Below are 57,671 nucleotides of genomic sequence, written 5' to 3'. Positions count from 1 at the left end.
GACCCGGCCCTCGCGGTAGAACTCGGAGCGGGACATCTCGGCGCCGCCGAGACGGCCACCGCACTGGATCTTGATGCCCTTGGCGCCGGCCTTCAGCGTGCCCTGCATGCTCTTGCGCATGGCACGGCGGAAGGAGACGCGGGAGGACAGCTGCTCGGCGACAGCCTGGGCCACCAGCTGAGCGTCCATCTCCGGGTTCTTGACCTCAAGGATGTTCAGCTGGACCTGCTTGCCGGTCAGCTTCTCCAGGTCACCGCGGATACGGTCGGCCTCCGCGCCGCGGCGGCCGATGACGATGCCCGGCCGGGCGGTGTGGATGTCGACGCGGACGCGGTCACGGGTGCGCTCGATCTCCACCTTGGAGATGCCGGCCCGCTCCATGCCCTGCGTCATCATCCGGCGGATGGCGACGTCTTCCTTGACGTAGTCCTTGTACAGCTTGTCGGCGTACCACCGGGACTTGAAGTCCGTGGTGATGCCGAGCCGGAACCCGTACGGGTTAACCTTCTGGCCCATTACCGGGTCCCTTCCTTGCTGGCGAGGACCACGGTGATGTGACTGGTCCGCTTGCGGATCCGGTACGCGCGGCCCTGGGCCCGCGGACGGAAACGCTTGAGGGTCGGGCCCTCGTCCACGTACGCCTCGCTGACGAACAGCGTCTCGGGGTCCGTGTGGTCGTAGTTGTGTGCGGCGTTGGCAATGGCGCTGTCGAGCACCTTGCCGACCGGCACGCTCGCGGCCTGCGGGGTGAAACGCAGGACCGCCTGAGCCTCCGTGGCATCCATGCCACGGATGAGGTCCACCACGCGGCGGGCCTTCATGGGCGTGACGCGGATGTACCGCGCCTGGGCCCTGGCTTCCATGGTCGTCCCTTCAGTGTCTGTCATGTCTGTTCGCGTCTGCCCTGTCGCTCAGCCGCTGTCAGCGACGACGCGACTTGCGGTCGTCCTTCTCGTGGCCGCGGAAGGTGCGGGTCGGCGCGAACTCGCCGAGCTTGTGGCCGACCATCGACTCAGTGACAAACACCGGGACGTGCTTACGGCCGTCGTGCACCGCGATCGTGTGGCCGAGCATGGCCGGAGTGATCATCGAGCGGCGGGACCAGGTCTTGATGACGTTCTTGGTGCCGGCTTCGTTCTGTACGTCCACCTTCTTGCTCAGGTGGTCGTCGACGAAGGGCCCCTTCTTGAGACTGCGCGGCATCTACACCCGCTCCTAGCGCTTCTTGTTCGACTTGCGGCGGCGGACGATGTACTTGCTGCTCGCCTTCTTCGGCGAACGAGTACGACCTTCCTTCTGACCCCACGGGGAGACCGGGTGGCGACCACCGGAGGTCTTGCCCTCACCACCACCGTGCGGGTGGTCCACCGGGTTCATGGCCACACCGCGGACGGTCGGGCGTACGCCCTTCCACCGCATCCGGCCGGCCTTGCCCCAGTTGATGTTGGACTGCTCGGCGTTGCCGACCTCGCCGATGGTGGCGCGGCAGCGGACGTCGACCATCCGGACCTCGCCGGACGGCATGCGAAGGGTGGCCATGTTGCCTTCCTTCGCCAGCAGCTGGACCGAAGCACCCGCGGAGCGGGAGATCTTCGCGCCGCCACCGGGCCGCAGCTCGATCGCGTGGATCGTGGTACCCACCGGGATGTTGCGCAGCGGCAGGTTGTTGCCCGGCTTGATGTCGGCGTTGGCGCCGTTCTCGATCCGGTCGCCCTGCTGCAGGCGGGCGGGGGCGAGGATGTAGCGCTTCTCGCCGTCCGCGTAGTGCAGCAGCGCGATGCGCGCGGTGCGGTTGGGGTCGTACTCGATGTGCGCGACCTTGGCGGGCACGCCGTCCTTGTCGTGCCGACGGAAGTCGATGACACGGTAGGCGCGCTTGTGGCCACCACCTTGGTGGCGAACGGTCACACGACCGGCGTTGTTACGGCCGCCCTTGCTGTGCAGCGGGCGGACCAGCGACTTCTCCGGCGTGGACCGCGTGATTTCGACGAAGTCGGCGACACTGGAGCCACGACGGCCCGGGGTCGTCGGCTTGTACTTGCGGATACCCATTTCTCAGTCCTCGGATGAATTCCGGACTTCGATACGATCCGGTCCCTGTTAGGAGACCGGGCCGCCGAAGATGTCGATGCGGTCGCCCTCGGCAAGGGTCACGATGGCGCGCTTGGTGTTGGAGCGCTTGCCGAAACCGGTGCGGGTGCGCTTGCGCTTGCCCTGCCGGTTGATCGTGTTGACCCCGGTGACCTTGACCTGGAAGACCGTCTCGACGGCCTGCTTGATCTGGGTCTTGTTCGCACGCGGGTCGACGACGAACGTGTACTTGTTCTCGTCGAGCAGCGCGTAGCTCTTCTCCGAGACCACCGGCTTGATCAAGAGGTCACGGGGGTCCGTGAACGTCTTGCTGGTGATCGCGGTCTCGACCACGGCGTCGGTCACGGTCTGCGTGTCGGTCTGCGTGTCGGTCTGCTCGGCCATCAGGCGTCGCTCCCTTCGGTCTCGGCGGCGCCGTTACCGGGGACGCCGACAAAACGGTCGAAGGCGGCCTTGGTGAAGACCACGTCGTCGGAGACGAGCACGTCGTACGTGTTCAGCTGGCCGGCGTCCAGGATGTGCACCTGGGGCAGGTTCCGGGCGGACAGCCAGGCGGCCTCGTCGGCACGCTCGATGACCAGCAGCAGGTTCTTGCGCTCGCTGATCTTGCCGAACAGCGTCCTGGCTGCCTTGGTCGACGGGGCCTCGCCCTCGATGACGCCGCTCACCACGTGGATGCGGTCGTGCCGCGCCCGGTCGGTGAGGGCGGCGCGCAGCGCGGCGGCCTTCATCTTCTTGGGGGTCCGCTGCGAGTAGTCGCGCGGTACGGGACCGTGCACGACGCCACCGCCGACGAACTGCGGAGCGCGGGTCGAGCCCTGACGGGCGCGGCCGGTGCCCTTCTGGCGGTACGGCTTCTTGCCACCACCGCGGACCTCGCCACGACGCTTGACCTTGTGCGTGCCCTGACGGGCGGCGGCCAGCTGCGCGACGACGACCTGGTGGATCAGCGGGATGCTGACCTTGGCGTCGAAGATCTCGGCCGGGAGCTCTACGGTCCCGGTGGTGTCGCCCGCGGGCGACAGGATGTCAACTGTGGTCATATCCCTCAGGCCCCCTTGGCCGCGGTGCGGACCAGGACGAGGCCGCCGTTCGGACCAGGAACCGCGCCCTTGATGAGCAGCAGGCCCTTCTCCGCGTCAACGGCGTGGACGGTCAGGTTCTGGGTGGTCACGCGCTCGTTGCCCATGCGACCCGCCATGCGCATGCCCTTGAAGACACGGCCGGGGGTGGCACAGCCGCCGATGGAGCCCGGCGAACGGTGCTTGCGCTGCACGCCGTGTCCGGCGCCCAGGCCCTTGAAGTTGTGACGCTTCATGACACCGGCGAAGCCCTTGCCCTTGCTCTTGCCGGTCACGTCCACCTTGACGCCGGCCTCGAACACCTCAGCGGTGATCTCCTGGCCCAGCGTGTACTCACCGGCGTCTGCGGTACGCAGCTCGACCAGGTGGCGGCGGGGGGTGACATCGGCCTTGGCGAAGTGGCCCTTGAGCGGCTTGTTCACCTTGCGGGGGTCGATCTCGCCGAAGGCGAGCTGGACCGACTCGTAGCCGTCGGTGTCGTTGGTACGCACCTGGGTCACGACGTTCGGGCCGGCCTTGACGACGGTCACCGGGACGACACGGTTGTTCTCGTCCCAGACCTGGGTCATGCCGAGCTTCTCGCCCAGGATGCCCTTGATCTGCTTGGTCATCTTCTCCGCGCCTCTCAGAGCTTGATCTCGATGTCAACGCCGGCCGGCAGGTCCAGGCGCATCAACGAGTCAACGGTCTTGGGCGTCGGGTCGAGGATGTCGATCAGGCGCTTGTGCGTGCGCATCTCGAAGTGCTCGCGCGAGTCCTTGTACTTGTGCGGCGACTTGATGACGCAGTACACGTTCTTCTCAGTGGGCAGCGGCACCGGGCCCGCGACCTGCGCACCAGTACGCGTCACCGTCTCGACGATCTTCTTCGCCGAGGAGTCGATGACCTCGTGGTCGTAGGCCTTGAGCCGGATGCGGATCTTCTGTCCCGCCATGGCTACTCCGTAGTCCTTGTCTCTATTTACGCTCTTGACACCCGCTTGCCCGACCCACGCGGTCGGGCGTGTCGCGCCCCTCGCCATGGTTTTCCGCATGCGGAAATCCGTGCCAACGGGTTTGCGTGGGAGATACCACCCACCGGATGCCTGGCCGGAACCGCACTGACACTTCCCGGAAGATTCCCGTACGTCCGCCCCAGCGCTGCCCCGTGAGGCAGATAAGGCGACGAGTACTGTGGGACTCGCTTCCGGTCCTCCCGACGGGAGGCGCGCAGCATCGGCGCTCGACCGAGCAACTTGAGTAGTCTGCCATAGACGGCATGGCCGTGGCCAATCGGGCCGGGAAGCTTACCCCGGCCCGATCCCGTGCCAAACCCGGTCCGGTCCGAACAGTGTCGGATCCGGGCCGGTCAGGAGTCGGCCGGCACGATCACCAGTGCGTTGACCTGCGGCTGGTTCTCGGCGCCGCGGATGAAGTCGACGGTCACCGTGCCATCGGCCGGCACCGTCACCGGGAAGTCCTCCTCCACACCGAACGACTCCTGGCCGTCGGCCCCGCGGGCCTGGGCGGTGCCGGTGATGTCGAAGTCGGTCAGCACCGTGGCGCCGTCGACCGCCACATCGAAGACCCGCTTGCCGGCCTGCTGGTAGTACCAGTCCAGGAAGTACAGCCGCAGCTGATAGGTCGCGCCCGGCGTGAGACCGGGCACCGAGTAGCTCGACTCGGTGAAGCGTGAGGTGTTCCAGACCGCCGCCGGGATGGGGTGGGCGACGGTCGGTCCCCAGTTGGGCAGGCTGGCGACGCTGTCCGGCTTGGTGTCGGGGATGCCCCCGGTGCCGTAGGTGTCGGCGACGAAGGTGCCGCCGTCCCCGCTGCCGCCGATGTCGACCGACACACCGGGCGCGACCGGGTCGGCCTGCGCCGTGCCGGCTCCGGCCAGCCCGACGGCCGCCAGCGCCGCCGCGACCGTTAACACCGCGACCGGGTTGCGCACCGTGCTCCTTGACTTCCAGGCGTCCTTGTTCCGCATTGCGGTTCCTCCCTCGTCCCTGATGGCCGCGCCCGGTGGGGGGTGAGGACAGTGGGCGCGCCCGGGGAAACGTAACACCGGCCAAGGTCACCCGGTCGTGCCCGAACGAGCGTGCTCTTGGCCGGTGTTGCCCGTTGCCCGGCCGGCGTCAGCCGACCGTCCACTTCTGGTTGGCGCCGCCCGTGCAGGACCAGATCTGCAGCCGGGTGCCGTCCGCGGCGGAGTTGCCGGTGGCGTCCAGGCACTTGTTGGCGCCGGTGTTGGTCAGGTCGTGGGCCGCGGTGTACGTCCACTGCTGCGCCTTGGTGCCGTTGCAGCCGTAGAGCTGGACGGCGGCGCCGTCGGCGGTGGACGCGGCGTTGACGTCCAGGCACTTGCCGAGCGCCCGGACGGTGCCGTCGGAGCCGATGGTCCACTGCTGGGCCGCGTTGCCGGTGCAGTTGTGCAGCTGGATCGGGGTGCGGTCGGCGGACGAACCGCCGGCGACATCGGCGCACATGCCGCCGATGCCCTTGATCGCGCCGCTCTTGGCCGGGGCGGTGGGCGCGCTGGTCCCGGACCCGCCGGTGGCCGAGCCGCCGGTGGTGGTGCTGCTGCCGTTCCAGGCGGTGGCGCGGACGTAGTCGACGGTCATGCTCTGCGGGAACGCGGTGGCACCGTCGGGGGAGCCCGGCCAGTCACCGCCGACCGCCAGGTTCAGGATGATGAAGAACGGGTGGTCGAAGACCCACTTGTTGCCGTGCGCGTCGGCCGGGGTGCGGGTCTCGTACGCCGTCCCGTCCACCGACCAGGTGATCGCGGTGGGGCTCCAGTCGACGGCGAAGGTGTGGAAGTCGTCCGCGAAGGCCGCGCCGCCGGGCAGGGTGTAGCCGGCGCCGATGCCGTTCGCACCGGAGTAGCCGGGGCCGTGGATGGTGCCGTGGACGCTGCCCGGCTCCTTGCCGATGTTCTCCATCACGTCCAGCTCGCCGTTGTTCGGCCAGCCGACGTTGCCGATGTCGTTGCCCATCATCCAGAAGGCCGGCCACATGCCCTGGCCGCGCGGGATCTTGATCCGGGCCTCGAAGTGCCCGTAGGCCTGGGTGAAGGTCGAGGCCGTGTTGAGCCGGGCCGAGGTGTACTGGCAGGGGCCGTTCCAGCAGCTGAGGCCGGCGTCGGTGTTCTTGCGGGCGGTGATCACCAGGTGCCCGGCGCCGTCGAGGGACGCGTTGCTCGTGCTGTTGGTGTAGTACTCCAGCTCGTGGTTGCCGTTCCCGGACCCGCCGGTCTCATGGGTCCACTTCGCGGGGTCGGGGGCGCTTCCCGCGGCCCCGTCGAACTCGTCGGACCAGCTCTGCGCGGCGGCGGCGTCCGCCTTGCGGGCGGCGGGGCCGGTGGTGGACACCAGGACGGCGGTGACGAGGGCGGCGGCGACCAGGAGGACGAGTCCGCCGAGCGAGTAGCGGCGCGCGCGATGTGCAGCCATGGGCGTACGTACCTTGTCTGTGGGGGAGATCAGGTCTTCCGCGCGGCGGCGGCCGGACGCGTGCCCCGAGGACCACCCAGGTGAGCACGCACCACGTCGGAGGCACCCGCCTCCGCCCCGGCCGGCCGCCGCCGACGGGCCCTGATGCTACGCACGCCCCCCGCCCCGGCCAACCCTCCCCCTTCCCCCCACCCCCCTCCTGACCTGCGAAAACCCCCACCCGCCCCCTCCTTAAGCCCCGTTTAACCCCCTCTTAATCCACCGAGGCCCCGAAGGGGCGCGAGGAACCGCGCGAGCAACCCCAACGCACCCGCACCCACCCACCGGACACGGGCCCCAAAGGGGCGCTGGGGGTACCCCCGGACGAAGTCTGGGGGAGGAACTGCGCGAGCAACCCCAGCGCACCCGCACCCACCCACCGGACGCGACCACCCCGTACCCCACACCCCCGCGCGCCCCCCTACCCCGTGAGCTCCCCCCACCCCAGCACCCCCGCCGCCGTCTCGTTCACCCGCGCCAGCAACCCCAGCCGATTCCCCCGCACCCCCGCGTCATCCGCCATCACCAGCACCCCCTCGAAGAACGCGTCAACCGCCGCGGCCAGCGGCGCCGCCTCCGCCGCGAACCGCCGGAGATCCCCCGCACCCGCACCCCCCGCAACCCTCACCTTCTCCACCGCATCCGCCAGCCCCCGCTCCGCCGCTGCGTCGAAAAGCGCCGGGTCGTACCGCGCCTCCGTCCCCGCCGGCACGATCCGCCGCACCCGCTGCAACGCCGCGGCCAGCCGCTGAAAGCCCGGGTCCTTGAGCAGCTCACCGAGCTGCCCCAGGCTCTTCTCCGCCCGCGCCGGACTCGACGCGAGCGGCATCACCGCGCGCACCTCGGCCACCGCGTACCCCCGCTCCAGCATCTGCTGCCCGAACCGCCGCACCGTGAAGTCCAGCGCCTCGGCCAGGACCGCGTCGTCCGGCACCACCGGTTCGTGGCCGGCCGCGACCGCCAGCCCGGCGCTGATCGTCACCGGGGCGAGCCGCTCATGGGCCCGCAGGATGTTGACCACGCCGAGCGCGGCCCGCCGCAGGCCGAACGGGTCCGAACTGCCGGTGGGCGCCGACCCGATGGCGAAGAGCCCGGCCAGCAGGTCGAAGCGGTCGGCCAGCGCCAGCACCGCCCCGGGCAGGGACTCCGGCAGCGCGTCACCGGCCTGGCGCGGCAGCTCCATCTCGTAGAGCGCCTGCGCCACCCCCTCCGGCTCACCGGCCCGCAGCGCGTACTCGCGGGCCATCACCCCCGCCAGGCTCGACAGCTCGATCACCATCGCGGAGCCCAGGTCGAACTTGGCCAGCCGCGCGGCCCTGGCCAGCGTCTCCCGCTCGTCCTCGTCCAGCCCGATCCGGTCGGCCAGCTCGGTTGCGACCGCCGCGATCCGCTCCGCGCGGTCGGCGACCGAGCCGAGCCGCGTCTCGAACGTCAGCCGGGCCAGGCTCTCCCGCATCGTGTCGAGCGGGGTCCCCAGATCCTGCCGCCAGAAGAACCCCGCGTCCTCGTACCGAGCCCGCAGCACCGCCTCGTTGCCGCGCCGGACCGCGTCCTGGTCGCAGTCCCCGTTGGCGACCGTGACGAAGTACGGCAGCAGCCGGCCGTCGCCGTCGCGGACCGGCAGATACCGCTGGTGCTTCTTCATCACCGTGGTGAGGACGCCGGCCGGCAGGTCGAGGTACTTCGGATCGAAGCCGCCGAGGATCGGCGTGGGCTGCTCCACGAGGTTGGTGATCTCGTCGATCAGTGCCCGCTCGTGCTCCGGGTCGATCCGGCCGCCGGCGGACGCGGCGAGTTCCACCGCCGTACCGGTGATGATCTCCCGGCGCCGGTCCGCGTCCGCGATGATCCCGTGGGCGGCCAGCGTGTCCAGGTAGCCGGCCGCGGACGGGATCTCCACGACGGGCTGATCGGCGGTGCGGTGCACCGCGGTGGTGCGGCCGGCGGTCAGGGTGGCGACGGTGAAGGGCACCACCTCCTCGCCGAGCAGCGCCAGCAGCCGGCGGACCGGCCGGGTGAACGTCAGCCCCGCCACGCCCCAGCGCATGTTCTTCTCGGCCCGCAGACCGGTCACGATCCCCGGCAGGATCCCGGCCAGCACCTCGGTGGCCGGGCGCCCCGCGACCTGACGGACCACGCCGACGTACTCGACGCCACCGGCCGTCACCCGCTGGAGGTCCTGGACGTCGATCCCCTTGGACGCGGCGAACCCGAGCGCCGCCCTGGTCGGGGCGCCGTCCGCGTCGAAGGCCCCGGTGACCCGCGGCCCGCGCTCCGTCCGCTCGTAGTCCGGCTCGCGCGGGGCGACGCCGAGCACGGTGGCGACCACCCGCCGGGGCGAGCCCACCACGGTGATCTCCCCGTGCTCCAACCGCGACTCCCCCAGCCGCGCGGTGAGTTGCTCGCGCACCGCGGCCACGGTCCTGGTCACCTCGTGCGGCGGCATCTCCTCGGTGCCGATCTCGAAGGCCAGCGGGGCCGGTGCGCCGGTCTCCGGGTACGTCACCGGCGCCGGCCGCGTTTCCGCCGCGGCGGGCACCTCCGCGGGGAGCAGCGGGTACGCCAGTTCCTCGCGGCGCCGCACCCACAGCTCGGCGATCTGCCGGGTCAGGGTCCGCATCCGGGCGAAGGCCCGGGCCCGCTCGGTGGTGGAGATCGCCCCCCGGGCATCGAGCACGTTGAAGGTGTGCGAGCACTTGAGCACGAAGGTGTGCGCGGGCACCGGCAGTCCTGCGGCGACCAGCCGGTCCGCCTCGGCGGCGTACGCGGTGAACAGCTCGCGGTTGGCCGCGATGTCCGCGTCGTCCAGGTAGTAGCGGCTCATCTCGTACTCGGCCTGGCCGAACGCCTCGCCGTAGGAGATGCCGGGCGCGTACGCGATGTCCTTGAAGTGGGAGACGCCCTGGAGCGCCATGATGATCCGCTCGACGCCGTAGGTGATCTCCACCGAGACCGGGTCCAGCGTCATCCCGCCGGCCTGCTGGAAGTACGTGAACTGGGTGATCTCCAGGCCGTCCAGCCACACTTCCCAGCCGAGGCCCCAGGCACCCAGCGCGGGAGAGGCCCAGTTGTCCTCGACGAACCGCACGTCGTGCGCCCGGATGTCGATGCCGAGCACCCGCAGGCTCCCCAGGTAGAGCTCCTGCGCGTTGCCGGGCTCCGGCTTGAGGACGACCTGGAACTGGGTGTGCGTCTGCAGCCGGTTCGGGTTGTCGCCGTACCGGCTGTCGTCGGGCCGCACGCTGGGCTCGACGTACGCGACCCGCCACGGCTCGGGCCCCAGGACGCGCAGCGCGGTGGCCGGATTGAGGGTGCCCGCCCCCACCTCGGTGTTCATCGGCTGCACCACCATGCAGCCCTGCTCGGTCCAGTACCGGGTCAGTGCCAGCAGGGCTTCCTGCAATGTCAGCATGTGTCGAACCTCGGAAGACGTGGTGGGAGGCGGCGGCGTCCGCGGGGCCCCGCACGGCCGCCCGCCCGTGTGGCCCCGGTCAGTCCCGGAAGTCTAGCCACCGCCCGATCACCCTACGAACCCGCCGAATTACGCTGCGCAACCACGCGTCCGCTGCCCGGGTGGCAGCCGCCCGGCACCGGACGGAGCCCCCTTCGCCGGCCGTACTAGGGTCTGCGCGTACCCCCCGACACCCCGCCCCCTGGTCCCCCGGAGCCCTCCATGGCAGCGAAAGCCCGCGCGGACGCGCTGTTGCGGCTCCGCAAGGTCAGCCGCAGTTACGGCCCGCGCAAAGCCCTCCTCCCGCTCGACCTCGATCTGGGCAAAGGGCGGTGCACCGCGCTCTTCGGTCACAACGGGTCCGGGAAGTCCACGCTGCTGCGGATCGCGAGCGGGCGGGACGTGCCGACGACCGGGGAGGCCCTCTTCGCCGGGCGCCCGATGAGCGAGGACGACCCCGAGGTACGCGCGCGGGTCGCGGTCGTCGGGGACACCGTCGCCTGCTACCCGGACCTGACGGTGCGGGAGCACCTGGAGCTGGTCACCGTCGCCCACGCGGTGGACGACGCCGCCGCGTGGATCGACCAGGTGCTGGCCGACCGCCGCCTCGCCGATCACGCCGGCGCGCTGCCCAGCGCGCTCTCCTCCGGCCAGATGCAGTCCCTGCTGCTCGCCGCCGCGCTCGTCCGCCCCCGGGACCTGATGGTGCTGGACGAGCCGGAGCAGCGGCTCGACCCGGACGCCCGGCAGCGCCTCGCCGAACTGCTGATCACCGAGAAGGAGGACGGCGTCGCGGTCCTGCTCGCCACCCACCAGGCCGAACTCGCCGAAGCCGTGGCCGATCACATGATCGCCCTGGAGGACGGCCGGGTGATCGCCCAGGGCCCGCCCGCGGCCGTACTGCAGCAGCTCGGCGTACGGGCGTGAGCGCCGCGACCGTGGACACGGAGCCGGAACCCACCTGGTCCGAGGAGGACGACGACCGCACCCCCGAGACGCTGGCCTGGCTCAGGGCCAGACGCAAGGCGCACCGGCGGCAGCAGGGCCGGGACATGGCGGTGCTGCTGTACTGCGTCGTGCTCGGCGTCGCCGGCTACGGCAGCGGGCTCGTCGTGCACTTCCTGCGCGGGCTGGACGAGGGCGCGGGCTACGGCCGCTACGGCGACGACCTGCAACGCGGCCTGCCCGCCCTCTTCACCGGCTTCACCGTCGTCCTCGCCCTGCTGGCGGCGCGCGACGCGCTCTGGCGCGGGCCGGTCGTACTGCCCGGGCCGTCCGTGGGGTGGCTGCTCGCGCAGCCGGTGCGGCGGTCCGCGGTGCTGCGGCCGTGGTTCCGGCTGTCGGCGTGGCTGTCGCTCGTACCGGGCCTGCTGGCCGGGGTGGCCGGCGCGGTCGTGCTGCGGATCACCGGGCTCGCCCCGATCGGGTGGGCCCTGCTCGCGGTGCTGCCCGCCGCGGTCTGCCTGCCGCTGCTGGCGACGGCGCTCGGCATGGCGGTGGAGCGCCGCCCGTCCTGGGCCCGCCGCGTACGGCGCTGGACCGCGCCGGCCGTTCTGCTGCTGGGCGCGCTCGGCGCGCAGACCGGGCTCGCGGCGGGCGGGCACCGGCTGCGGGCGCTGGAGTGGGTGGAGCTGTGGTCGGGCCCGTGGGGGTGGGCGGGGCAGCCGGTCGTACGGGCCTGCGGCGGGTCCGTGCCGGGCTGGCCGGCCGCGGCGGCGCTGCTGGTCCTGACCACGGCCGCGGCGGTCCTGCAGGCGCACCGGGACGCGGCGCACGTACCGACCGCCCAGCTGCGTACCCGCGCGGCGACCGCCACCACGGTGGCGTCGGTGGCCTGGTCGATGGAGCTGCGCGCGGCCAAGCTGGCGCTGATGGAGGCGGGCGGGGGTGACGCGACCCGTACGTTCCGGCTGCCGCCGCCGAAGCACCGCCGGCTGGTCGTGGTGTGGCGGGACACGCTGGCGCTGCTGCGGGCTCCGGGGCGGCTCGGGCGGGCGGCGCTCTGGGCGGCGGGCGCGAGCGCGGCGGCGGGCCTCGGGGTGGACCTGGGCGGTGAACGGCGTGTCGTCGGGGTGGTGCTGGGGCTGCTGTGCGGGTACTTCGCGGTCGGCGCGCTGGCCGAGCCGGCCCGGCTCGAAACGGATGACCTGCGGCGCTCGGCGTGGTCTCCGTTCCGCTTCCGCAGCCTGATGCTGCAGCACGCGGTGGTCCCTGCGGGGCTCGGCGTGGTCCTGGGGCTCCTCGCGGCGGTGCCCTTCGCCCTCCACGGCTCCCCGTGGGCCCTGCTCTTCCTGCCGCTGTGCGCGCCGCCCTTCACCGCGGCGGCCCTCTACAGCGCGTGCCGCGGTCCGGCCCGCACCCAGCTGATGTTCCTCGGCGGCGGCTCCCCCATCGGCGGCCCCGGCCCCCTGATCTTCCTCGCCTGGTACGCCGCGGGGCCGCTCATCTCCGTCACGGTCCTCGCCATCACCCTCACGAACGGGGCGACCCCGGCCACCGCGGCCCTCACCTCAGCGGCCCTCACGGCGGCCCTCCTCACCCTCACCACCCGCGCCGCCAACCGCCTCCTCCCCTAGCCCCGAAGGGCGCGAGCCACTCCGCGAGGAGTACCTGTGCCCCGAAGGGGCGCGAGGAACTGCGCGAGCAACCCACCACCCACCGGTGGCCCGGACACGACACCAACAGCCCCTTCGGCCCGGTGACGAAGCGCAGCGCCATCGTGGCCGACCGCGCAGTTCCTCCCCCAGACTTCGTCCGGGGGTACCCCCAGCGCCCCTGATAAGGCACCGCCAGCGCCCCCGGTCAGGCACCCCCGTCCGCAGGACGGAAAGGAAGGCACTCCGGGAGGCGGGGCGGCGGGTCTACCTCCGGGGGAGGAGGGCTTGGAGGTCCGCCGCATTGCCCTGCGTGACCTTCCACAGCTCCTGCTGCCGCCCATGCACGTCCGCCACCGCCGCCCCGTGGTCGTGAAGCACCCCCACCGCCCGCTCCGTCAGCACCGCGCCCAGGTGACGGTCGTGCACGGAGACGCCCCACTCCGGCCGGTCGATGTCCGCGAGGAAGTACGCCATCTTCGGGTGGGAGATCAGGCTGATGATCGGGGTCCCGCACCCGAAGGGAATCATCCCCGCGTGCCCGCGCATGCCGATCACCAGCTTCGTACGGGCGAACACATCCCGGATCTCGTCGTTCTCGAAGCCGTACATCGGAATCACCGGCAACGAGATCCCGTGCTCGCGCCGGAGGTCGAAGGCGATGCGCTCGTCGTCGAGCGAGTGGGCGACCACCTTCACCTCGGCGTGGGCGCCCAGCGCCCGCGCCGCCTTCGCCATCTCCGCCAGGAAGTGCGCGTAGTCATGGCCGAACCGCAGCCCCGCCCGGTCGTACGCCGCGTTGATCAGCACCGTGTCCTCCCGCTCCGCGGGATCCGTCCAGCCCGCGACGAGCTGCCGCGTCACGGTCGTCGGACACGGCTGGAACCGCACCTTGTCCCGCAGCGACGCGGGCAGCAGCGCGCGAACCTTCTCCACCGACCCGTGGTTGCGCAGCCCGAAGAAGGACGCCTTCTCCACCAGCGCCCGCAGCGCCGCCGCGAACCGCTGCTGCCGGTAGGACTGGCCGTCGAAGACGTTGAAACCGACCGCGTAGACGATGACGGGCACGTCGATCCGGTTGAGCCGGTCGTCCGGGACGTTCCACTGCCACGCGCTGTTGCCGTTGGGCGCGGTGTCCGGGAGGAAGAGCCCGCCCCCGCCGATGACCAGCCCGCGCCGCGCGTTGACCCGCTCCAGCGCCGCCTCGTCGAAGAGCCGGTGCGCGTGGATGGAGTGCCAGCGGCGGGGACCGAAGTCCGGGTCGAAGGTGAGCCGTACCGACTCGGGCAGCAGCTTGTCGCCCGCGTTGCCCTTCTGCGGCATGTAGAAGGCGACATGGGCGAGTTGCTGGTCCGCCGGGCCCTCCGGCGGCTCCGGCCGGTCCAGCGTACGGATCTGCATCTCGCGGTTGGTGCGGTGCGTCGGGTCGACGGCCAGACCGTCCAGCGCGTACCGCTGGGCCGCGCGGTCGTCACCGTGCACCCAGGCGATCTGCGCCAGCCGGCCGTACGCGGCGGCCGCCCGGCTGGGGACCGCGGTGGCCAGCAGCAGGTGGGCGCGGGCCTCGTCGTAGCGGGAGACGCTCATCAGGGCGTGCCCGAGCACCTCGTGCGGCCACGCTTCGTCCACCGGGATGTGCACCGACTCCAGGAGATCCACGGCTTCCTGGTACTCGCCCGCCGCGATGTGCGCGGTGGCGATGTTCGCGGCGCTGTAGAGATGACCGGTGCGGGCGACGTACGGGGTGCCGAGGTGCACCTGCAGGTCGTGGTGGCGACCGCCCTTGACGGTCATGTACGCGGCCTGGAAGTCCTCGTCGGACAGGTCGAGTTCACGCCGCCTGGCCTCGGCCTCGCCGGGCCCGGCCACGCCGTCGGCGGCGGCCAGCGGGACGAACTCCCCGGCCAGGGCCGCGTCGAGGACGGCGAGGTGGCTGTCGCCTGCGGCGGCGTCGAGCCGCGCGCAGAAGGCGTCGGTCAGGTACTCGCTCTGGACCACCAGCGGGCCGCCGCCGAGCCGGTCGCGGTCACCGCTCCGCGGTACGGCGGCCAAACCCTCGCGCAGCGCGAGCAGTTCACCGATCCCGCCGACCACCAGCGAACCGGGATCGAGGACGATCACCGTGTCGTAGTCGCGGATGCGGAAGACCTCCAGCGGGAAGTACGCGGAGGGGTCGGACCCATAACCCTCGTAGCGGGCCGCGTCCACGGCGCGGAACCGGACCCGCGGGTGCAGCGCTTTGATCCGGTCCGCGCCGGGCGGGCCGGCCGGCCCGTCGTGCAGGACGACGAAGTCCTCGCAGACGGCGGGATTGGACAGGGCGAGGCTGCGCAGCAGCGTCAGGAAAGCGGGCAGCGCGGCCTCGTCGACGTAGGACGCGAAGGCGATCCGGCGCTTGCCGGTCAGTTCGGCGGCCGAGGCCGTCGCGATGTCCGCGGTGGTGGTCCGGGCGGTGGGGTCCCGGTGGGGGGTGCCGGGCGGGAAGGTGCTGTTCATCGCAGGCTGATCACCATGTCGGTGACGCTCTGGGCGCGTTCCATGACCCATGCTTTCTCGCCGGAGGTCTCGTGCTCGGGGGTGAGGGGGAAGCGCATCGCACGCTGCAGTCGGTACGCACCGCCGCTGTGGAAGTCGAAACCGATCAGGTCGAGACGCGGGCTGACGTCCAGGAAGTCCAGCAGCCACAGCATGTTGAAGCCGCTGGTCGGGTCGGTCGGCCAGGCGTCCTTGCCGATCCGCCCGACATTGCGCAGCGGCCACCGCAGCGACTCGTCTCCTGCGTACCGCTGGGCCCCGGGCACCAGCTTGCTGCGCAGTTCCCGCCGCCAGTACCCGGACGCCCCGCCGAAGATCAGCCGGGTGCCGACGTGCTGGTCCCAGTTGAACGTGTGCCGGTCCGCGCTGACGTGGATGTCGGTCCGCTCACCGGTCGCCGCCGGGTCGATCCGGTAGGAGTTGAAGCGCACCACCAGGTCGTACGCGTCGATCTGCGGCCCGATCGAACTGTCGCCCACGAGCTGCGAGTTGGCGACCAGGCAGATGGACTTGCCGGCTATCTCGTTGCGGAACTCGCCCAGCGAGAGCCAGGTGACGCCGCCGTAGAGCGGGTCCGGGAGCAGCGACTGCACCCGGTGCCTGCGCTGGTCGGCGTAGAGGCCGATCACGGTGGAGAGCGCCTCGGGGTTCTCGTCCGGGGCGGTGATCCGCAGGTCGATGTACTGGTCCAGGGCCTGCTGCATCTCCTGCAGCGGGCCGCCGGCCCGCTCCATGGCGAGCAGCGCGCCGACCAGCCGGGGCTCGGCCATCACCCGGTCCCCGCGCTGGTGCAGCGCGACCCCCTGGGTGAGCAGGTCGGCGGGCGAACCGGTGGAGTGCGCGGCGGCGCCGGGGGTGGTGCGCTCCAGCAGCCGGAGCAGCTGGTGCTGGCGCTCGGCGCCGGCCCGCATCCCGGCGACCTTGGCGGCGACGCCGTGCGAGTCGTTGCCGGTACGGGCCAGGTAGCGCTCGTACGCGTCGATCGCGCCGGCCTCGTCGCCCGCGGCCTCCAGCGTGCGGCCCCGCAGCCGCCAGCCGGCCGGGGACTCGGCGCGGTGGGTGAGCACGGTGTCGCTGATGACGACGGCGAGCGGGACCGCGGCGGGGCCGCACTCCAGTGCCTTGCTGCCTGCGGCGAGCAGGGCGTCGAAGAGCTTGCCGGTCAGTTCACCGGGGCCGGGGTCCTGCGGGGCGTCTTCGGCGGCCGAGGGCGCGGGCTCCACCTCGAAGAGGTCGAGCAGGCGCTGCAGCGCCTCGGCGAGCTGGTCCAGCCGCGCGCCCGAGCCGGCCGCGGCGAGCGCGATGTCCGTGGTGAGGTAATCGGTACACGACCGTACGCAGTCCGCCGCGGTCGTCGGGGTGACCGGGGTGACGGGGGGTGTGCCGGTTTCGGGGCTGCCGGCCTGCTGCGGCACGGAAGCGGGTGCGGGTGCGGGTACCGGGGGCTTTGTGTCGCGGGCTCCGAACCAGCGTCTGCGGGTTATCGCCATGGTGCTCCAAGCGTCATCTGCCCCGCTGCCGCCGAGCGACGAAACGGTACGGAGGGCGTATGGCGATGAGGTTAACCCACCCCGGGGACCAGAAGAACATCCCACCGTAACTTCCCCGCCATCCCCATCCACCGCACCTCACGCACCCCCCGCGGCGCGCCTACGCGGAACGGCACCCACCAGGGGCGCGGGCCCGCACCATGTCTGCGGCTCCCGCCGCGGGGGCCGCGACTGCGGAGAACGGCACCCACCAGGGGCGCGAGGAACTGCGCGAGCAACCAGCCACCGGCCGGTGGTCCGGACACGACAGCGACTGCCCCTTTCGGCCGGTGACGACGCTCAGCCGGTCGACAGCTGGTCGCGCAGTTCCTCCCCCAGACTTCGTCCGGGGGTACCCCCCAGCGCCCCTTCGGGGCACGACCCGAAGGGGCGCCGCTCCGTCGAAGAGAAGCAAAAAGGTGCCCCGCGCCGCCCGTAAGGCGAACGCGGGGCACCCCGCACCGGCTGCGGCGCCGCCGCGATGAGCGGCACCCCAAACCCGGTCAAGCAACCCGCAAGGATTACTTGTTGATCTTCGTGACCTGCCCGGCACCCACGGTCCGACCACCCTCACGGATGGCGAACTTCAGGCCCTCCTCCATGGCGATCGGCTGGATCAGCTGAACGCTCATGGCGGTGTTGTCGCCCGGCATGACCATCTCGGTGCCCTCGGGGAGGGTCACCACGCCGGTCACGTCCGTGGTACGGAAGTAGAACTGCGGACGGTAGTTGTTGAAGAACGGCGTGTGACGGCCGCCCTCGTCCTTGGACAGGATGTACGCCTGCGCCTCGAACTCGGTGTGCGGGGTGACCGTGCCCGGCTTGATGATGACCTGGCCGCGCTCGACATCCTCGCGCTTGATGCCACGAAGCAGCAGACCGACGTTCTCACCGGCCTGGCCCTCGTCGAGCAGCTTGCGGAACATCTCGATACCGGTGACCGTGGTGGTGGTCTTCTCGGTCTTGATGCCGATGATGTCGACGGTCTCGTTGACCTTGAGCACACCGCGCTCGATACGGCCGGTGACGACGGTGCCACGACCGGTGATCGTGAAGACGTCCTCGATCGGCATCAGGAACGGCTTCTCGACGTCACGCGTCGGAGTCGGGATCGACTCGTCCACGGCCGCCATGAGACCGAGGAGCTTCTCGCCCCACTCCTTGTCGCCCTCGAGCGCCTTGAGCGCCGAGACACGCACGACCGGCAGGTCGTCGCCCGGGAACTCGTACTCGGAGAGGAGTTCACGCACCTCGAGCTCGACGAGCTCCAGGATCTCCTCGTCGTCCACCATGTCGGCCTTGTTCAGCGCGACAACGATGTAGGGGACGCCGACCTGGCGGGCCAGGAGCACGTGCTCCTTGGTCTGCGGCATCGGGCCGTCGGTCGCGGCGACCACCAGGATCGCGCCGTCCATCTGGGCGGCACCGGTGATCATGTTCTTGATGTAGTCCGCGTGACCGGGGCAGTCGACGTGGGCGTAGTGACGCGACTCGGTCTGATACTCGACGTGCGCGATGGAGATGGTGATACCGCGCTGGCGCTCCTCAGGAGCCTTGTCGATCTGGTCGAAGGCCGAAGCCTCGTTCAGGTCCGGGTACGCGTCGTGCAGCACCTTGGTGATCGCCGCGGTAAGCGTGGTCTTACCGTGGTCGATGTGACCGATGGTGCCGATGTTGACGTGCGGCTTAGTCCGCTCGAACTTCGCCTTCGCCACTGGGGTCCTCCTGAGAGTGGATCTGTACGCCTTGCTTCATCGGCGCCAGGTGATCTTTGCTGGAATGCCGACCGCCGGGGTGTTTCCGGACCATAGTGCCCGGAAACACCCTGAAAGCCTGCTGTCAAGCCTAAACGAGGTACTACTCGCCCTTGGCCTTCGCGATGATCTCCTCGGCGACGTTCCGCGGAACCTCGGCGTAGGAGTCGAACTGCATGGAATAGCTGGCCCGGCCGGAAGTCTTCGACCTCAGGTCACCGACGTAGCCGAACATCTCCGACAGCGGAACCAGGCCCTTGACGACCCGGGCACCGCTGCGCTCTTCCATGGCCTGGATCTGGCCACGGCGGGAGTTGAGGTCGCCGATGACATCGCCCATGTAGTCCTCGGGCGTGGTGACCTCGACGGCCATCATCGGTTCGAGGAGCACGGGGCTCGCCTTGCGGGCACCCTCCTTGAACGCCTGCGATCCGGCGATCTTGAACGCCAGCTCGGAGGAGTCGACCTCGTGGTAACCGCCGTCGAGAAGGGTGACGCGCACGCCCACCATCTCGTAGCCGGCCAGGATGCCGAACTTCATTGCTTCCTGGGCGCCCGCGTCCACCGACGGGATGTACTCCCGGGGGATACGGCCACCGGTGACCTTGTTGACGAACTCGTAGGTGGCGTCGCCGCCTTCGAGCGGCTCGAGCATGATCTGCACCTTGGCGAACTGACCGGTACCACCGGTCTGCTTCTTGTGGGTGTAGTCAATGCGCTCGACCGTCTTGCGGATGGTCTCGCGGTACGCGACCTGTGGCTTGCCGACGTTGGCCTCGACCTTGAACTCGCGCCGCATCCGGTCGACCAGCACCTCAAGGTGCAGTTCGCCCATGCCGCCGATGATCGTCTGGCCGGTCTCCTCGTCCGAGTGAACCTGGAAGGAGGGGTCCTCCTCCGCGAGACGCTGGATGGCGACACCCAGCTTCTCCTGGTCACCCTTGGACTTGGGCTCGATCGCGACCTGGATGACCGGCGCCGGGAAGTCCATGGACTCCAGGATCACCGGGTTCTTGTCGTCGCTCAGCGTCTCACCGGTGGTGGTCTGCTTCAGGCCCATCACGGCGACGATGTCGCCGGCGCCCACCGACTCGATCTCCTCACGCTTGTTCGCGTGCATCCGGTAGATCTTGCCGATGCGCTCCTTCTTGCCCTTCACCGAGTTCAGCACAGCCGAACCCGCTTCGAGGCGACCGGAGTAGATCCGGACGAAGGTGAGCTTGCCGAGGTGCGGGTCGCTCATGATCTTGAACGCCAGGGCGGAGAGCGGCTCGTCGTCGGACGGACGACGCTTCACGATCTCCTCCGCGTTGCCGACCGCGTGGCCTTCGATGGCCTCGATGTCGACCGGGGAGGGGAGGAAGCGCACGACCGCGTCGAGCAGCGGCTGGACACCCTTGTTCTTGAACGCGCTGCCGCAGAACACCGGGGTGACGGTGGTGCCGCCGCCCTTTCCGGAGTGGATGGTGATCCGGCGGATCGCCTCGTACAGCTGCTCCTCGGTGGGCTCGGTGCCCTCCAGGTACAGCTCCATCATGGCGTCGTCGTTCTCCGCGACGGCTTCCAGCAGCTTGCCGCGCCACTCGTCGGCCGCTTCGGTGTGCGTGGCCGGGATGTCGACGACGTCGTACATCTCGCCCTTGGTCGCTTCCGCGGACCACACCAGGGCCTTCATGGTGACGAGGTCGACAACGCCCTTGAAGTCGGCCTCGGCGCCGATCGGCAGCTGCATGACGATCGGGGTGGCGCCGAGGCGGTCCACGATCATGTCGACACAGCGGTGGAACTCGGCGCCGGTGCGGTCGAGCTTGTTGACGAAGCAAATGCGGGGCACGCCGTAGCGGTCGGCCTGCCGCCAGACCGTCTCCGACTGCGGCTCCACACCGGCGACACCGTCGAACACGGTGACCGCACCGTCGAGGACGCGGAGCGAACGCTCCACCTCCACGGTGAAGTCCACGTGGCCCGGGGTGTCGATGATGTTGATGGTGTGGTCGACGTCGTCGAGCGGCCAGTGACAGGTCGTCGCGGCGGACGTGATCGTGATGCCGCGCTCCTGCTCCTGCTCCATCCAGTCCATGGTGGCTGCGCCGTCGTGGACTTCACCGATCTTGTAGGAGACACCGGTGTAGAACAGGATCCGCTCGGTGGTCGTCGTCTTGCCCGCGTCGATGTGGGCCATGATCCCGATGTTGCGGACCCTGGCCAGGTCAAGCGAAGTGGTGGCCATAGTGGCTCAGTCTTCTCTCGGTCTCGATGTGGGTGGTGACTACCAGCGGTAGTGCGCGAAGGCCTTGTTGGACTCGGCCATCTTGTGCGTGTCCTCGCGGCGCTTCACGGAGGCCCCCAGGCCATTGCTGGCGTCGAGGATCTCGTTCATCAGCCGCTCGGTCATGGTCTTCTCGCGGCGGGCGCGGGAGTAGCCGACCAGCCAGCGCAGGGCCAGCGTGTTCTGCCGGCCCGGGCGGACCTCGACCGGCACCTGGTAGGTCGCACCGCCGACGCGGCGGGACTTGACCTCAAGGGTCGGCTTGATGTTCTCCAGCGCGCGCTTCAGCGTGATCACCGGGTCGGCGCCGGCCTTCTCACGGAGGCCTTCCAGCGCGCCGTAGACGATGCGCTCGGCGGTGGAGCGCTTGCCGTGCAGCAGGATCTTGTTGACCAGCGACGTCACCAGCGGGGAGCCGTAAACCGGGTCGATGATGACCGGGCGCTTCGGGGCGGGGCCCTTACGAGGCATGCTTACTTCTCCTTCTTGGCGCCGTAGCGGCTGCGGGCCTGCTTACGGTTCTTGACGCCCTGCGTGTCGAGAGAACCGCGGATGATCTTGTACCGAACACCCGGCAGGTCCTTCACACGGCCGCCGCGCACGAGCACGATGGAGTGCTCCTGCAGGTTGTGGCCCTCGCCCGGGATGTAGGCGGTGACCTCGATGCCGCTGGTCAGCCGTACACGGGCGACCTTGCGCAGCGCCGAGTTGGGCTTCTTCGGGGTGGTCGTGTACACACGCGTGCAAACGCCACGGCGCTGGGGGGAACCCTTGAGCGCGGGCGTCTTGTTCTTCTCGACCTTGTCCTGCCGGCCCTTCCGGACCAGCTGCTGGATCGTAGGCACCGTTTCTCCGGTTTCTGTGTGCCGATCTCGATAAATCTAACCTGGGGCCCGACCCACGCGGTCGGGTGTGTCGCGGACCCCACACGTATCCGAACAAACGGAGAAGTGCGTATGACGCGGGTGTCGCGGCCTCGGTGCCCTTACGCGGTCGCATGGCACGCGCAAGAACCCGGGCACACCCCAGGCACAAGATGAGAGCGTACCTACCGCATCGACTGCGGTCAAAACAAATGCATCCAGGCACTGGACCGGCCGGAAGAAGTTCGCCCCGGGTGCTACAACGGCGCCGGTGCCCCCGGCATTCCCGGCGCGGCCGCAGCGGGTGCCGGAACGGCCGGGTTCAGCTTCCGGTCACCGCCGCGATGAAGACCAGCACCCACAGGGCGAGGCTGAGGTAGCCGATGACCAGGCCTGCTGTCGCCAGGCCGTCGCCGGTGCCGCCGTTCCGCCGGATCTCCCGCTTGGCGGTGTGGCCCAGGGCGATCGCCACCACCGGTCCGACGCCGAAGCTCCAGCCGGCCACGATGGAGACGGCCAGCGAGGCGACCGCCTTCCCGTTCGTCTGCGGCGGGCCGTAGGGCGGCGCGGGGTAGCGGGGGTACGGGGTCGGGTACGGCCGGAAGGCGGCCGGTACGGGTGGCGGTGGCGGCTTGGGGATGTCCTCGGTGAGGACGTCCAACTCCTCGTACGTACGTGCCTGGAAGGCGCGGCCGATCCGCTCCTCGTACTCGTCCTGGGTCAACCGCCCCTCGGCGAACGCCTCGCGCAGGACGTTCGCCGCCCGATCCCGATCCGCATCCCCGGCCAGCATCTCTCCATCATGCCGCAGTACGGGCGTTCCTGGGCGGAACGCCCGCTCTGTGTGGACAAGTTGTGACGCGACCCGCCGTGCCGGGCAGGCACGGTGCTCACCGGTCCGCCGGATCCTCACCCGTCAGTGCGGTGAGCGCCTCGACGATGAGCGCGACCAGCTCGTCCTTCGGCACGGACTGGATCTCCTCGAACCAGCCGAGCGAACGGCCGAGGCTGATGCCGTAGAGCGCCGAGACGGCGACCTCGGCACGCAGCCGGGGGCGGTCGAGGTTCCGGGCGGTCATCTCGGCGGCGAGCGGGTCGACGACGCGGCGGGCGATCCGGTCCCCCGCGGCCACCCGGATCTCCGGGGAGGTGTCGGCCCGGATGAGCGCCTGCATGATCGGGCCGGGCCCGCGTTCGTCGGACCTGCTGACCAGGGTGTCCGCGATCTGCGGCAGCCCCTCGAAGGCCCCGGGCCCCCGGGCGGCGGTGTCCTCCGCGACCACCGCGGCCACGTAGAGCTCCGCCTTGTTGCCGAAGTAGCGGGCGATCAGTGCGGCGTCGACCCCGGCCCGCTCGCCGATCTCGCGGATCGTGGTGCGCTCGAAGCCCTTCTGGCCGAAGAGCGCCTGCGCCGCGTGCAGCAGCGCCTGCTTGCTGGCGGCGGAGTCCCGGGCCCGGCCGGCCCTGGGCTCGGGCGCCGGCTCCTGGTCCGCACTCGTACCCGCACCCGTATCCGCACCCGTATCCGTGGGCGTCGTCCGGTCCGCGCTCACGCCGGCCCTCCTAGCGCTCGCCGGGTCCCCGGTCGTCCACCGTCATGAAACCGGAGCCGGCGAGTTCGGCTTCCTCCGTCATCATATTGTCGACCGCCCGCTCGGCCCCCGGGCCGGCCGCCTGTCCGACCTCCAGCTCCGCCCGCTGACCGGCCCCCTGACCGGCAAGGGCCCGCTTCCGGACGCCCAGCACCACCCCGCGGCTCGACCCCCGGCCGGGCAGCACGAAGCTGATCACCGCGGTGGCCACGCCCAGCCCGGACGCGATCACCAGCGCCGTCTCGAAGCCCGACACGGCCGGCAGCGCGTCCCCGGCGTGGGTGTGCGCCATCAGTACGGCGGCGGACAGCGCGCTGCCCAGCGTCAGTCCGATGCTCCGGAGCACCTGGTAGAAGCCGGTGGCGCTGCCCGTCTCGCGCTGCGGCACCGCCCGGACGATGAACCCGGGCATGGCCGCGTAGGTGAAGCCCATGCCGAAGCCGGCTATCCCGGACGTCACGAACGCCTCCCACAGCGCCGAGTGCTCCAGCGCGAAGAAGCCGGTCGCCACCGCGAAGACCAGCGAGCCGAGCGGGATCATGCTGCGCGCACCGAACCGCCGTTCGTACACGCCGAGGAAGCGGCTGGCCACGAAGTTCGCCACCGCGTACGGCACGAGCACCAGCCCGGAGACGACCAGCGACGCCCCGAACCCGTAGCCGTTGGCCACCGGGACCTGGACGAACTCCACCACGACCGGCAGCAGCAGGTACATCGCCACGCTGATCAGGAAGCCGCCCACGTCGGCGGTGAGCACCGACCGGTTCCGCACCTGGCGCAGGTCGATCAGCGGATCGGCGACCCGCAGTTCGTACGGTATCCACAGCGCGAGCAGCACCAGGCAGGCGGCGAAGATCCCCAGCGCGCGGGGCGAGGTCCACCCCCAGCCGCCGGCCTCGCTCAGCGCGACCGACAGGCCGATGACGACCAGGCTGATGATGCCGGCCCCGACGGTGTCGAACCGCCGGGCGGCGACCTTCGCCCGGCCGGGCAGTACGAGGGCGGCGAGCACGAACGCGGCTCCGACGGTGATCGCGCCGAACCAGTAGGCGCCGCGGAAGTCGAAGGTCTCGGCGATCAGCGCGGTCAGCGGGTAGCCGAGGCCGGCACCGATGGCGGCCGTCACCGACAGGGTGGCGATGGCCTGCCGGGACTTCTCCGGCGGAAGGTTCCTGCGGGCGATGGCCATCGCCACCGGCAGCAGGCCGAGGCCCACCCCCTGCAGGCCGCGGCCGACGATCAGCATCGCGAAGCCGCTGGAGACCGCGGCCACCACGCAGCCGGCCACCACCGCGCCGAGCGCGGCGAGGATCACGTCCCGCTGCCGTGGGCCGTCGGCGAGCCGGCCCATCACCGGAGTGGCCAGCGCGCCGGTCATCAAGGTGATGGTGAGCACCCACTCCGCGGTGCTCAGCGAAACTCCGTCGGCGCCGGCGATGGTCGGGATGAGAGGGGCGCCCAGGCTGGACACGACGGCCATCAGCGAGCCCACGACGACCAGGGTGGGTCCGAGCAGGCGCAGCCGCAGAGCGCGGCCTCCGGGCCCGGCTGACGCGAGGGCAGGCTGCCCGCTCATATCCGCATGCTCATATCTGCCCGCTCATGTCCGCTCGCCCCTGTCCGTCCGCCCATCGGCACGCCGCCGTCTTCTCAGGTCCACTGGTGTCGTTCACCGGTGTCATTCACCGATGTCATCAGCCGATGACAAGAAATAACGGTAACACACACCTATCCGCCCGGACGGCCCCTCCCCCACGCCCCCGCCTCACACAAAAAGGGCGGCCGCCCCGGAGAATCCGGGGCGGCCGCCCTTCCGATACGGCGACGATCAGCCGTTGTACGGACCGTAGTCGTAGTCCTCCAGCGGGACCGCCTGGCCCGAGCCGGTGCCGAACGGGCTGTAGTCGATGTCGTCGTAGCCGACGGCCGAGTACATCGCGGCCTTGGCCTCCTCGGTCGGCTCCACCCGGATGTTGCGGTAGCGGGACAGACCCGTACCGGCCGGGATGAGCTTGCCGATGATGACGTTCTCCTTCAGGCCCAGCAGCGAGTCGGACTTGGCGTGGATCGCCGCGTCCGTCAGCACCCGGGTGGTCTCCTGGAAGGACGCCGCCGACAGCCACGACTCGGTGGCCAGCGACGCCTTGGTGATACCCATCAGCTGCGGACGGCCGGAGGCGGGGTGACCGCCCTCGGCGACGACCCGGCGGTTCTCCTGCTCGAACCGGCCGCGCTCGACCAGCTCACCGGGCAGCAGCTCCGCGTCACCCGACTCGATGATCGTCACCCGGCGCAGCATCTGCCGGATGATGATCTCGATGTGCTTGTCGTGGATCGACACACCCTGCGAGTTGTAGACCTTCTGCACTTCCTGCACCAGGTGGATCTGCACCTGACGCTGGCCGAGGATCCGCAGCACGTCGTGCGGGTTGGTCGCGCCGTAGGTGAGCTTCTGCCCGACCTCGACGTGATCGCCCTCGCCGACCTGGAGCTTGACGCGCTTGGAGATCGGGTAGGCGATCTCCTCGGCGCCGTCGTCCGGCGTGACCACGATCTTCTTGGTCTTCTCGGTCTCCTCGATCCGCACCCGGCCGGCCGCCTCGGAGATCGGGGCGACACCCTTGGGAACACGGGCCTCGAAGAGCTCGACCACACGCGGCAGACCCTGCGTGATGTCGTCGCCGGCCACACCACCGGTGTGGAAGGTACGCATCGTCAGCTGGGTGCCGGGCTCACCGATCGACTGGGCAGCGATGATGCCGACGGCCTCGCCGATGTCCACCAGCTTGCCGGTGGCCAGCGAGCGGCCGTAGCAGTAGGCGCAGGTGCCGACGGCCGACTCGCAGGTGAGGATCGAGCGGGTCTTGACCTCCTCGACCCCCAGCCGCACGAGCTGGTCGATCAGCACGTCACCGAGGTCGACGTTGGCGGGCGCGACGACCTTGCCGTCCACCACCACGTCCTCGGCGAGCATCCGCGCGTACACGCTGGTCTCGACGTCGTCGGTCTTCCGCAGCGTGCCGTCCTGGCCACGCTCGGCGATCCGCAGCTTCAGACCGCGCTCGGTGCCGCAGTCCTCCTCACGGATGATCACGTCCTGCGAGACGTCCACCAGACGACGGGTCAGGTAACCCGAGTCGGCGGTACGCAGCGCGGTGTCGGCCAGACCCTTACGGGCACCGTGGGTGGAGATGAAGTACTCCAGCACGGACAGGCCCTCACGGAAGGACGCCTTGATCGGACGCGGGATGGTCTCGTTCTTGGCGTTCGAGACCAGACCGCGCATACCGGCGATCTGCCGCATCTGCATCATGTTTCCGCGGGCGCCCGAGTCGACCATCATGAAGATCGGGTTGGTCCGCGGGAAGTTGGCGTTCATCGCGACCGCGACCTCGTTGGTCGCCTTGGTCCAGATCTGGATCAGCTCGTCCGACCGCTCCTGCTTGGTGATCAGGCCGCGCTCGTACTGCTTCTGGACCTTCTCGTCCTGCGCCTCGTAAGAAGCGATGATCGCCTTCTTGGCCTCGGGCACGACGATGTCGGTGACGGCCACCGTGACACCCGAACGGGTGGCCCAGTGGAAGCCGGCCGCCTTCAGGTTGTCGAGCGTCGCCGCCACGATGACCTTCGGGTACCGCTCGGCGAGGTCGTTGACGATCTCGGAGAGCTGCTTCTTGCCGACCGCGTAGTCCACGAACGGGTAGTCCTCGGGCAGCAGCTCGTTGAAGAGCGCGCGGCCCAGCGTGGTGCGCAGCCGGAAGGAGTCGCCCAGCTGGTACGGCCGCTCCGTGCTGTCGGTGTCACCCTCGGCGGGCTCCGGCGGGGTCCAGCCGCGCGGCGGGACGGTGCCCACCGGGAACCGGATGTCGACCGGGGCCTGCATCGACAGCTCGCGGTTGTCGAACGCCATGATCGCCTCGGCGGTGGCGCCGAACGCCCGGCCCTCTCCGACGACCTCGCGCTCCTCGGAGTCCGTGGTCAGGAAGAACAGCCCCAGCACCATGTCCTGGGTCGGCATGGTGACCGGCCGGCCGTCGGCCGGCTTGAGGATGTTGTTCGAGGACAGCATCAGGATGCGGGCCTCGGCCTGTGCCTCCGCCGACAGCGGCAGGTGCACCGCCATCTGGTCGCCGTCGAAGTCCGCGTTGAACGCGGTGCAGACCAGCGGGTGGATCTGGATGGCCTTGCCCTCGACCAGCTGCGGCTCGAAGGCCTGGATACCCAGGCGGTGCAGGGTCGGCGCCCGGTTGAGCAGTACCGGGTGCTCGGCGATGACCTCTTCCAGCACGTCGTACACGACCGTGCGGCCGCGCTCGACCATCCGCTTGGCGGACTTGATGTTCTGCGCGTGGTTCAGGTCCACCAGGCGCTTCATCACGAACGGCTTGAAGAGTTCCAGCGCCATGGCCTTCGGCAGACCGCACTGGTGCAGCTTGAGCTGCGGGCCGACGACGATCACCGAACGGGCGGAGTAGTCGACGCGCTTGCCGAGCAGGTTCTGCCGGAAGCGGCCCTGCTTGCCCTTGAGCATGTCGGAGAGCGACTTCAGCGGACGGTTGCCGGGACCCGTGACCGGGCGGCCGCGGCGGCCGTTGTCGAAGAGCGCGTCGACGGCCTCCTGGAGCATCCGCTTCTCGTTGTTCACGATGATCTCGGGCGCACCGAGGTCGAGCAGGCGCTTGAGGCGGTTGTTGCGGTTGATCACCCGGCGGTACAGGTCGTTCAGGTCGGAGGTCGCGAAGCGGCCACCGTCCAGCTGCACCATCGGACGCAGGTCCGGCGGGATCACGGGTACGCAGTCCAGCACCATGCCACCGGGCTTGTTGGTGGTCTGCAGGAACGCCGAGACGACCTTGAGGCGCTTGAGCGCCCGGGTCTTCTTCTGGCCCTTGCCGGTGCGGATGATCTCGCGGAGGCGCTCGGCCTCCTCGTCGAGGTCGAAGGACTCCAGGCGCTTCTGCAGCGCCGCGGCACCCATCGAGCCCGAGAAGTAGGTACCGAAGCGGTCCCGCAGCTCGCGGTAGAGCAGCTCGTCGCCCTCCAGGTCCTGGACCTTGAGGTTCTTGAAGCGGGCCCACACCTCGTCGAGCCGGTCCAGCTCGCGCTGGGCGCGGTCGCGCAGCTGCTTCATCTCGCGCTCGGCACCTTCGCGCACCTTGCGGCGCACGTCGGCCTTGGCGCCCTCGTTCTCCAGCTCGCCGAGGTCGGCCTCCAGCTTCTTCTGGCGGCCTTCCACGTCGGAGTCACGGCGCTGCTCGATCTGGCTGCGCTCGACGGAGACCTGGGCCTCCAGCGACGGCAGGTCGCGGGTGCGGCGCTCCTCGTCGACCCACGTGATCATGTACGCCGCGAAGTAGATGACCTTCTCCAGGTCCTTCGGGGCGAGGTCCAGCAGGTAGCCGAGGCGCGACGGGACGCCCTTGAAGTACCAGATGTGCGTGACCGGCGCGGCCAGCTCGATGTGGCCCATCCGCTCACGGCGCACCTTGGCGCGAGTGACCTCGACGCCGCAGCGCTCACAGATGATGCCCTTGAAGCGGACCCGCTTGTACTTGCCGCAGTAGCACTCCCAGTCCCGGGTGGGGCCGAAGATCTTCTCGCAGAAGAGCCCGTCCTTTTCCGGCTTGAGGGTGCGGTAGTTGATGGTCTCCGGCTTCTTGACCTCGCCGTGGGACCAGGTCCGGATGTCGTCCGCGGTGGCAAGGCCGATCCGCAGCTCGTCGAAGAAGTTGACGTCGAGCACTGTGTCGTCAATCCCTCTCAGGGTTGATTCTCAAATGGTCTGTACGGGGCCGGTTGGGGGTCCCCCCGGCCGCGCCAGCGGCTGCGGGGGAGCCGCCGGGCCTGTGAAGGCCCGGCAGCAACCCGTCAGACCTCTTCGACGCTGCTCGGCTCGCGCCGGGACAGGTCGATTCCGAGCTCTTCCGCCGCGCGGAACACGTCCTCGTCGGTGTCCCGCATCTCGATGGACATGCCGTCCGAGGAGAGCACCTCCACGTTGAGGCAGAGCGACTGCATTTCCTTGATGAGCACCTTGAAGGACTCGGGAATGCCGGGCTCGGGGATGTTCTCGCCCTTGACGATGGCCTCGTAGACCTTCACGCGGCCGAGAACGTCGTCGGACTTGATGGTCAGCAGTTCCTGGAGTGCGTACGCGGCGCCATAAGCCTCCAGCGCCCACACCTCCATCTCGCCGAATCGCTGTCCGCCGAACTGCGCCTTACCACCCAGCGGCTGCTGGGTGATCATCGAGTACGGACCGGTGGACCGGGCGTGCAGCTTGTCGTCCACCAGGTGGTGCAGCTTGAGGATGTACATGTAGCCGACCGAGATCGGCTCCGGGAACGGCTCGCCGGAGCGGCCGTCGTACATCCGGGCCTTGCCGGACGGCAGCACCATCCGGTCGCCGTCGCGGTTGGGGACCGTGGCCTGGAAGAGGCCGGCGATCTCGTCCTCGCGCGCGCCGTCGAAGACCGGGGTGGCGACGTTGGTGTTCGGCTCCACCTGGCCGGCGCCGATGGCGTCGAGCCGGCGGGCCCACTCGTCGGCGATGCCGGCCACGTCCCAGCCCTGCTTGGCGAGCCAGCCGAGGTGGATCTCCAGCACCTGTCCCGGGTTCATCCGGGACGGGACGCCGAGCGGGTTGAGGATGATGTCGACCGCGGTGCCGTCCTCCAGGAACGGCATGTCCTCGACCGGCAGGATCTTGGAGATGACGCCCTTGTTGCCGTGCCGGCCGGCCAGCTTGTCGCCGTCGGTGATCTTCCGCTTCTGCGCCACGTACACGCGCACCAGCTGGTTCACACCGGGCGGCAGCTCGTCGCCCTCCTCACGGTCGAAGACGCGGACGCCGATGACCTTGCCGACCTCGCCGTGCGGCACCTTCAGCGAGGTGTCGCGGACCTCACGGGCCTTCTCGCCGAAGATCGCGCGCAGCAGCCGCTCCTCCGGAGTCAGCTCGGTCTCGCCCTTCGGCGTGACCTTGCCGACCAGGATGTCGCCGGCCACCACGTCGGCACCGATCCGGATGATCCCGCGCTCGTCGAGGTCCGCCAGGACCTCCTCGGAGACGTTGGGGATGTCCCGGGTGATCTCCTCGGGGCCGAGCTTGGTGTCACGGGCGTCGACCTCGTGCTCCTCGATGTGGATCGAGGAGAGGACGTCGTCCTGGACGAGGCGCTGCGACAGGATGATCGCGTCCTCGTAGTTGTGGCCCTCCCACGGCATGAACGCCACCAGGAGGTTCTTGCCGAGGGCCATCTCGCCCTCTTCGGTCGACGGACCGTCGGCGAGCACCTGACCGACGACGACCCGGTCGCCCTCGTTCACCACGACCTTCTGGTTGAAGGACGTGCCCTGGTTGGAGCGGGAGAACTTGGCCACCCGGTAGGTGTTGTAGGTGCCGTCGTCGTTGGTGACCGTGACGTAGTCCGCGGAGACCTCCTGGACCACACCGTCCTTCTCGGCCTTGATGACGTCGCCGGCGTCGACCGCGCAGCGGTACTCCATGCCGGTGCCGACCAGCGGCGCTTCGGCCTTGATCAGCGGTACGGCCTGGCGCATCATGTTCGATCCCATGAGCGCGCGGTTGGCGTCGTCGTGCTCCAGGAACGGGATCATCGCGGTCGCGACCGACACCATCTGGCGCGGCGAGACGTCCATGTAGTCGACGTCGTCACCGGGGATGTAGTCGATCTCGCCGCCACGGCGGCGGACCAGCACGCGGGACTCGGCGAACCGCAGGTCCTCGGTGAGCGGCGCGTTGGCCTGCGCGATGACGAAGCGGTCCTCCTCGTCGGCGGTCAGGTAGTCCACGTCGTCGGTGACGACACCCTCGACGACCTTGCGGTACGGGGTCTCGACGAAGCCGAAGGCGTTGACCCGGCCGTAGGAGGCGAGCGAGCCGATCAGGCCGATGTTCGGGCCTTCCGGGGTCTCGATCGGACACATCCGGCCGTAGTGCGACGGGTGCACGTCACGGACCTCGAAGCCGGCCCGCTCACGGGACAGACCGCCGGGGCCCAGCGCCGACAGGCGGCGCTTGTGGGTCAGGCCCGAGAGCGGGTTCGTCTGGTCCATGAACTGGGAGAGCTGGCTGGTGCCGAAGAACTCCTTGATGGAGGCGACGACCGGCCGGATGTTGATCAGGGTCTGCGGCGTGATCGCCTCGACGTCCTGAGTCGTCATCCGCTCGCGGACCACGCGCTCCATCCGGGCCAGGCCGGTACGGACCTGGTTCTGGATGAGCTCGCCGACGTTGCGCAGGCGGCGGTTGCCGAAGTGGTCGATGTCGTCGACCTCGACCACGATCTGCGAGCCGTTGTCGCCCGAGGTCTCGGTCTCACCGGCGTGCAGCTTCACCAGGTACTTGATGGTGGCGATGATGTCGTCGGTGGTGAGCACGCCGGCGTCCAGCGGAGCTTCGCCGCCGAGCTTCTTGTTCACCTTGTAGCGGCCGACCTTCGCGAGGTCGTAGCGCTTCGGGTTGAAGTAGAGGTTCTCCAGCAGGGTCTGGGCGGCCTCCTTGGTCGGCGGCTCGCCCGGGCGCAGCTTGCGGTAGATGTCGAGCAGCGCGTCGTCCTGGCCCTGGGTGTGGTCCTTCTCCAGGGTGGCGCGCATGGACTCGTACTCGCCGAACTCCTCCAGGATCTGCTCGGTGCTCCAGCCAAGCGCCTTGAGCAGCACGGTGACCGACTGCTTGCGCTTGCGGTCGATGCGGACACCGACCATGTCGCGCTTGTCGATCTCCATCTCCAGCCAGGCACCCCGGGACGGGATGATCTTGGCGGAGAAGATGTCCTTGTCGGACGTCTTGTCGATCTGGCTGTCGAAGTAGACACCCGGCGAGCGGACCAGCTGCGACACGACGACACGCTCGGTGCCGTTGATGCAGAAGGTGCCCTTGCTGGTCATCAGGGGGAAGTCCCCCATGAAGACCGTCTGGGACTTGATCTCGCCGGTCTCGTTGTTGGTGAACTCGGCGGTGACGAAGAGCGGGGCGCCGTAGGTGAAGTCGCGCTCCTTGCACTCGTCCAGCGAGTTCTTCGGGGGCTCGAACCGGTGGTCACGGAACGTGAGCGACATCGACCCGGAGAAGTCCTCGATCGGGGAGATCTCTTCGAAGATCTCCTCCAGACCGGACTTCCTGGGGACGTCCTGCCCACTGTCAAGGGCCGCCTCGACCCGGGCCTTCCACGCGGCGTTCCCGAGCAGCCAGTCAAAGCTCTCGGTCTGGAGCGCGAGGAGGTTCGGAACTTCGAGGGGTTCACGGATCTTCGCGAAAGAAATGCGCAGCGGTGCGGTGCTTGCGCCGTTGTTCGAGTTGGTAGTCGAGGCGTTGCGCGAGGCGGCCAAGAGGGGGTCCTTCCGAGGGCTCGGACTCACTACGCGCGTACCGGTCCACCCCTGAGCTGAAGGGAAAAGCCCTGATGACAGGCCCCTTCAGGGTTGCTCAGATACGGGCATGCTCCTGGTGACGGGCCAGGCAGCAGCTAACAGGCAGCGCAAAGGGACAGTGTAGCCACTTGGCCCACTGATGTCCAGAGCTGTGATTCGGAGTACCGAATCGTCGCCCCCTCGCCCACCTCGCGGGGTCCGGCCCTCGGAGCCCGGACCCGCTTATCCGTCACGCTGCATTGCCATGCATTCCCGCATCCGCGTCGATCCATGCATCCGACCCGGATCGAACTGGCGGACCCCAGGGGCCGGCCACCGGCGCACCACCGCGGGACTCACGGCGCGTCCTGAGAATTGCGCGATGCGTGCCATACGTCAAGGCCCCAGCCTCGCGTAGATCGAAAACGGCCGAAGGCGGCCACCCTTTCGAGTGGCCGCCTCCGGCGGGTGGAGCAGGGTGGAGCAGGGGTCGAGCTGGTGTTACTTGACCTCGACCGAGGCGCCGGCGGCCGCGAGGGACTCGCGGGCCTTCTCGGCGGCTTCCTTGGTGGCCTTCTCCAGGACCGGCTTCGGGGCGCCGTCCACGAGGTCCTTGGCTTCCTTCAGACCCAGCGAGGTCAGCTCACGCACGACCTTGATGACCTGGATCTTCTTCTCGCCGGCACCCGTGAGGATGACGTCGAACTCGTCCTGCTCCTCGGGGGCGTCCGCGACGGCGGCCGGGCCCGCGACGCCGGCCACGGCGACCGGGGCGGCAGCGGTGACGTCGAACTTCTCCTCGAAGGCCTTCACGAACTCGGAGAGCTCGATGAGGGTGAGGTTCTCGAACTGCTCGAGCAGCTCGGCCTGGCTGAGCTTCGCCATGATGGCGGTCCTTCCACTAATTCGGCTGGTGCCGGGTGTACATGTCGGCGGGCGTACTCGGTGCCCGCTGGACTGCTGACGTAGCCGGGTCGGCTATTCGGCAGCCTCGGCGGGAGCCGGCGTACCGGCACCGCCCTGCTCTTCCGCCTGCTTGGCCCGAAGCGCCTCCGCGGTGCGGACGAACTTCGAGGGGAGCGCCTGGAAGACCGCGGCAGCCTGGGACTGCTTGGCCTTCATGGCACCCGCCAGCTTGGCGAGCAGAACCTCGCGGGACTCGAGGTCCGCGAGCTTCTTGATCTCGTCGGCGGACAGCGCCTTGCCGTCAAGGACACCGCCCTTGATGACGAGGTTGGGGTTGTCCTTGGCGAAGTCACGAAGACCCTTCGCCGCCTCGACCGGGTCACCGGCGACGAAGGCGACGGCCGACGGACCCGCGAACAGGTCGTCGAGCGTGCTGATCCCGGCCTCGTTGGCCGCGATCTTGGTCAGCGTGTTCTTCACCACGGCGTACGTGACGTTCTCACCGAGTGAACGGCGCAGCGTCTTGAGCTGCGCCACGGTGAGACCGCGGTACTCGGTCAGCATCGCGGCGTTCGAGGAGCGGAACTGATCCGTCAACTCGGCAACCGCGGCAGCCTTGTCGGGCCTCGCCATGAGTCTCGGCCTCCTTCCGGGTGATTGCGGACCGTCCGGCACGCGAAGGAGGGAACCCGAGTCGTGGAGCACCCCGAGTCGTACAGAAATGCAGAACGCCCCATGCGCGGGCGCACGGGGCTCAGCTCAACGGAACAGTGGCATGCACCGATCCGGAGATCTTCCTCGGTCACCTGCGCGGGCCGTCCGCATCCAGCGGATCCTTCGGCCGCCCCACCCCTCGCGGGGCATGGCGACAACCAGCGGTCTTTGGCTTCCCCGGAAGCGTACGGGACCGGCCCCCCACCGGGCAAATCGCCTCCGGGGGGCCGGGCACCGGGCTGACCCCTACGGGGCCCCGGTCATCTCGGTGAAGTCCACGTAGTCACCGGCGGCCGGCTTCCGCACCGAGACCTTCGTGCCGAAGTCCGAGTAGTAGGTGGTCGACTCGGTGTCACCGGTGCTCGCGTGGGCGCTGGAGACCGCCTTGACCGGCAGGTTGTCCGAGGAGACCCAGAGGTCCACCTGCTCGGTGGTGACCCCGGCCGTCTTCAGCGTCTTCTGCAGGTCGGCCAGCTCCTGCGGGGTCATGTCGGTGGACGTCTGCTCGGTGACGTCGTCCACGTCGAGCGTGCCGGAGTAGTGGGTCGTGGGCACACCGCGTACGTCCTCGCTGCCGACCTTGTGGACGTTCGGCGAGGCCATGATGTACTGCACCGACCGCGACGGGTTGTTGTTCTGCAGCTGGTCCGAGAGGAAGGCGCCCGAGCCGCCGGCCACCTTGGCCAGGTCGTCGTAGCCGTACCGGATCCAGTGCTTGCCGCCGATCTGGTCGGACATCTTCTGCCCCATGTTCACGTAGTACGCGTCCGTGAGGTAGCGCGCCCGCATGGTGTCGCCGAGACCGGCCTTCTCGATGGTGTCGCGGTACGTGCCGCCGGTGTACGTGATCGTCATCTCGGCCTTGTTGCCGTCCGACCAGTCCATCGCGCCCGTGGACCGCGTGGACATCGTGTCGCCGGCCTTCATGGTGCTCTCGATCTTCGCCGAGTTCGCCGCGTCGGCGCGCTTCTCCACCACGTTGAGCGCCTCGACGGCCTGGGCGACCGAGGTGTCCTTGCCGCCGCCCGGGCTCGTGGCCGGGGACGAGGCGGTGACCGACGGGCCGGCCGTCCGGTCACCGTCACCGGAGGCGGAGTCGTGCGAGCCCCCGGAGCAGGCCGCCAGGCCGAGCAGTGAGGTGACGGCCGCGACGGCCAGTGTGGTGCTGCGGACAACCCGCATGTGATCCTCCCCCGCGGTGCGGGCCGTCCGCCCCCACCGGCATCGTCAGAACCTTAGCCCGGACGGCTGACACACAGCGGGCCGGGCCCGCCCCTGTGGTAAGGGACGGGCCCGGCCTCGTGTGCGGTTCCCGGAGGTGTCAGAGGGCGCGTCAGACCGACGCGGGGTCCTCTTCCACCAGCAGGTTGCGGGTGCGGTTCGGGTCGACCTGGATGCCGGGGCCCATGGTCGTGGAGACCGCGGCCTTGCGGACGTACCGGCCCTTGGCCGCGGACGGCTTCAGCCGCAGGATCTCGTCCAGCGCGGCGGCGTAGTTCTCCACCAGCTGGGCGTCGTCGAAGGAGACCTTGCCGATGATGAAGTGCAGGTTCGAGTGCTTGTCCACGCGGAACTCGATCTTGCCGCCCTTGATCTCGGTGACCGCCTTCGCCACGTCGGGCGTCACGGTGCCGGTCTTCGGGTTCGGCATCAGACCGCGCGGGCCGAGCACGCGGCCCAGCCGGCCGACCTTGCCCATCAGGTCCGGGGTGGCGACGACGGCGTCGAAGTCCAGCCGGCCCTTCGCCACCTCGTCGATCAGTTCGTCGGAGCCGACGATGTCGGCTCCCGCGGCTTCCGCGGCCGCAGCACGGTCACCGGTCGCGAAGACCAGGACCCGGGCGGTCTTGCCGGTGCCGTGCGGAAGGTTCACGGTGCCACGGACCATCTGGTCCGCCTTGCGGGGGTCGACACCCAGCCGGAAGGCGACCTCGACGGTCGAGTCGAACTTGGTGGTCGCGGTCTCCTTGGCGATACGGACGGCCTCCAGGGGCGCGTACAGGCGCTCCTGGTCGATCTTGGCGTCCGCAGCGCGGAGAGACTTGCTGCGCTTGCTCACGTTCTGCTCCTGTCAGGGGGGTGGAGTCGTGGTGCGGGCCGAGCAGGCCCTGCCACAGGTGCGGGTGCGACGGCCGTTGGCCCGCGCACCGTTCTGCCGGAGTGGACGTCAGCCCTCTCCATTTTTTGCTCGGTCTTCCTGCTCACTCGCTCCGCGGACCGCCTCGTTCCTCGGCCGGCCACTGCGCGAGCTCGGGCGTCAGCCCTCTTCGTCTTTCACTCGGTCTTCCTGCTCACTCGCTTCGCGGACGGCCTCGTTCCTCGGCCGGCCACTGCGCGAGCTCGGGCGTCAGCCCTCGACCGTGATGCCCATGGAACGTGCCGTGCCCGCGATGATCTTCTCCGCGGCGTCCAGGTCGTTCGCGTTGAGGTCGGGGAGCTTCGTGGTGGCGATCTCCCGCACCTGGTCGCGCGTCAGCTTCGCGACCTTCTTGACGTGCGGCTCGCCGGAGCCCTTCTCGACACCCGCGGCCTTCAGGATCAGCTTGGCGGCCGGCGGCGTCTTGGTGATGAAGGTGAAGCTGCGGTCGTCGTAGACCGTGATCTCCACCGGGATCACCATGCCGCGCTGCGACTCGGTGGCCGCGTTGTACGCCTTGCAGAATTCCATGATGTTCACGCCGTGCTGGCCCAGTGCGGGGCCGACCGGCGGCGCCGGGTTGGCCGCACCGGCGTTGATCTGGAGCTTGATCAGCCCCGTGACTTTCTTCTTCTTGGGAGGCATTGCTCTCTCCGGGTCCTGTTGAGAGTGTTCGTGCCTGCGAGCAGGCATACCGCACCACGATAGCGGGTATCGGGCCGCGACCTGAAATGCGCCCGCCCGCTGCCCGGGACCCCGGCGGACCAGGCAGACAGGGGCAGCCCGGGCCCTGAGCGTGTCGCCGGACGAGGCGCCCCCTCCCCCGCCACCCTGGACGTGGCCGCCCCCGGCCCGCCGAGAGGAGAACCCCGTGCCCCCCACCACCCCGCTGACCGGCGCCGAACTCGACCAGGCACTGTCCGCGCTGCCCGGCTGGACCGTGACGGACGGTCTGCTCAGCGCCTCGTTCACCGCCGACCGGGCCGCACTGCCCGGGCTGTACACGGCCGTCGCGGCGGCGGAGGACGCCGCCGACCACCACGCCGTGGTGCGGATCCTCTACACCACGATCGGGTTCGGCCTGAACACCCATGACGCGGGCGGGGCCATCACCGCGAAGGACACCACCATGGCCGCCCGCATCAGCGAACTCGCCGCCGCGCACCACGCCCGCCCGGCGGGCTGACGCCCGGCCCCCTCCACCGCGCCCCGCGTTTCCCCGGAAGGCAAAGAAAATCTACACGCGTTGTTCTTGGCATGGACATCGCCAATCAAGTGATGCTACGTAATCACCTGGTCACCATTCTCAGGCAGCGATCCTGCCCGACCAGGAGGTTCCGTGAGACTCACCAGGTCACTGTCAGCGCTCGGCGCGCTGGTATCCGCCTTTACCCTCGCCATCGTGTGCACCGGTCCGGCCCAGGCGGCCGGGCCGTCCTACGTCGCCCTCGGCGACTCCTACTCGGCCGGCAACGGCGCAGGGAACTACATCAGTTCCAGCGGTGACTGCCACCGCAGCAACAGTGCGTACCCCGCCTTGTGGGCCAGCGCCCACGGCGCCTCGTCCTTCACCTTCGCCGCCTGCTCGGGGGCGGTGACCACCGACGTGACCAACAGCCAGCTCGGCTCGCTGAGCGCCTCGACCACCCTGGTCACCGTCACCATCGGCGGCAACGACGCGGGCTTCTCCGACGTGATCACCACCTGTGTGGCCGGCTCCGACAGCACGTGCGTCAACCGCGTCAACACCGCGGAGAACTACGTGCGCACCACGCTGCCCGGCCGGCTCGACGCGGTCTACAACGCGATCCGCGCCAAGGCGCCCTCGGCCCGGGTCGTGGTCCTGGGATACCCGGACCTCTACACCCTCAACGTCTTCTGCATCGGCCTCAGCGCCACCAAGCACCAGAAGATCGACGAGGCCGCCGATCTGATCGACACCACCACCGCGGCCCGCGCCTCCGCGCACGGCTTCGTCTTCGGTGACGTCCGCAGCACCTTCCGCGGGCACGAACTCTGCTCCGGTGACGACTACCTCCACGACCTCGCCCTCCCGACCTGGGAGTCGTACCACCCGACCGCGCTCGGTCACTCCGCCGGCTACCTGCCCGTGCTCAACGCCGACGACTGACCTCACCCCCGGCACAGCCGACAGGGCCCCCGGTACGCATCCCCGGGGGCCCTGTGCGGAAGCGAGCGGCGGGTCAGGCGCTCAGTCCGGCCTTGAGCGCGGTCGCGATCCGCGTCACCCGCGCGCCCTGGAAGGCCGCGGACTGGCGGGTGGTCTCGCTCACCGGGATGCTGCCCTGGGCGTCGACGTGGCTGGTGCCGTACGGGTTCCCGTCGGCGAACTTGACCGGGTCGGTGTAGCCGGGCGCCACCACGATGCCGCCGAAGTGGTGGACGGTGTTGTAGAGCGCAAGCAGCGTCGACTCCTGGCCGCCGTGCGCGGTGGCGGTGGAGGTGAAGCCGCTGTAGACCTTGTCGGCGAGCAGGCCCTGCGCCCACAGGCCGCCGAGGGTGTCGAGGAACTGCTTGAGCTGGCTGGCTACGTTGCCGAACCGGGTCGGCGAGCCGAAGATCACCGCGTCCGCCCAGGTGATGTCGTCCGGCGTGGCCTCGCGGACGTGCTGGGTCTCGGCGACGTGCCCGGCCCATCCGGCGTTGGAGGCGATCGCCTCCTCCGGTGCCAGCTCGTGCACCTTGAGCAGCCGCACCTCGGCGCCGGCCTTCTCCGCGCCCTCCGCGACGGACTTGGCGAGCTCGTAGACGTTGCCGGTCGACGAGTAGTAGACGACGGCGACCTTGACCTGCTGGGACATGGGTTGAGCCTTTCGGAGCACGGGACTCTTTGCTTGCACAAGCAATCTAGCACTCGTTGTTGTCCCCGCAAACAAGTACCCTGTCGCTGTGACCAACGACCCGAAGCAGCCCCTCAATCCGGAGGAAGAGGCCGCCTGGCGAGCCCTCGCCCGTGCGGTCCTGGTCCTGCCCCGCATCCTCGAAGCGGAGCTGCTGGAGACGCACGGCCTCAATCTGGCCGAGTACACCGTGCTGATGCATCTCTCCGAGAGCCCCGAGCGGTCCCTGCGGATGACCGAACTCGCCAACCGGGTCGCCCTGTCGGTCAGCGGCCTCACCCGGGTCGTCGAACGCCTCAGCCGCCAGGGCCTGGTCGAACGGCTCAAGTGCCCCACCGACGCCCGCGGCCACCTCGCCCACCTCACCGACAAGGGCTTCGACCGCCTGGTGGACGCCTACCCGCGCCACCTCGAAGGCGTCCGCCGGCACGTCATGGACCACCTCACCGGCATCGACCTGCCCGCCTTCGCCGCCGCCGTCGGCACCATCGCCGCGGCCGACATCCCCCCCTCCCGCCGCACACTCCCCCCGTCCGCCTGACCCACGGCCCCCCGCCGCCGGGGCCCGGCCAACCCCGGGAACGACCGGTCCCGGAACGCGAAAGAGCCCCCGGCCCCAGCAGTGATCGCTGGGGGCGGGGGCTCTTCGGGAAGCTACGAAAGCTAGTTCTTCTGGATCTGGTCGAAGCTCAGCTCGACCGGGGTCTCGCGGCCGAAGATCTCGACGAGGCCCTTGACCTTCTTGGAGTCCGGGTTGATCTCGTTGATCGTGGCCTGGAGGGTGGCGAAGGGGCCGTCGGTGACGGTGACCGAGTCGCCGACCTCGAAGTCCAGGACCTGGACCTCGACCTTGCGGGGCTGGGCGGTGCCCTCGGCGATGGCGGCGGCCTCGGCCGCGGCCTCCACCTCGGGGGCGAGCATCTTGACGATCTCGTCCAGCGTCAGCGGGTACGGGTCGTAGGCGTTGCCGACGAAGCCGGTGACACCGGGGGTGTTGCGGACGACGCCCCAGGACTCGTTCGTCAGATCCATGCGCACCAGGACGTAACCGGGCAGCTTGTTCTGCCGGATCGTCTTGCGGTCGCCGTTCTTGATCTGGACGACTTCTTCCTGGGGGACCTCGGCCTGGTAGATGTACTCCTCGACGTTGAGCGAGACGGCGCGCTGCTCCAGGTTGGACTTCACGCGGTTCTCGTAGCCGGCGTAGGTGTGGATCACGTACCACTCGCCGGGCAGCGTCCGGAGTTCCTCACGGAAGGCGGCCACCGCGTCGACCGGCTCGGCGGGAGCGGCGGCTTCCTCGTCCCCGTCCTCGCCTGCGGCGTCGGACTCGGCGGCATCCTCTGCCGCGTCGGACTCGTCCGCGGAATCGTCGGACTCGTCGGCCTGAGCGGCTTCCTCGGCCTCTTCAGCCGCTTCCGACTCGACGTCCTCTTCCGCTTCCGCGGCTTCCTCGGCGGATTCGCCCGCGGCCAGGTCGGCAGCCTCTGCCTGGTCGATGTCGCCGTCGGCGGCCTCGACGATGTCGAGCGCGGTGTCGTCGCCCTCGGCAGATTCGTCCTTGGCGTCGGCGTCGTACACGTTCGGGTCGGACACGGTGGCTGCTCTTCCTGACTCTCAAGGGTGGGACATACGGACGGGCGCGCTGAAAAGAAGAACCGGCGCCCGCCGCGGGCTCAGCCGAAGACGTACGAGACGAGCTTCGAGAAACCCCAGTCAACCACGCTCACGAACGCGATGATGACCACGACGAAGACAATCACCACACTGGTGTATGTCACGAGGTCATTACGGCTCGGCCAGACGACCTTGCGCAGTTCCGCGACGATCTGACGGTAGAAGAGAGCAAGACGGCCGAGAGGGCCCTTCTTTCCGCGCTTACCACCGCGGCGGGGCTTCTTCTCGGTCTCCTGGTCGTCCTGAGTCGTGCCAGGCTCAGGAACGCCGATGGAGTCCGTGATCTCGGTCACTCGTCCTCACCTGACTCCGGTCGTGTGCCATGCCGCGCCCGTCGCGCGGTACGGCGAGTGCATATAGCCCACGCCCTGTTGGACGTGTGGAGCAGGGCCGGAGGGACTTGAACCCGCAACCGCTGGTTTTGGAGACCAGTGCTCTACCAATTGAGCTACGACCCTATGTTGACTCTCCCAACGTACCGCAGTCGTGTCCGCCGGGAAGGCCACCGACGGATGAGTGTACGTGCTCAGGCGCCGTGCGTCGAACGCCTTGTCCATGTCTCCTCCACCTCTCTCGCGCCGCCTCTTCCGCCGCCGCTTCGTCAACTCTTCCGGCACGGCTTCCGTGCCCCGCGCCGAGGAGCCCCTGTTCGGCGGTGGTACGGCCCCCGCCCGGCCCCCGCCGCGCCGCTGCCCCGCCCCCGCCCGCCCCCGTAAACAGGCCGCAATCCCCCGGTAACCCCGGTGCCGGGGCCCCCTGAGGTCTGGGACCATGCAGTCATGAGCGCTGCTACCCCCTCCGTACCGTCTGCCACCACCCGGCGGGTGTCCGCCCGCGTCGGGGCGATCTCCGAGTCCGCGACCCTCGCCGTGGACGCCAAGGCGAAGGCCCTCAAGGCCGCCGGGCGTCCGGTGATCGGCTTCGGCGCCGGCGAGCCCGACTTCCCGACGCCGGACTACATCGTCGAAGCCGCCGTCGAGGCCTGCCGGAACCCCAAGTACCACCGCTACACCCCGGCCGGCGGGCTGCCGGAGCTGAAGGCCGCCATCGCCGCCAAGACGCTCCGCGACTCCGGCTACGAGGTGGACGCCTCCCAGGTGCTGGTGACCAACGGCGGCAAGCAGGCGATCTACGAGGCCTTCGCGGCGGTCCTCGACCCGGGCGACGAGGTCATCGTCCCGGCCCCGTACTGGACCACCTACCCGGAGTCGATCCGGCTGGCCGGCGGCGTCCCGGTCGAGGTGGTGGCCGACGAGACCACCGGCTACCGCATCTCCGTGGAGCAGCTGGAGGCGGCCCGCACCGAGCGCACCAAGGTCGTCCTGTTCGTCTCGCCGTCCAACCCGACCGGCGCGGTCTACAGCGAGGCGGACTCCGAGGCGATCGGCCGCTGGGCGGTCGAGCACGGCCTGTGGGTGCTCACCGACGAGATCTACGAGCACCTGGTCTACGGCGACGCGAAGTTCACCTCGCTGCCGGCGATCGTGCCCGAGCTGCGGGACAAGTGCATCGTGGTCAACGGCGTCGCCAAGACGTACGCGATGACCGGCTGGCGGGTCGGGTGGATCGTCGGCCCGAAGGACGTGGTGAAGGCCGCGACGAACCTGCAGTCGCACGCCACCTCCAACGTCTCCAACGTGGCCCAGGTCGCCGCCCTCGCCGCCGTCTCGGGGAACCTGGACGCGGTCGCCGAGATGCGCGCCGCCTTCGACCGCCGCCGGCAGACCATCGTGAAGATGCTCAACGAGATCGACGGCGTGGTCTGCCCGGCCCCCGAGGGCGCGTTCTATGTGTACCCCTCGGTGAAGGCGCTGCTCGGCAAGGAGCTGCGGGGCAGGCGCCCGGCCGACTCGGTCGAGCTGGCCGCGCTGATCCTGGACGAGGCCGAGGTCGCGGTCGTCCCCGGTGAGGCGTTCGGCACACCCGGCTACCTGCGGCTCAGCTACGCGCTCGGCGACGACGACCTGGTCGAGGGCGTCTCGCGCCTGCAGCAGCTGCTCGGCGAGGCCAAGGACTGACGCCGCCAGGCCCGCTCGGGCATTCGGGCAAGCCCCCGTTCGGAGAAAGTGGTATCGAGCGGGGGCCGGCGTATAGCAGGATCTTGGGATGGCACGCGAAGTACCCGAGGTACCCGAGGTGAGCGGTCCGGCGCGCGACGTCCGCCGGCTGCCCAAAGCCCATCTGCACCTGCACTTCACCGGCTCCATGCGGCCGAGCACCCTGCTGGAGCTGGCCGACAAGCACGGCGTGCACCTGCCCGAGGCGCTCACGTCCGGAGAGCCCCCCAAGCTGCGGGCCACCGACGAGCGCGGCTGGTTCCGCTTCCAGCGGCTCTACGACATCGCCCGCTCCTGCCTGCGCACGCCGGAGGACATCCAGCGGCTGGTCCGCGAGGCGGCCGAGGAGGACGCCGCGGACGGCTCCGGCTGGCTGGAGATCCAGGTCGACCCGACGTCGTACGCGCCCCGGCTCGGCGGGCTGATCCCGACGCTGGAGATCATCCTGGACGCGGTGCACACCGCCTCCGAGGAGACCGGCGTCGGCATGGCCGTGGTGGTCGCCGCCAACCGCATGAAACACCCGCTGGACGCCCGTACGCTGGCCCGGCTCGCGGTCCGCTACGCCGACCGGGGGGTGGTCGGTTTCGGCCTGTCCAACGACGAACGCCGGGGCCTGGCACGGGACTTCGACCGTGCCTTCGCCATCGCCAGGGAAGGCGGGCTGCTCGCCGCCCCGCACGGCGGTGAACTCGCCGGACCCTCCAGCGTCCGTGACTGCCTCGACGACCTGCACGCCGGACGCGTCGGCCACGGGGTGCGTGCCGCCGAGGACCCCTATCTCCTCAAGCGCCTCGCCGACTCCGGCATCACCTGCGAGGTCTGCCCCGCCTCCAACGTCGCCCTCGGTGTCTACGACAAGCCCGAGGACGTCCCCCTGCGCACGCTCTTCGAAGCCGGCGTGCCGATGGCCCTGGGCGCCGACGACCCGCTGCTCTTCGGCTCCCGGCTCGCCGCGCAGTACGAGTTCGCCCGCACCGTGCACGGCTTCACCGACGCCGAACTGGCCGAGCTCGCCCGGCAGTCGGTACGCGCTTCCCGGGCGCCGGACGAGGTACGCGACCGGCTGCTGACCGGCATCGACGACTGGCTGGGCAGCACGGCCTGAAAAGCGCTCCTGCCTGACGTCACCGGCAACCGGGCAGGGCGGAAGACCTCAACCCAGGGGCGCGAGGAACCGCGCGGCCGGCCATCCGCCGGCAGAAGATCCGGGAACCACCGAAAGCCGCTCCCGGGACGGTCCCCCCGATCACAGGCGAACGCCGACCATCACCGGTTCGTTCACCAGCGTCACCCCGAAGGCCGCCCGCACCCCGTCCCGTACCTCGCGGGCCAGGGCCAGCAGGTCCTCGGTGGTGGCCCGGCCGCGGTTGGTCAGCGCCAGGGTGTGCTTCCCGGAGATCCGGGCCGGCCCGCTGCCGTACCCCTTGCCGAAGCCGGCCTTGTCGATCAGCCAGGCCGCGGAGGTCTTCGTACGGTCCTCCCCCGCCGGATACGACGGCGGCTCGGCGCCGGCGCCGAGCCGGGTGCGCGCCCGCTCCAGGAACGCCGCCCACTCGGCCGTGGTCAGCACCGGGTTGGTGAAGAAGGAACCGGCCGACCAGGTGTCGTGGTCCGCCGCGTCCAGCACCATGCCCTTCGCCCGCCGCAGCCCCAGCACCGTCTGCCGGGCCTGCGCAAGCGGCACCCGGTCGCCCGGCTCCACGCCCAGCGCCCGCGCGGTCTCGGCGTACTTCACCGGACCGGACAGCCCGCCGGCGTCCTCCAGTTCGAAGCGCACCCGCAGCACCACATACCGCGCCGGGTCCGCCTTGAACCTGCTGTGCCGGTAGGAGAACCCGCACTCCGCGTTCGGCAGGGTGACGGTCCGCTCCTCCCGGCGGTCGTAGGCGACCACTTCGCTGATCGTGGTCGACACTTCCTGCCCGTAGGCGCCCACATTCTGGATCGGAGTCGCCCCGGCCGAGCCCGGCACCCCGGCCAGGCACTCCACCCCGGCGAGACCGGCCCGTACGGTCGCGGCCACGGCGGCCGACCAGTCCTCGCCGGCCGCCACCTCCAGCCGTACCCCGTCCAGCGCGACCCCTTCGGTCGCCACCCGCACGACGGTGCCGCGGAATCCGGCGTCGGCGATCACCAGATTGCTGCCCCCGCCGACCAGGAGCACGGGCTCCCCGCGCCGGTCGGCCTCCCGCACCGCGGCCACCAGATCCCCGTCCGTCGCGGCGGTGACCAGCCGGTCGGCGGGCCCTCCGAGCCGGAAGGTGGTGAGGGGCGCGAGCGGAGCGTTCTCGATGACATCCACGCCACCACCCTACGGACACCGAACCGCCCCCGGCGAAAGGCCGGGGGCGGTCGGTCCGGAGACCGGGTATGCCGTCGGGTCACCGCCCGGCGGCGACCTCGATGTCCCGCGGGGAGCCTGCCACGGCCGTGTCCTCGCGGTCGGCGAGTCCGGAGCGCCGCGGCACCAGCAGCGCCGCGGCGACCGCGAGCGCCAGGATCCCGGCGCCGACCCACAGCGCGGGCCGCAGCCCGTCCACGAAGAGCGACGCGGACCCGTAGCCGCCCTGGGCCGCGAAGATCGACCCGAGCGCGGCGATCCCGAGCGCCCCGCCGATCTCCCGCAGCGCGTTGTTCGTGCCGGAGGCGAGCCCCTGCTCGGCGCCCCGCACCGTGGACATCAGCAGATTCGTGGCCGGCGCCACGAACAGCGCCATCCCGGTACCGCTGATGATCAGTGCCGGCAGCTGCACCGCGTACGACACGTCGGGCGAGACGATCAGCGCGAACCAGCCGAGCCCGACCGCCTGCAGGGCGAGCCCCGCGGCGACCACCGGCCGCCCGCCGATCCGGTCGGAGAGTATCCCCGCGAGGGGCGCCACGATCATCGGCATACCGGTCCACGGCAGCATCCGCAGCCCCGCCTCGGTGGGCCCGTAGCCAATGACGTTCTGCAGGAACTGGCTGAGCAGGAAGATCGCCCCGAACATCCCGGTGAACATCAGCATGCTCGCCGCGTTGACGGCCGTGAAGCCGCGGTTGCGGAACATCCGCATCGGCAGCATCGGGTGCTCGGCCACCATTCCGTGCCGTACGAACGCCGCCACCAGCACCACGCCGCCGATCAGTCCGCCGAGCACCCGCCCGCTGGTCCAACCGTGCGAGGTGGCGCTGACCAGGGCGAAGACGATGCCGAAGAGGCCGAGGCTGATCAGTGCGGTGCCGCGTGCGTCCAGCCGGGCGCCGGGCGCGGTCGACTCGCGCAGCCGCAGCCGGGCCAGCGGGAGGAGCAGCAGGCCGATCGGCACGTTCAGCCAGAAGATCCAGTGCCAGGAGATGTGTTCGGTCAGTCCGCCGCCGATCAGCGGCCCGCTGGCGATGGCGAGGCCGTTGACCGCGCCCCAGATCCCGAACGCCATGCCGCGCTTCTCGGCCGGCACCGCCGCGGTGAGCAGCGTCAAGGTGAGCGGCATCATCACCGCGGCGCCGACACCCTGGACCGCGCGCGCCGCGATCAGCTCGTTGATGCCGGGGGCCATCGCAGCGGCGGCCGAGGCGAGCGTGAAGACCGCGAGACCGCCGAGGAAGAGCCGGCGGCGTCCGAAGCGGTCGCCGAGCGCCGCGCCGAACATCAGCAGGACGGCGAAGGTGAGCGTGTAGGCGTTCACCGTCCACTCCAGGTCGGAGAGCGCCCCGCCGAGGTCGCCGCGGATCGACGGCAGCGCGGTGGTGACCACGAGGTTGTCGAGCGCCGCCATGAACCCGGCGACGCTGGTGATGACCAGCGCCCAGGCGAAGCTCGCCGGACGGGCCGAAGGTTCTGTTGCCATGGTGTCGTTCCCCCAATTAGTTATCGATGACTAACTTTCGAGCCCAGCAGAAAACGCGTTCCCGGACCGGCCGTCCGGACCGCCGCCCCGCAGCGGGGCGGCACCTGGTCACTCCGGCCGGGCCGTCTCGTAGAAGCCTTCCCAGTTGCGATGGCCGGCCGGAAAACCCAGCGACACCAAGGTGTTGATGAGCATCCCGTACGCCAGGAAGACCGTCGTCTCGTTCACTTCCGCGCCGAGTTCCAGGTGGACGGTGTCCCACAGCCGCTGCCAGCGGTCCCGCACCACCTCGCCGAACTCGTGGTCCCCCGCCGCCTCGGCGGCGGCCACCGCGACATACGTCTGCATCTGCATCAGCAGCAGCTCGGGGTTGTCGTGGATCAGCTCCTGGTACGCGATGGCCATCCGCGACAGCTTCTCGTCCTGCGGCACGCCCTCGGCGGCCGCCCCGATGACCTCCCGCGTCGTGTCCATGCAGCGCACGGCGGCGGCGAGGAAGATGGCCTGCTTGTTCGGGAAGAGCCGGAAGAGATACGGCTGCGAGACACCGACCCGGCGGGCGATCGCCTCGGTGGAGGTGCCTTTGTAGCCGCCGTGGGCGAACTCGCTCATCGCCGCACGGATGACGCTCTCGCGCCGCTCATCTGCGCTCATCCTGACCATGGGCAATAAGTTAGTGCGCAATCACTACCTACGTCAAGCGGGGCGCGGGAACGCCTGCGGGCCGTCGCCGTGGGGGCACGGCGGCGGCCCGCGGCGGGGCGGGGTGATCAGGCGAGCCGGACCACCGCGCGGGACATGCCGAGCACCTTCTGGCCCGCACTGGTGGCGGTGAGGTCGACCCGGACGCGGTTGTCGTCGAGGAGGGCGGCGACCTTGGCGGTGACCTCGATCCGGGCGCCCTCGTCGTCGTTCGGCACGACGACCGGCTTGGTGAAGCGGACGCCGTACTCGACGACCGCGCCGGGGTCGCCGGCCCAGTCGGTGACGACCCGGACCGCCGAGGCCATGGTGAACATGCCGTGCGCGATCACATCGGTCAGGCCGACCTCGCGGGCGAACTTCTCGTTCCAGTGAATCGGGTTGAAGTCACCGGAGGCTCCGGCGTACTGGACCAGGGTCGCCCGGGTCACCGGGAAGACCCGCGGCGGCAGTTCGGTGCCGACCTCGACGTCCTGGTAAGCGACGGTCGCCGTCATCACGCCTCCCCCTCCGCGGCCCCGCGGGCCACCAGCTTCGTCCACGCGGTCACCACGTGCTCGCCCGACTCGTCGTGCACCTCACCGCGGATGTCCACGATGTCGTTGCCGGCCATCGACTTGATGGCCTCGATCGTGGAGGTCACGGTGAGGCGGTCACCGGCCCGCACCGGGCGGGTGTACGCGAACTTCTGGTCGCCGTGCACCACCCGGCTGTAGTCGAGACCCAGTTCGGGGTCGGAGACGACAACCCCGGCCGCCTTGTAGGTGATCGTGAAGGCGAAGGTCGGCGGCGCGATCACATCGGGGTGACCGAGCGCCTTGGCCGCCTCCGGGTCCCGGTAGGCAGGCTGCGGGTCGCCGATCGCGTCGGCGAATTCGCGGATCTTCTCCCGGCCCACCTCGTAGGGGGCGGTGGGCGGATAACTCCGCCCCACGAAGGACTGGTCCAGGGCCATCGGCACCTCCGGCAGGCACGGGCAGGGCTTGCGAATGAACGGGTACGGCTGCGGACACCGTAGACCGGCCGCACATGCCGCGAGGCCGCCCCCGGTGGTGACACGGGGACGGCCTCGCGGTAGGTGGAGCTACGGCCTTGTCCGTACGGCCGTGCGGCGGCCGGCTACGGGCCGCTGCGGCGTACGGTGGCGCGGGGTTACGGAGCGGGTCAGCGCGTCTCGCGGTGCGCGGTGTGCGCGTTGCAGCGCGGGCAGTGCTTCTTCATCTCAAGACGGTCCGGGTCGTTGCGCCGGTTCTTCTTGGTGATGTAGTTCCGCTCCTTGCACTCCACGCAGGCCAGCGTGATCTTCGGGCGAACGTCGGTGGCGGCCACGTGGGTGCTCCTTGACAAGCAGGTGTTATGAACACAGGAATAGTAGCCGATTGAGGGACCGATCCCACAATCGGCTACGGAGAGTAGCGGCGACCGGACTTGAACCGGTGACACAGCGATTATGAGCCGCTTGCTCTACCGACTGAGCTACGCCGCTGCGATGGTGATCCCCGCCGGGGGGCGGGGGCCGACCATCAGAGCCCCAATACGGAATCGAACCGTAGACCTTCTCCTTACCATGGAGACGCTCTACCGACTGAGCTATTGGGGCGAGCGAGGAAGACATTACACGCTCCGCTGCGATACGTGAAATCCGTTTCACCCCCCTCCCACGCGGGCCCTGACGGGCCCGCACCCCCTCCACCGGGCCCGCCGGCCCAGCCCCCTGACGCCGTCCCCGGACCCCCGCCCAGCAGCTGGCGGGCCGCGCAGTTCCTCCCCCAGACTCCGTCCGGGGGTGCCCCCAGCGCCCCACCCTTCGGGGCGCCTCCTTGCCTGGGCCGCGGGGGAATCGTGCTTCGAAGGGGCGCGAGGAACTGCGCGACAAGCCACGACGGCGCAGCCACCCGACCCACAACGGGGTGGGCCCCGAAGGGGCGCGAAGAACTGCGCATGCGGCGGGGCGGGGCGCGGGCCGGTCGTACTTATGCAGGGTGCTGGGTCAGCCGGGGCGGCAAGCCCTACGCTGGCGTGATCTTGGCTCCCCCCGCCGCCCCCTAGCCCGCACCGGAGGAGCGCGATGACCGACAGCCCTCGCGAGACCGCCGCGGAGACCGCCACCCTGCTGCTGTGCGGCGCCCGGCTGACCGACGGCCGGATCGTCGACGTGCGGCTCAGCGGCCCCCGGATCGAAGCCGTCGGCACCGCGGGCAGCCTCGCCGTGGCGGCAGGCACGGGCGACGGCACCCGGGTGGACCTGCGCGGCTATCTGCTGCTGCCCGCCCCCGCGGAACCCCACGCCCATCTCGACCAGGCCCTCACCGCGGGCGGCCCGCCGGCCGGCGACGTGGAGGACGTCCAGCGCCGCGCCACCGAAGCCGCCCTGCTCCAACTCGGCCACGGCGCCACCGCGGTGCGCAGCCACGTCCGGATCGGCGACGTACAGGGCCTGCGCGCGCTGGAGGCCGTACTGCAGGCGCGACGGGCGCTGCGCGGCCTGGTCGAGGTGCAGACCGTCGCCGTACCGCGGCTGCTCACCGGCGTGGCCGGCGCGGACGGTCTGGCGATGCTGCGGGACGCGCTGAAGATGGGTGCCGCGGCGGTCGGCGGCTGCCCCGACCTGGACCCGGACCCGAGCGGTTACACCGAGGCGGTGCTGTCGCTGGCGGCCGAGTTCGGGGTCCCGGTCGACCTGCACACCGCCGCCGCCGACCCGGCCCGGCTGGCCCGGCTCGCCGCGATGTCCGGCGGGATGCGGCCCGGCGTCACCCTCGGCCCCTGCCACGGGCTGGGCGCGCTGCCCGCCACCGCCGTCGCCTCGGCCGCCGCCCGGCTCGCCGCCGCCGGCATCTCGGTGGTGGCGCTGCCGCAGGGCGGCTGCTGCGTGCTGGACCGCGGCGGTGCCACTCCGGTCCGGGCCCTGCTCTCCGCGGGCGTACGGGTCACGGCAGGCAGCGGCGCGCTCGGCGACCTCACCAATCCGGTGGGCCGCGGTGACCCGCTGGAGGCCGCCTTCCTGCTCGCCTCGCACGGCGAGTGCGCGCCCCAGCGGGCGTACGAGCTGGTCAGTGGCGGGGCGCGGGCGGTGATGGGGCTGCCGGAGGTACGGGTGGAGGCCGGTTTCCCCGCCGAACTGCTGGCGCTGCGCGGGGAGAGCCTGACCGGCGTGCTCTCCCTCGCGTACAGCCGGATCGTGATCCACCGCGGCCGGGTGGTGTCGCGGACCAGCGCGGTCCGGGAGTACTGCGACTCGGCCACCGAGGCCGTCCTCGATCTGCCGCGGCAGTCGCACCGGGAGGCGTAGCGCGGCTGCCGGTACGCAGGCAGGTAGGCAGCCAACGAGTCAGGTACGGGAAAGTCGCGCGTGTGGTGCCCGGTGCCGCGGGCGCCGGGGCGTACCGTCACCGTATGCGTACGGTGATCGCGGGTGGACACGGACAGATCGCGCTACGGCTGGAGCGGCTGCTCGCCGAGCGCGGGGACGAGGTGGCCGGGCTGATCCGTAACCCGGACCAGGCCGACGACCTGCGGGCGGTGGGTGCGGAACCCGTCGTCCTCGACCTGGAGTCGGCGTCGGTCGCCGAGGTGGCGCGGGTGCTGGCGGGCGCCGACGCGGCGGTCTTCGCGGCCGGCGCGGGGCCGGGCAGCGGCGTCGAGCGCAAGCTCACCGTGGACCGGGACGCGGCCGTACTCCTCGCGGACGCGGCGGAGCTGGCGGGCGTACGCCGCTACCTCATCGTCTCCTCGATGGGCGCCGACGCGGAAGCCACTGGGTCCGACCCGGTCTTCACCGCCTACCTCCGCGCCAAGGGCGCCGCCGACGACGCGATCCGGGCCCGTGGCGCCGCCCTGGACTGGACGGTGCTGCGCCCGGGGCACCTCACCAACTCCCCCGGCACCGGCAGGATCAAGCTCGCGCCCTCCACCGGCTCCGGTTCCGTCCCCCGCGACGACGTCGCCGCCACCCTGCTCGCCCTCCTGAACTCCCCCGGCACCGCCGGCCTCACCCTCGAACTGATCTCCGGTGACACCCCCGTGGAAGAGGCCATCCGCATGGTCACCTCCCACTGACCCCACCCCCCGGAACGAACCCGCCGACCCCCGTACCGCTCACACCAGGCCGTGCGGGGCCGCGACGCGGTGCGGGTCAGCCGCGGGGGTTCGCTGGGAGGGTGGCGGGGCGGACGGCCTGGGGGCCGAAGCGGCGGCGGGCGCGGTCGGCGGCGGCTTCCACGGCGTGGGCGCGGTCGGCGGCGGGGTCGAGGCTGAGCTGGCGGTGGGCCTCGCCGGCCGGGCGGAGGTTGTCGACGCGGATCACGAAGGCGCGTACCCGGGCCCGCTGGAGCCCGAGGGAGGCGAGGACGGCGAGCGCCGTGGCGGCGAGGGCGGGTGAGTGGCCGGTGGGTTCGGCCAGGGCGCGGGTCCGGGTGGTGGAACTGCGGTCCGCGTAACGGACGGTGAGGGTGAGCCGGCCGGCCACCCGGTCCTCGGCCCGCAGCCGCCCGCCCAGCTCCTCGGCGAGCGCGAGGACGGCGCGGTGGTGCCCCGCCGGGTCGAGGCAGTCCTGGTCGAAGACGGCATCCGCGGTCATCTGAGCGGCGGCCGCGTGCGGGGCGACCGGTCGGGGGTCGTGGCCGCGGGCGCGTTCGGCCAGCAGCCGGGCCTGGCCCGCGCCGAGCAGGCGCTGCAAAGTGGCCGCGGGGGCGTCCGCCACCTGCCCGATGGTGTGCAGACCGTACGTGCCGAGGGTCGTGGCGGTGGCCCGGCCGATCCCGGGCAGCGCGGTCACCGGCCAGGGCCGCAGCCAGGCGGCGGCCCCGGCCGGGTCGCCGGGGATCCGGGTGGCGTGTCCCGGCGCGGACACCGCCGCCGCCATCGCGGCGAGCATGCGGTTGCCCGCCAGACCCGCGCTGCTCTCGATCCCGTACAGGCCGGCGAGCCGCAACTGGGTCCGCTGGAGCAGCTCGTACGGGCTGCTGTCGAAGTACCGCAGCGCCGAGGTCAGGTCGAGCTGGACCGCGTCGGGCGGGAACGCCTGGACGTGCGGGGTGAAGCCGGCCAGCAGCTCCAGCGCTTCCGCGTACCGCTCGTCGCCGAGGCCGCCGTGCAGGTGCAGATGGGCGATGTGGCGCGGCCTGGCCGTCATCCCGCGCTCCCCTGGCTGCGGTGGCCGAGCTTCTTCAGGTCGGCCGAGCGGCTGCCGGCCGGCTGCAGGTCGGCGTACGGGTGCAGCCGGGCGCCGGTGGTGCCGTTGGCCAGGGTCCGCCGCGGCTGGGCCGGGGTCGGGTGCGGGCGGACCGCGCCGAGCAGTTTCAGCGCGGCTTCGGGTCCGTCGTCGCGGCGGGCGGCGGCGACCTGGTCCAGGTCCCAGGCCATGGTGCCGACGATGGTCCGCCGGGTGCCGCGGACCTGCACGGTGCCGCGGACCAGCAGCAGCCCGGAGTGGAAGACCGTATGCGCGCAGTTCTCGTGGGAGTCCTCGAAGAACGCCAGGTCGACCAGGCCCGAGCCGTCCTCCAGGGTGACGAAGATGACCCGCTTGCCGCTGGCGATCGGCGGCGTCTGGGTGGAGGCGCGCACCCCGGCCACCAGCACCTGCTGCCCCGCCCTGAACGAGGCCAGATGCGCCGCGTCGACCGCGCCGATCTCCCGCAGCAGCCGGTGGTGGTGCTCCATGAGGTGGCGGGAGACGTCGATCCCGAGGGTGTTCAGCTCCGCGCTCAGGCCCTCGCGCCCGGTCATCTCCGGCAGCCCGCTCGGCTCGGCCGCGCCGATCGCGTCGGCGGTGATGGGCAACTGGCCGTCACCCGCGCTGCGGACCCGGGACTGCCGGTGCAGTTCGGCGATCTGCAGCAGCAGGTCCCGCCGGGTGAGCCGCCCGTCGTGCAGGGCGCCCAAAGCCCCGATCCCGGCGAGGCGTTCGGCGACCGGCCGGCTGGGCCGGGCCCGCTGCCAGAAGTCCGACAGGGACCCGTACGGCTGACCGGCCGCGATCCGTACGCACTCGTCCTCGCTGATCCCCCGCACCCCGGCCAGTGCGAGCCGCACCCCCCACCGGTCCCCTTCGGTCCGCTCCACGATGTGCTCCTTACGGGACCGGTTGACGTCCACCGGCAGGACCGGAACACCGCGCCGCCGGGCGTCGGAGACGATGACCCGCTTGGGCCACATCCCCGGGTCGTGCTCCAGCAGGCCGGCCAGCAGCGCCGCGGGGTGGTGGGCCTTCAGCCAGGCCGACTGGAGCGCGGGCACCGCGAAGGCGACGGCGTGCGCCCGGCAGAAGCCGTACGCGCCGAAGGACTCCACCGTCGCCCACACCTCGTCGCGCACCGCGGCGCTGTACCCGCGGGCGGCGGTCGCGCGGTGGAACCAGTCCCTGATCTCCGGCAGTCTCTCCTTGTCACCGAGCAGCCGCCGGCCGACCTCGGCCCGGTCCCGGTCGCAGCCGGTCATCACATGGAGCGTCTCGATGATCTGCTCGTGCCAGATCGTCACGCCGTAGGTGTCGGCGAGCACCGGCGCCAGGTCCTGGTGCGCGTAGCCGGGGTCGCCGCCGTGCCGGGCGGCGATGTACCGCTCGGGCATGCCGCCGGCCACCGGCCCGGGCCGGAAGAGGCTGATGTCGGCGATGACGTCCTGCACGTCCCGCGGCTGCAGCCGCGACAACAGGTCCTGCTGGCCCGGGGATTCCAGCTGGAACATGCCGATGGTCCGGCTCTCCTGGATCAGCTTGAACGCGAACACGTCGTCCAGCGGCACCTGTCGCGGGTCGTCCAGGTCGATACGGTCGCCGGTCACCCGCTCGATCTCGTCGACCGCGTGCGCCATCGCGGACTGCATCCGTACCGCCAGCACGTCCAGCTTGATGTTGCCCAGCGCCTCGATCTCCTCCTTCGCCGCCATCGCCATCGGGTAGTCGCCCTGCGGGGTGGGCTGCACCGGCAGCCGGTCCAGCAGCGTCGCGTCGCTGATGACCACGCCGCACGGGTGCATGGCCATGCCGTGCACCAGCGAGTCGAGCCCTTCGGCCAGTTCCCACAGCGGGCCGTACCGCTCGGCCTCGGCGGCGAGCTGCCTGAGTTCGGGCAGTTCGGCGAGTGCGCTGGTGATGTCGGTGGCCCGCAGGTGCGGGAAGCTCTTCGCGATCCGGTCCACCTCGTCGGGGGCGATGCCCAGCGCCAGGCCGGTGTCGCGCAGCGCCCGGCGGGCCCGGTACGTCTCGGGCATCGCGGTGACCGCGACCCGCTCGCTGCCGAAGCGGCGGAAGATCGCGTCGTAGCACTCCAGCCTGCGCGCCGACTCCACGTCGATGTCGATGTCCGGCAGGCCCTCGCGCAGCGGGCTGAGGAAGCGTTCGAAGAGCAGGTGGTGCTCCAGCGGGTTGGCGGTGGCGATGCCCAGGGCGTGGCAGACCATCGAGCCGGCGCCGGAACCGCGGGCGGCGACCCGGATGCCCAGCTCCCGGATGTCGGCGACGACCTGGCCGACGGCGAGGAAGTACGAGTCGTACCGCAGCCCGGTGATGATCCCCAGTTCGTGCTCCAGGCGGTCCTGGGCCTCCTGATCCCGCTGCAGGCCGCGCCGGACCAGGCCGTCGGCGCACCGCTGCCGCAGCAGCCGGGCGGCACCGTTCGGCCGGGCGCCGACGACCTCGGGTTCGGGGAAGTGCCGGGCGCCCAGGCCGATGTCCCGGGGGTGAAGACGGCAGGCGTCCGCGGTGGCGGCGGTGTCGGCGAGCAGCCGGGCGGCCCGCTGCCGGTCCGCGCCGGCGCATTCCGCGATCCGCTCCGCCGCGTGTGCCATCTGCTCCCCGGGTTTGAGCCAGCGCTCGCCGCCGTCCAGCCGGCGCCGGTCGATCGGCCGCAGCAGCCGGGCGGCGTCGAGGACGTCGGCGAGGCGGTGCTGGGCGGGGTCGGCGTAGCGGACGGCGTTGGTCAGTACGGCGGGGATCCGGGTCCGGTCGGCCAGCGCGAGGGTGCGGGCGGCCAGCCGCAGGGAGCCGGGGCCGGTGCCGGGGCGGCCGTACCCGACCGCCTCAAGACGCAGGCCGTCGCCGAAGATCTCCCGCCAGGGGGCCAGGAGTCGTACGGCCACGTCCTCCCGGCCGGCCGCCAGGGCCCGCACCGGTTCCGAGAGCGGCCCGAGCAGCACGGTCAGGCCGGGGCCGCCGTGCTCGCGCAGGGCGGCCCACGGCACCTGGACGGGAGCTTTTCCGCTCGCGGTGCCCACGTGGGCGGCGCTGGTGATCCGGCACAGCCGGGCCCAGCCCTCGCTGTTCTGGGCGAGCAGCACGAAGCGCAGCGGGGGCTCGGTCACGTGGGCGCCGCCGCGGACCGGGGTCCTGGGGCGCTGCTGTGGGGGCGGGGGTGGGGGCGGGGGCGCGATCGGGTCGACGGCCAGGTCGATGCCGAAGAGCGGTTTGACGCCGTTCTCCTCGCACGCCTCGGCGAAGCGCACCGCGCCGGTCACGGTGTCGCGGTCGGTCAGCGCCAGCGCCTCCATCCCCCGCTCGGCCGCCCGCTGGACGAGCTGCTCGGGGTGCGCGGCGCCATACCGCTCGGAGTAACCGGACGCGACATGCAGATGGGCGAAGCCCGCCATGCCGCACCTCCACGACTCCACCCCTTTTCGGCCATCCGCCCGATACGTTCCTCGTACGTCCGTTCGAATATCCTAGCGCGGTCGACCCAGGTCAGCGAGCTGGAAGCGTGCGCGTCGGCGCCCGGGAGGGTGGGAGCGGCCGACCGGAAGAGGTGCTTCCCGGCCATCTCTACGACCCGGTAGCGGACTTGGCGGCGGCGGAACCGAGGCCTGCCCGTTGCGTGATACACACCACTTCACAGGTGGGCCTGACGCCGGGACCAGCAGGCGCCGTGCGGACATAGCGGCCAGGGTCGCCGCGGAACGCCCTGCTCCCCGCCCCGACACTCTGACGCCGGCGTATGCCGTGAGCTGTGGGCGATGAACGAGCCTGAAGCCTGGTGGCCCCAGGCTTTTTGTGCACGCCTGCGGGGATGCAGTGCCGGTCTGCTGTCCACGTAGGACTGAAACCCGGACGCTCCGCGGAGGGGCAGGGCTTGGGATCGGGTCCATGAACAGGATGCTCTCGATCGAGGCCACCGCCCAAGGGAGGCCCGTCGCAGTGTTTCTAGTGCCGCATCAGGCAATGTTCGCCTTGTTGTGACGAGCCGTCCGGATGGTGATCCGGGCGGCTCGTTGTGCGTCATGCTGGGCGGATGGCTGAGCGTGTCCGGGTCCGCGAGATCGACGACGACGAGGGGCAGCGGTTGCTGCGGATCATCCGCCGGGGCACCGGGTCAGTGGTGACCTGGAGGCGGGCCCAGATGGTGCTGTTATCGGCCCAGGGTATGAACGTGGCCAAGATCGCCGAGGTGACGTTCACCAGCCCGGACCGGGCCCGGGACGTGATCCACAACTTCAATGCTGACGGCTTCGCCTCGCTCTACCCGAAGTACAAGGGCGGCCGGCCCAAGACGTTCACGCTGCCCGAGCGGCGCGAGATCAAGAAGATCGCCAGATCCAGGCCGGTCGAGCACGGCCTGCCGTTCTCGACCTGGAGCCTGGTGAAGCTGGCCGACTTCCTGGTCGCCGAGGGGGTGGTCGACGACATCAGCCACGAGGGCCTGCGCATCCTGCTCCGCGAGGAAGGCGTCACCTTTCAGCGCCTGAAGACCTGGAAGACTTCGAAGGATCCCGACTACGCGGTCAAGAAGGCCCGCGTCGAGCACCTGTACGCCATCGCCGACGGTGAGGTCCTGCCTGAGCCCGGCGAACCCGAGGTCGTGTTCTGCATGGACGAGTTCGGGCCGCTCAACCTTCAACCCCACCCCGGCCGCCAGTGGGCTGAACGCGGCGGGAAGCACAAGGACCCCGACCGTGAGTCCCGACGGCGGCGGCGCGCGACCTACACCCGCCCGCACGGGGTCCGGCACCTGTTCGCCGCCTACGACCTGGGCAAGGACCAGCTCTACGGCCACATCAAGAAGACCAAGAACCGTTCCAAGTTCCTGGAGTTCTGCCGCTACCTGCGCTCCCTCCACCCTGCCGGCACGCGCATCGCGATCATCTGCGACAACTACTCCCCGCACCTGACCACCAGACGCTGCCAGCGGGTCGGGACCTGGGCCGCGGCGAACAACGTGGAGATCGCTTACACCCCGACCAACAG

Annotated in this window: 48 protein-coding genes and 3 tRNA genes (2 of these 51 cut by a window edge); 10 read left to right on the top strand and 41 right to left on the bottom strand. The window is 70.5% G+C overall.

Features of this window, described 5'->3' with window-relative positions; translation table 11 throughout:
- From rpsC to OG552_RS21845, 11 genes are all read right to left on the bottom strand, one after another.
- A protein-coding gene (rpsC, locus tag OG552_RS21895) for a 30S ribosomal protein S3 (RefSeq protein WP_329135474.1) crosses the window boundary here: on the bottom strand, window positions 1-516 show its 5' portion. Its footprint begins 330 nt before the window's first position; only the first 516 of its 846 coding nucleotides appear in the window; the start codon lies at window positions 514-516; the stop codon falls past the left edge of the window.
- Window positions 516-863: a 50S ribosomal protein L22 gene (gene rplV / locus OG552_RS21890; RefSeq protein ID WP_329140991.1), complete on the bottom strand. Its 348-nt coding sequence runs from the start codon at window positions 861-863 to the stop codon at window positions 516-518. Before rplV ends, rpsC begins: the two co-directional genes overlap by 1 nt.
- 58 nt (window positions 864-921) lie before the next feature.
- A complete protein-coding gene (gene rpsS / locus OG552_RS21885; RefSeq protein WP_329135472.1) occupies window positions 922-1,203 on the bottom strand; it encodes a 30S ribosomal protein S19 in 282 nt (93 codons plus the stop codon).
- A gap of 12 nt (window positions 1,204-1,215) precedes the next feature.
- The gene (rplB, locus tag OG552_RS21880) at window positions 1,216-2,052 is read right to left on the bottom strand and encodes a 50S ribosomal protein L2 (protein ID WP_329135470.1); all 837 of its coding nucleotides are present in this window, start codon (window positions 2,050-2,052) and stop codon (window positions 1,216-1,218) included.
- A gap of 48 nt (window positions 2,053-2,100) precedes the next feature.
- Window positions 2,101-2,475, bottom strand: a complete 375-nt coding sequence (gene rplW / locus OG552_RS21875) for a 50S ribosomal protein L23 (protein WP_443070997.1) — start codon at window positions 2,473-2,475, stop codon at window positions 2,101-2,103.
- On the bottom strand, window positions 2,475-3,134 hold the full coding sequence (gene rplD, locus OG552_RS21870) for a 50S ribosomal protein L4 (RefSeq protein ID WP_329135468.1): 660 nt from the start codon (window positions 3,132-3,134) through the stop codon (window positions 2,475-2,477). The genes rplW and rplD overlap by 1 nt, the downstream gene beginning before the upstream one ends.
- Before the next feature lie 5 nt (window positions 3,135-3,139).
- A complete protein-coding gene (rplC, locus tag OG552_RS21865) occupies window positions 3,140-3,784 on the bottom strand; it encodes a 50S ribosomal protein L3 (protein ID WP_329135466.1) in 645 nt (214 codons plus the stop codon).
- A gap of 14 nt (window positions 3,785-3,798) precedes the next feature.
- Window positions 3,799-4,107 carry a 30S ribosomal protein S10 gene (rpsJ, locus tag OG552_RS21860; RefSeq protein WP_014144312.1) on the bottom strand — a complete coding sequence of 103 codons (309 nt, stop codon included), beginning with the start codon at window positions 4,105-4,107 and terminating at the stop codon, window positions 3,799-3,801.
- Window positions 4,108-4,520: 413 nt separating this feature from the next.
- A complete protein-coding gene (locus OG552_RS21855; RefSeq protein ID WP_329135464.1) occupies window positions 4,521-5,141 on the bottom strand; it encodes a malectin domain-containing carbohydrate-binding protein in 621 nt (206 codons plus the stop codon).
- A 148-nt stretch (window positions 5,142-5,289) separates the two neighbouring features.
- A complete protein-coding gene (locus tag OG552_RS21850; protein ID WP_329135462.1) occupies window positions 5,290-6,606 on the bottom strand; it encodes a family 16 glycosylhydrolase in 1,317 nt (438 codons plus the stop codon).
- A 460-nt stretch (window positions 6,607-7,066) separates the two neighbouring features.
- Window positions 7,067-10,057, bottom strand: coding sequence for a glycine--tRNA ligase (locus tag OG552_RS21845; protein ID WP_329135459.1), 2,991 nt, complete (start codon window positions 10,055-10,057; stop codon window positions 7,067-7,069).
- Window positions 10,058-10,318: 261 nt separating this feature from the next.
- Between OG552_RS21845 and OG552_RS21840 the strand changes: the two genes are divergently transcribed.
- Both OG552_RS21840 and OG552_RS21835 read left to right on the top strand, forming a co-directional pair.
- Window positions 10,319-11,023 carry an ABC transporter ATP-binding protein gene (locus tag OG552_RS21840; protein ID WP_329135457.1) on the top strand — a complete coding sequence of 235 codons (705 nt, stop codon included), beginning with the start codon at window positions 10,319-10,321 and terminating at the stop codon, window positions 11,021-11,023.
- Window positions 11,020-12,672 (top strand): hypothetical protein, encoded by a 1,653-nt coding sequence (locus OG552_RS21835; RefSeq protein WP_329135455.1) that lies wholly within the window; start codon window positions 11,020-11,022, stop codon window positions 12,670-12,672. Before OG552_RS21840 ends, OG552_RS21835 begins: the two co-directional genes overlap by 4 nt.
- Before the next feature lie 285 nt (window positions 12,673-12,957).
- Here OG552_RS21835 and OG552_RS21830 read toward each other — a convergent pair whose 3' ends face one another.
- From OG552_RS21830 to rplK, 16 genes are all read right to left on the bottom strand, one after another.
- Window positions 12,958-15,186 carry a polysaccharide pyruvyl transferase family protein gene (locus OG552_RS21830; protein ID WP_329135453.1) on the bottom strand — a complete coding sequence of 743 codons (2,229 nt, stop codon included), beginning with the start codon at window positions 15,184-15,186 and terminating at the stop codon, window positions 12,958-12,960.
- A complete protein-coding gene (locus OG552_RS21825) occupies window positions 15,183-16,640 on the bottom strand; it encodes a tetratricopeptide repeat protein (RefSeq protein ID WP_329135451.1) in 1,458 nt (485 codons plus the stop codon). The genes OG552_RS21830 and OG552_RS21825 overlap by 4 nt, the downstream gene beginning before the upstream one ends.
- Window positions 16,641-17,275: 635 nt before the next feature.
- Complete coding sequence (gene tuf, locus OG552_RS21820) at window positions 17,276-18,469, bottom strand: elongation factor Tu (protein WP_329135449.1); 1,194 nt, start codon at window positions 18,467-18,469, stop codon at window positions 17,276-17,278.
- Window positions 18,470-18,611: 142 nt separating this feature from the next.
- The gene (fusA, locus tag OG552_RS21815; protein ID WP_329135447.1) at window positions 18,612-20,738 is read right to left on the bottom strand and encodes an elongation factor G; all 2,127 of its coding nucleotides are present in this window, start codon (window positions 20,736-20,738) and stop codon (window positions 18,612-18,614) included.
- Between the two features lie 39 nt (window positions 20,739-20,777).
- Window positions 20,778-21,248 carry a 30S ribosomal protein S7 gene (rpsG, locus tag OG552_RS21810; protein WP_033177779.1) on the bottom strand — a complete coding sequence of 157 codons (471 nt, stop codon included), beginning with the start codon at window positions 21,246-21,248 and terminating at the stop codon, window positions 20,778-20,780.
- Between the two features lie 2 nt (window positions 21,249-21,250).
- Complete coding sequence (gene rpsL / locus OG552_RS21805; RefSeq protein ID WP_014144289.1) at window positions 21,251-21,622, bottom strand: 30S ribosomal protein S12; 372 nt, start codon at window positions 21,620-21,622, stop codon at window positions 21,251-21,253.
- Window positions 21,623-21,962: 340 nt separating this feature from the next.
- Entirely contained in the window at window positions 21,963-22,433 is a 471-nt protein-coding gene (locus OG552_RS21800; RefSeq protein WP_329135444.1) for a DUF1707 and DUF4190 domain-containing protein, read from the bottom strand.
- Between the two features lie 97 nt (window positions 22,434-22,530).
- On the bottom strand, window positions 22,531-23,193 hold the full coding sequence (locus OG552_RS21795) for a TetR family transcriptional regulator (RefSeq protein ID WP_329135442.1): 663 nt from the start codon (window positions 23,191-23,193) through the stop codon (window positions 22,531-22,533).
- A gap of 10 nt (window positions 23,194-23,203) precedes the next feature.
- On the bottom strand, window positions 23,204-24,808 hold the full coding sequence (locus OG552_RS21790) for an MFS transporter (RefSeq protein WP_329135440.1): 1,605 nt from the start codon (window positions 24,806-24,808) through the stop codon (window positions 23,204-23,206).
- Between the two features lie 252 nt (window positions 24,809-25,060).
- Window positions 25,061-28,975 carry a DNA-directed RNA polymerase subunit beta' gene (locus OG552_RS21785; RefSeq protein WP_329135438.1) on the bottom strand — a complete coding sequence of 1,305 codons (3,915 nt, stop codon included), beginning with the start codon at window positions 28,973-28,975 and terminating at the stop codon, window positions 25,061-25,063.
- Between the two features lie 125 nt (window positions 28,976-29,100).
- Window positions 29,101-32,586 carry a DNA-directed RNA polymerase subunit beta gene (gene rpoB, locus OG552_RS21780; RefSeq protein ID WP_329135436.1) on the bottom strand — a complete coding sequence of 1,162 codons (3,486 nt, stop codon included), beginning with the start codon at window positions 32,584-32,586 and terminating at the stop codon, window positions 29,101-29,103.
- 522 nt (window positions 32,587-33,108) lie between these two features.
- Entirely contained in the window at window positions 33,109-33,492 is a 384-nt protein-coding gene (gene rplL, locus OG552_RS21775) for a 50S ribosomal protein L7/L12 (RefSeq protein ID WP_329135434.1), read from the bottom strand.
- 93 nt (window positions 33,493-33,585) lie between these two features.
- Window positions 33,586-34,146 (bottom strand): 50S ribosomal protein L10, encoded by a 561-nt coding sequence (gene rplJ / locus OG552_RS21770; protein WP_329135432.1) that lies wholly within the window; start codon window positions 34,144-34,146, stop codon window positions 33,586-33,588.
- A gap of 327 nt (window positions 34,147-34,473) precedes the next feature.
- Window positions 34,474-35,409 (bottom strand): hypothetical protein, encoded by a 936-nt coding sequence (locus OG552_RS21765; protein ID WP_329135430.1) that lies wholly within the window; start codon window positions 35,407-35,409, stop codon window positions 34,474-34,476.
- Between the two features lie 151 nt (window positions 35,410-35,560).
- On the bottom strand, window positions 35,561-36,286 hold the full coding sequence (rplA, locus tag OG552_RS21760; protein WP_329135427.1) for a 50S ribosomal protein L1: 726 nt from the start codon (window positions 36,284-36,286) through the stop codon (window positions 35,561-35,563).
- A 288-nt stretch (window positions 36,287-36,574) separates the two neighbouring features.
- On the bottom strand, window positions 36,575-37,009 hold the full coding sequence (gene rplK / locus OG552_RS21755; protein WP_329135425.1) for a 50S ribosomal protein L11: 435 nt from the start codon (window positions 37,007-37,009) through the stop codon (window positions 36,575-36,577).
- A gap of 226 nt (window positions 37,010-37,235) precedes the next feature.
- Between rplK and OG552_RS21750 the strand changes: the two genes are divergently transcribed.
- Both OG552_RS21750 and OG552_RS21745 read left to right on the top strand, forming a co-directional pair.
- Window positions 37,236-37,550: a 4a-hydroxytetrahydrobiopterin dehydratase gene (locus tag OG552_RS21750; protein ID WP_329135423.1), complete on the top strand. Its 315-nt coding sequence runs from the start codon at window positions 37,236-37,238 to the stop codon at window positions 37,548-37,550.
- A 153-nt stretch (window positions 37,551-37,703) separates the two neighbouring features.
- Window positions 37,704-38,495 (top strand): SGNH/GDSL hydrolase family protein, encoded by a 792-nt coding sequence (locus OG552_RS21745; RefSeq protein WP_329135421.1) that lies wholly within the window; start codon window positions 37,704-37,706, stop codon window positions 38,493-38,495.
- Window positions 38,496-38,568: 73 nt separating this feature from the next.
- Here the strand turns inward: OG552_RS21745 and wrbA are convergent, their stop codons facing one another.
- Window positions 38,569-39,186 (bottom strand): NAD(P)H:quinone oxidoreductase, encoded by a 618-nt coding sequence (wrbA, locus tag OG552_RS21740; RefSeq protein ID WP_329135419.1) that lies wholly within the window; start codon window positions 39,184-39,186, stop codon window positions 38,569-38,571.
- Between the two features lie 88 nt (window positions 39,187-39,274).
- Here wrbA and OG552_RS21735 point away from each other — a divergent pair, with 88 nt between their 5' ends.
- Window positions 39,275-39,766: a MarR family winged helix-turn-helix transcriptional regulator gene (locus OG552_RS21735; RefSeq protein ID WP_329135417.1), complete on the top strand. Its 492-nt coding sequence runs from the start codon at window positions 39,275-39,277 to the stop codon at window positions 39,764-39,766.
- Between the two features lie 122 nt (window positions 39,767-39,888).
- Here the strand turns inward: OG552_RS21735 and nusG are convergent, their stop codons facing one another.
- From nusG to OG552_RS21720, 3 genes are all read right to left on the bottom strand, one after another.
- Entirely contained in the window at window positions 39,889-40,821 is a 933-nt protein-coding gene (gene nusG, locus OG552_RS21730; protein ID WP_329135415.1) for a transcription termination/antitermination protein NusG, read from the bottom strand.
- Between the two features lie 80 nt (window positions 40,822-40,901).
- On the bottom strand, window positions 40,902-41,195 hold the full coding sequence (secE, locus tag OG552_RS21725; RefSeq protein WP_443070995.1) for a preprotein translocase subunit SecE: 294 nt from the start codon (window positions 41,193-41,195) through the stop codon (window positions 40,902-40,904).
- 92 nt (window positions 41,196-41,287) lie between these two features.
- A tRNA-Trp gene (locus OG552_RS21720) sits at window positions 41,288-41,360 on the bottom strand.
- 321 nt (window positions 41,361-41,681) lie between these two features.
- On the opposite strand from OG552_RS21720, the gene OG552_RS21715 reads away from it, so the two are divergent.
- Window positions 41,682-42,920 (top strand): pyridoxal phosphate-dependent aminotransferase, encoded by a 1,239-nt coding sequence (locus tag OG552_RS21715; RefSeq protein WP_329135413.1) that lies wholly within the window; start codon window positions 41,682-41,684, stop codon window positions 42,918-42,920.
- 88 nt (window positions 42,921-43,008) lie between these two features.
- Window positions 43,009-44,067: an adenosine deaminase gene (locus OG552_RS21710; RefSeq protein WP_329135412.1), complete on the top strand. Its 1,059-nt coding sequence runs from the start codon at window positions 43,009-43,011 to the stop codon at window positions 44,065-44,067.
- A gap of 141 nt (window positions 44,068-44,208) precedes the next feature.
- Here the strand turns inward: OG552_RS21710 and OG552_RS21705 are convergent, their stop codons facing one another.
- The 8 genes from OG552_RS21705 to OG552_RS21670 all read right to left on the bottom strand — a co-directional run bounded on the left by OG552_RS21705 (window position 44,209) and on the right by OG552_RS21670 (window position 49,094).
- Window positions 44,209-45,264, bottom strand: a complete 1,056-nt coding sequence (locus tag OG552_RS21705) for a UDP-N-acetylmuramate dehydrogenase (RefSeq protein WP_329135410.1) — start codon at window positions 45,262-45,264, stop codon at window positions 44,209-44,211.
- A 79-nt stretch (window positions 45,265-45,343) separates the two neighbouring features.
- On the bottom strand, window positions 45,344-46,792 hold the full coding sequence (locus tag OG552_RS21700; RefSeq protein WP_329135408.1) for a DHA2 family efflux MFS transporter permease subunit: 1,449 nt from the start codon (window positions 46,790-46,792) through the stop codon (window positions 45,344-45,346).
- Between the two features lie 108 nt (window positions 46,793-46,900).
- Complete coding sequence (locus OG552_RS21695; RefSeq protein WP_329135406.1) at window positions 46,901-47,455, bottom strand: TetR/AcrR family transcriptional regulator; 555 nt, start codon at window positions 47,453-47,455, stop codon at window positions 46,901-46,903.
- Window positions 47,456-47,562: 107 nt separating this feature from the next.
- Window positions 47,563-47,991, bottom strand: coding sequence for a MaoC family dehydratase (locus OG552_RS21690; protein WP_329135404.1), 429 nt, complete (start codon window positions 47,989-47,991; stop codon window positions 47,563-47,565).
- Window positions 47,991-48,449: a MaoC family dehydratase N-terminal domain-containing protein gene (locus OG552_RS21685; protein ID WP_329135402.1), complete on the bottom strand. Its 459-nt coding sequence runs from the start codon at window positions 48,447-48,449 to the stop codon at window positions 47,991-47,993. Before OG552_RS21685 ends, OG552_RS21690 begins: the two co-directional genes overlap by 1 nt.
- Before the next feature lie 209 nt (window positions 48,450-48,658).
- Complete coding sequence (gene rpmG / locus OG552_RS21680; protein WP_004571794.1) at window positions 48,659-48,823, bottom strand: 50S ribosomal protein L33; 165 nt, start codon at window positions 48,821-48,823, stop codon at window positions 48,659-48,661.
- 84 nt (window positions 48,824-48,907) lie between these two features.
- A tRNA-Met gene (locus OG552_RS21675) sits at window positions 48,908-48,980 on the bottom strand.
- A gap of 41 nt (window positions 48,981-49,021) precedes the next feature.
- Window positions 49,022-49,094, bottom strand: a tRNA-Thr gene (locus OG552_RS21670).
- A 468-nt stretch (window positions 49,095-49,562) separates the two neighbouring features.
- Between OG552_RS21670 and OG552_RS21665 the strand changes: the two genes are divergently transcribed.
- Together OG552_RS21665 and OG552_RS21660 are read left to right on the top strand one after the other, a co-directional pair.
- Window positions 49,563-50,786 (top strand): amidohydrolase family protein, encoded by a 1,224-nt coding sequence (locus tag OG552_RS21665; RefSeq protein WP_329135400.1) that lies wholly within the window; start codon window positions 49,563-49,565, stop codon window positions 50,784-50,786.
- A 104-nt stretch (window positions 50,787-50,890) separates the two neighbouring features.
- A complete protein-coding gene (locus tag OG552_RS21660; RefSeq protein ID WP_329135398.1) occupies window positions 50,891-51,553 on the top strand; it encodes an NAD(P)H-binding protein in 663 nt (220 codons plus the stop codon).
- A 76-nt stretch (window positions 51,554-51,629) separates the two neighbouring features.
- Here the strand turns inward: OG552_RS21660 and OG552_RS21655 are convergent, their stop codons facing one another.
- Both OG552_RS21655 and OG552_RS21650 read right to left on the bottom strand, forming a co-directional pair.
- A complete protein-coding gene (locus OG552_RS21655; protein WP_329135397.1) occupies window positions 51,630-52,628 on the bottom strand; it encodes a DNA polymerase Y family protein in 999 nt (332 codons plus the stop codon).
- Window positions 52,625-56,083 carry a DNA polymerase III subunit alpha gene (locus tag OG552_RS21650; RefSeq protein ID WP_329135395.1) on the bottom strand — a complete coding sequence of 1,153 codons (3,459 nt, stop codon included), beginning with the start codon at window positions 56,081-56,083 and terminating at the stop codon, window positions 52,625-52,627. Before OG552_RS21650 ends, OG552_RS21655 begins: the two co-directional genes overlap by 4 nt.
- A 635-nt stretch (window positions 56,084-56,718) precedes the next feature.
- Between OG552_RS21650 and OG552_RS21645 the strand changes: the two genes are divergently transcribed.
- Window positions 56,719-57,671, top strand: partial view of an IS630 family transposase gene (locus OG552_RS21645; RefSeq protein WP_329135393.1) — the 5' portion only. The gene runs 181 nt beyond the window's last position; the window shows 953 of its 1,134 coding nt (coding positions 1-953); its start codon is at window positions 56,719-56,721; its stop codon lies beyond the right edge, outside the window.

This window comes from Streptomyces sp. NBC_01476, from assembly GCF_036227265.1.
Classification (GTDB): Bacteria; Actinomycetota; Actinomycetes; order Streptomycetales; family Streptomycetaceae; genus Actinacidiphila.
The sequence above is the reverse complement of the archived record's forward strand: the minus strand, read 5'-3'. Positions and strand labels throughout refer to the sequence as shown.

Bases quoted from the DNA above. Each gene is read 5' to 3' on its own strand.
- rplV (WP_329140991.1), bottom strand. From the start codon at position 863: ATGGAAGCCAGGGCCCAGGCGCGGTACATCCGCGTCACGCCCATGAAG.
- rpsS (WP_329135472.1), bottom strand. From the start codon at position 1,203: ATGCCGCGCAGTCTCAAGAAGGGGCCCTTCGTCGACGACCACCTGAGC.
- rplB (WP_329135470.1), bottom strand. From the start codon at position 2,052: ATGGGTATCCGCAAGTACAAGCCGACGACCCCGGGCCGTCGTGGCTCC.
- rplW (WP_443070997.1), bottom strand. From the start codon at position 2,475: ATGGCCGAGCAGACCGACACGCAGACCGACACGCAGACCGTGACCGAC.
- rplD (WP_329135468.1), bottom strand. From the start codon at position 3,134: ATGACCACAGTTGACATCCTGTCGCCCGCGGGCGACACCACCGGGACC.
- rplC (WP_329135466.1), bottom strand. From the start codon at position 3,784: ATGACCAAGCAGATCAAGGGCATCCTGGGCGAGAAGCTCGGCATGACC.
- rpsJ (WP_014144312.1), bottom strand. From the start codon at position 4,107: ATGGCGGGACAGAAGATCCGCATCCGGCTCAAGGCCTACGACCACGAG.
- OG552_RS21855 (WP_329135464.1), bottom strand. From the start codon at position 5,141: ATGCGGAACAAGGACGCCTGGAAGTCAAGGAGCACGGTGCGCAACCCG.
- OG552_RS21850 (WP_329135462.1), bottom strand. From the start codon at position 6,606: ATGGCTGCACATCGCGCGCGCCGCTACTCGCTCGGCGGACTCGTCCTC.
- OG552_RS21845 (WP_329135459.1), bottom strand. From the start codon at position 10,057: ATGCTGACATTGCAGGAAGCCCTGCTGGCACTGACCCGGTACTGGACC.
- OG552_RS21840 (WP_329135457.1), top strand. From the start codon at position 10,319: ATGGCAGCGAAAGCCCGCGCGGACGCGCTGTTGCGGCTCCGCAAGGTC.
- OG552_RS21830 (WP_329135453.1), bottom strand. From the start codon at position 15,186: ATGAACAGCACCTTCCCGCCCGGCACCCCCCACCGGGACCCCACCGCC.
- fusA (WP_329135447.1), bottom strand. From the start codon at position 20,738: ATGGCCACCACTTCGCTTGACCTGGCCAGGGTCCGCAACATCGGGATC.
- rpsG (WP_033177779.1), bottom strand. From the start codon at position 21,248: ATGCCTCGTAAGGGCCCCGCCCCGAAGCGCCCGGTCATCATCGACCCG.
- OG552_RS21800 (WP_329135444.1), bottom strand. From the start codon at position 22,433: ATGCTGGCCGGGGATGCGGATCGGGATCGGGCGGCGAACGTCCTGCGC.
- OG552_RS21790 (WP_329135440.1), bottom strand. From the start codon at position 24,808: ATGAGCGGGCAGCCTGCCCTCGCGTCAGCCGGGCCCGGAGGCCGCGCT.
- rplL (WP_329135434.1), bottom strand. From the start codon at position 33,492: ATGGCGAAGCTCAGCCAGGCCGAGCTGCTCGAGCAGTTCGAGAACCTC.
- rplJ (WP_329135432.1), bottom strand. From the start codon at position 34,146: ATGGCGAGGCCCGACAAGGCTGCCGCGGTTGCCGAGTTGACGGATCAG.
- OG552_RS21765 (WP_329135430.1), bottom strand. From the start codon at position 35,409: ATGCGGGTTGTCCGCAGCACCACACTGGCCGTCGCGGCCGTCACCTCA.
- rplK (WP_329135425.1), bottom strand. From the start codon at position 37,009: ATGCCTCCCAAGAAGAAGAAAGTCACGGGGCTGATCAAGCTCCAGATC.
- wrbA (WP_329135419.1), bottom strand. From the start codon at position 39,186: ATGTCCCAGCAGGTCAAGGTCGCCGTCGTCTACTACTCGTCGACCGGC.
- OG552_RS21715 (WP_329135413.1), top strand. From the start codon at position 41,682: ATGAGCGCTGCTACCCCCTCCGTACCGTCTGCCACCACCCGGCGGGTG.
- OG552_RS21710 (WP_329135412.1), top strand. From the start codon at position 43,009: ATGGCACGCGAAGTACCCGAGGTACCCGAGGTGAGCGGTCCGGCGCGC.
- OG552_RS21700 (WP_329135408.1), bottom strand. From the start codon at position 46,792: ATGGCAACAGAACCTTCGGCCCGTCCGGCGAGCTTCGCCTGGGCGCTG.
- OG552_RS21695 (WP_329135406.1), bottom strand. From the start codon at position 47,455: ATGGTCAGGATGAGCGCAGATGAGCGGCGCGAGAGCGTCATCCGTGCG.
- OG552_RS21690 (WP_329135404.1), bottom strand. From the start codon at position 47,991: ATGACGGCGACCGTCGCTTACCAGGACGTCGAGGTCGGCACCGAACTG.
- OG552_RS21685 (WP_329135402.1), bottom strand. From the start codon at position 48,449: ATGGCCCTGGACCAGTCCTTCGTGGGGCGGAGTTATCCGCCCACCGCC.
- OG552_RS21665 (WP_329135400.1), top strand. From the start codon at position 49,563: ATGACCGACAGCCCTCGCGAGACCGCCGCGGAGACCGCCACCCTGCTG.
- OG552_RS21660 (WP_329135398.1), top strand. From the start codon at position 50,891: ATGCGTACGGTGATCGCGGGTGGACACGGACAGATCGCGCTACGGCTG.
- OG552_RS21655 (WP_329135397.1), bottom strand. From the start codon at position 52,628: ATGACGGCCAGGCCGCGCCACATCGCCCATCTGCACCTGCACGGCGGC.
- OG552_RS21650 (WP_329135395.1), bottom strand. From the start codon at position 56,083: ATGGCGGGCTTCGCCCATCTGCATGTCGCGTCCGGTTACTCCGAGCGG.